Consider the following 54,948-nt stretch of genomic DNA (forward strand, 5'->3'; position numbering starts at 1 on the left):
AGAGCCGAAGTCGACTGATGCCCCGACCGGGCGTGGAGGTTTGGCGATGACGCCGGAGATCGAGGACCAGGTGGAAGACGCCGTGGTACGCCTGCCCGGAATGCGCGTCGCGTACGACGGAGCCGCGTTCGACGAATCCGCGCTGGCGGCCACCTGGACCGATCAGCTGCAGGGCTGGCTGAACCAGGCCGTGGCGGCGGGCATCGCCGAACCGAACGCGATGGTGCTGGCGACGGCGGACGCCGAAGGCAGGCCGTCGTCCCGCACGGTGCTGTGCAAGGGCCTCGACGAGCGCGGCGTGGTGTTCTACACGAACTACACGTCGGCGAAGAGCCACGATCTGACCGCGACCCGCTACGCGTCGGTGACGTTCCCCTGGTACCCGCTGCACCGCCAGGTCCACGTCCGCGGCGAGGTGGAGAAGGTCGGCGTCAAGGAGACGGCGGAGTACTGGGCCCAGCGGCCCCGCGGCTCCCAGCTGGGAGCGTGGGCGTCCCCGCAGTCCCGGGTGGTCGACGGCCGGCGCGCGTTGGACAACGCGCTGCACGGGATCGAGCGCCGCTTCGCGGACGTGGAGCGGATCCCGGCCCCGCCGCACTGGGGCGGCTGGCGCATCCGGCCGGACATGGTGGAGTTCTGGCAGGGCCGCGAGGACCGGATGCACGACCGCCTCCGCTACGTCCGGACCGACGACGGCTGGCACATCGAGCGCGTCGCCCCCTGAGTCCAAAGCGCCCCAAGGCGGCCTTGGTTGCGTCTGACGCACCGAAGGCCGCCTTGGTTGCGTCTGACGCACCGAAGGCCGCATTGGGGCGCTTTCCGGGGCGAGGTAAATCACGCGACCGGAGATAGTTAGCCGAGCTAAACTCGTTCGTTGTGACTGGTGAACCGGGGACCCTGCCACCTCGCTCGGGCCTGCGCAAACTCCTCGGCCGCATCATCGTCGACACCCGGCCGCTCAAGATCCCCGCTTTCCGGCGGCTCTGGCTGTCCACTGTGGTCACCGCCGTCGGGACGCAGCTGACCGCCGTCGCCGTGCCGAAGCAGGTTTTCGACCTCACCGGGTCCTCCGCCTACGTCGGCCTCACCGGGCTCGTCGCGCTCGTCCCGCTTCTCGTCTTCGGGCTCTGGGGCGGGGCCGTCGCCGATGCCGTCGACCGGCGGAAGCTGCTCATCGTCACCAACGTCCTCGTCGCCGTCACCTCCGCCCTCCTCTGGCTGCAGGCCTTCCTGAACTTCGGCTCCGTCTGGCTCGTGCTCGCCCTGCTCGCCGTCAACCAGGCGCTCTTCGCGATCAACATGCCGACGCGCGGTGCCGTCGTCGCCCGGCTCGTGCCGCCCGAACTGCTGCCGTCGGCGAACGCGCTCAGCTCCACCATGTCCACCTTCGGTGCCGTCTTCGGGCCGCTGCTCGCCGGAGCCCTCATCCCCGTCCTCGGCCTCTCGACGCTCTACCTGATCGACGTCGTCGCCCTCACCATCACCCTCCTCGCCGTCTGGCGGCTGCCGCCGATCCCGCCGCTCAACGGCCCCTCGCGCCGCGCCGGCGTCAGCGACGTCATCGACGGCTTCAGGTACCTCTCGACGCAGAAGGTCCTGCTCGCCTCCTTCGTCGTCGACATCATCGCGATGGTCTTCGGCATGCCGCGGGCGCTGATCCCGGAGATGGCCGAGCGCACGTTCGGCGACCCGCCCGGCGGCGGCCCCGCGCTCGGCTGGCTCTACGCCGCCCTGCCCGCCGGCGCGATGATCATCGGCCTGTTCTCCGGCTGGCTGACGCGCATCCACCGCCAGGGGGTCGCGGTCGTCGTCTCGATCTGCGCGTGGGGCGCGGCCGTGGCGGCGTTCGGGCTCGCGCACTCGCTGTGGCTCGCGGTCCTGTTCATGGCGGCGGCCGGCGCGGCCGACATGGTCAGCGCCGTCTACCGGATGGCGATCCTGCAGGTCGCGACCACCGACGAGATGCGCGGACGGCTCCAAGGCGTGTTCACGGTCGTGGTCGCCGGCGGTCCCCGGATCGCCGACCTCGTCCACGGCTGGGGCGCGGCCGCCTTCGGCACGACGGCCGCCGCCAGCGTCGGCGGCCTGCTGGTCATCGTGTCGGTGTGCGCGTCGATGTTCCTGCTCCCCGCGTTCTGGCGGTACCGGGCGCCGACTGCTTAGGCCGTTCGGGCTAGGGTGCCCGATATGCGTACTCTCGCCGTCGTTTTGGTCGCTTTCGCCGCGTTGACCGCCTGCTCGTCGGGTGACGAGCCGTCGAAGGCGCCCTCGTCGTCAAAGCCCTCGCCGGCGCCGAAGCCGAGTACGAACGCGGCCTCGCTCGACCCGTGCAAGCTGCTGCCCGCGGCCGCCGTGTCGAAGGCGCTGTCCCTCGACAACGTCCAGGCCGGTCCCGGCCCGGTCCGCGACAACGCGGCCAACGGCGGCAAGGCTCGCAGCTGCGAGTACCGGCAGAACGGCACGGCCGCGGGCGCGCTCGCGGTCACCCGGTACGAGGCCAGCCAGATCAAGCCCGCGGACATGGTGGCGTCGATCAAGAAGGCGAAAGCGGGCGCACAGGACGTCGCCGGCTTCCCGAACGGCGCGGTCTACTACGTCGACGAGCAGAAGACCGCGACGCTGGTCTCGGCGGGAGTGGTCTCCGGGACACCGGTGCTGATCAACTACACGGGCCCGGCGAAGGTGACGGCCGAGCAGATGGCCCCGCTGGTCAAGACGGCGCTCGGCGCGAGCTGATCACGCCCAGCCGACGAGCCGCCGTTCCGACAGCGATCCGGCCGGCGGGAGCTGCGGCAGCGCCGGCCTCGCGACCGCGCCCGGCGTCGTCGGCGACGCGAACCACTCGCCCCGGTCGGTCTGGTAGAGCACCGTCGCCTTGTCCGGCGAGGCCGCGGTCTTGGCGATCCGCGGCTCCGACCGGTCGACGAGCTTGACCGCTCGTGCCGTGTCGCCGTCGAAGTGCAGCTGCAGCAGCGCGCCGTGTTCGTCGGTGCCGGTGACCGCCGACAGCAGCACCGTCGCCGCGTCGAGCGTCGTGACGAAGTTGTAGGTGGCTCCCGGCGTTTCGTAGACCGCGTAGGCGATCGCGCCCGACGAGTCGGTCAGGTACGCCGTCCCGTCGCCGGTGCGGTGGGCGTCGCGCCAGGTCAGCACCTCGTTCCGCGGGCCGAGCCACCAGTCCCGGACGTGCTGGTCGAAGAAGCCGTTCGGCACGATCTCGGCTTCCTTGACCGGTGTCCCGGGCTGCCGGTAGTCGACGGAGTACACCGCGGCGCCGTCGTCGAAGAACAGCTTCGGCCCGGCCGGGCCGAACCGCGGGTTCCGGAACCGAGACGCCTTTTCGCTCATCGACCGCTCCGGCGCGGGGACGGATGCGGTGCGCTCGTAGCGCCGGTCGGCCGGGTTGAGCTTGAAGACGTCGACTCCCTCGTCGGTCTCCAGCGTGGCGTATTGCCCGTCCGGCGAGACGACGTCGAGCTTCGTGGCCGGGCCGCTGAACCGGGTCAGCGACGTGTCCCGGCCCGGCAGCGGCAGGACCGTCTTGACCGCACCGGTGGCCGGGTCGGCGAAGGCGATCTCGTCCAGTCCCGTTTCGCCCTCGTGCTGCAGCAGCACGATGCCGGAGAGCTCCAGCGGCGCCGCTTCCGCCGCCGGGGCCTCGGTCGGGTGCGGAGCCGGATCGCTCCCGCACGCTGTCATCAGCACGGCCAGCGTGCCCATCCACACCGCGCACCACCGGGTCCTCGCCACGTCCGAACCTCCCTGTCGTCCGAAGGTTCGATGCGCCGGAAGATCATCCGGTTCCGGTGATCACCGGCGCAGCGCCGCCAGCTCGACCGGGCTGTGCGCCGAGAAGACCGTCACCTCGTCCTGGTGCTGGCGTGCCAGCTCCTGCAGCCGGGCCAGGTTCGCCAGCCGGGCCGGGCGATCGGCCTGGACCAGGTTCTGGAACGCCGTCATGCCCGGCGGGCAGTGCGGGGTCACCGGGTTCAGCTGGCCGTGGAAGAAGTACGCGTCGCCCGCGTGCAGCAGCCAGCCGTCGCCGGTGTCGAGCGCGACGCCCGTGTGGCCGCGCGTGTGGCCCGTGAGCGGCACCAGCAGGATCTCCTCCGGCAGGCCTTCAGCGAGCGGACCGCCTCGAAGCCGAACCACGGCTCGCCCGTCTCGTCGTACGTGCTCCACAGCGGGCGGTGCGCGAACTGGATCGCGCGGTAGCGGTTCTTCTCGGCCGCGTTCGCCGGCGACGTCGCCGCGCGGTGCTCCCCCGCGCGGACGTGCACGACGGCGTTCGGGAAATCGGCCAGGCCGCCCGCGTGGTCGACGTCGAGGTGTGTCGCCACGACGTGCCGGACGTCGGCCGGGTCGAGACCGAGCGCGCGGATCTGCGCGATGGCCGTCTCGGCCGCCTCGACCCGGGCGCCGACCATCGCCATGAACGGACGGCCCAGCCACTCGCCGGGCCGCGCCACGGCCTGGGTGCCGAACCCGGTGTCGACCAGCACCAGGCTGTCGCCGGTCTCGACGAGCAGGCAGTGCGCGACCAGTTCGGCCCGCCGCAGCAGGCCGGGCTCGCCGTCGAGCAGCTTGCCGCCCGCGGGCCGCATGGTGCCGCAGTTCAGGTGGTGGACCTTCATACCCTGCTCCTGGAGCTCAGCCGGCGGAACTCGGTCTCGTCGTGCGCGGCGAAGACGCTCACCTCGTCGCCGTGCTCCTGAACAAGCTCGCGCACACGGCGGTGATTGTCCAGCCGGGCCCGCTTCACCGTCTCCACGCGGCCCTCGAACCACTTCAGGCCCGGCGGGCAGTGCGGCGCGGCCGGGTCGACCTGGCCGTGGAAGAAGTACGAGTCACCGGCGTTGAGCAGCCAGCCGCTGCCGGTGTCGACGGCGACGCCGGCGTGCCCGCGCGTGTGCCCGGCGAGCGGGACGAGCAGGATCTCCGGCGGCAGGCCGTCGAGCTGCCGGACGGCGCCGAACCCGAACCACGGTTCGCCGGTGTCCGCATAGGACGTCCACTGTGGACCGTGTGCGAACTGGATCCGGCGGTAGCGGCCGCGCTCGGCGGCGTCGCGCGGTTCGGTGAACGCCCGCAGCTCTTCGGCGTAGACGTGCACGCGCGCCCACGGGAAGTCGATCAGCCCGCCGGCGTGGTCGAGGTCGAGGTGGGTCAGCACGATGTCGCGGACGTCCGCCGGGTCGAACCCGAGCGCGCGGATCTGCGCGATCGCCGTCTGCGCCGGATCGGCGATCGGGTTGGACTGGCGGACGAACCCGGCGCCGAGCCAGGCGTTCCGGTCGACCGCGGCCGGCGTGCCCATGCCGGTTTCGACGAGCACCAGGCCGGTGTCCGTTTCGAGGAGCAGGCAGTGGCAGACCATGGTGGCCCGGCGGAACAGGCCCGGCCGCCCGTCGACCAGCTTGCCGCCGAGCGGCCGCATCGTGCCGCAGTTGAGGTGGTGGACGCGCATCAGGAGAGCTCCCGGTCGAGGGTGGCGTGCAAGTGGGCGGCGACGGCGCGCAGCGGCGCGACGTCCCGGCGGGTGCGGGCCAGCAGCAGCCCGCCTTCGATCGCGGCGAGCACCACGGTGGCCAGCTCGTCCGCGTGCTCGGCGGACAGCCGCTGGGTGGCGAAGTAGGCCGCGAGGATGCCGTGCCACGACGAATAGCCGTCGGCGCAGGCTTCCCGGATCGGCTCGCTCGCCGCGGCGGCGTCGAGCGCGACCGTCGCAATCGGGCAGCCCCGCTGGAAGTCCGACTCCGTCAGGAAGTCCGCCAGCGCGCCGACCGCGCGGTCGATCGCGGCCGGCGCGTCGGGCGCGTCCCGCAGGATCGCTTCGAGCAGGGCGCCGGTGCGCTCGCTCGACAGCCGGACGGCCTCGGCGGCGAGCTGCTCCTTGCCGCCGGGGAAGTGGAAGTACAGCGACCCCTTCGGCGCGCCCCCGGCCGTGGTGAGCTGGGTGAGGCCGGTGGCGTGGTAGCCCTGCGAGTGGAACAGGTCGGCGGCGGTGTCGAGCATCCGCTGCCGCGTGTCGGTGCGACGGACCATGGCGCCGACTGTAACCCAACTATGACGACCGGTCTAGTTATTTGTGGATCGGTAAAGTCCTCGGCATGGGCAACCCCACCGGTCAGCAGTTCGAAATCACCCGCGGCAACGCGCGCGCCGTCGTCACCGAGATCGGTGCCGGGCTGCGAGCGTTCGAAGTCGGCGGAGTGCCGTACGTCGAGGAGTTCCCCGAAGACGCGAAGCCGCCGAAGGGCGCCGGGCAGGTGCTGCTGCCCTGGCCGAACCGGACCAAGGGCGGGAAGTGGACGTTCCAGGGTGAAGACCAGCAGCTCGAGATCACCGAGGAGGCGCGCGGCAACGCCATCCACGGCCTGACCCGCCACCTCGAGTGGGAGCTGCTGGAGCACGCCGAATCGTCGATCACCCTGGCCGTCGACGTCGAGGTGCAGCCGGGTTGGCCGGTGCCGCTGCGGGCCACCGTCACCTACGAGCTCGCGCCGCGGGAGCTGACCGTCACCCACGAGATCCGCAACGAGGGCGAGCAGCCGATCGGCGTCGGGGTCGGCACGCACCCGTACTTCCGGATCGGCGACGTCCCGACCGACGAGCTGACCCTGACGCTGCCGGCGAGCCGCGTCCGGCCGTACGACGGCGACAAGCAGATGCCGTACGCGCCGGAGCAGGACGTCGAAGGCACCGAGTACGACTTCCGCGGCGGCCGGGTGCTGGCGGGCGTCGACCTGGACACGGCGTTCGGCGGCCTGTCGGCGGCCGAAGACGGCAGGCACCACATCGTCCTGAGCCACGCGGACCAGCGGCTGCTGGTCTGGACCGGCCCGGACTTCCGCTGGGCGCAGGTGTTCACGCCGGATGACCTGGTCGGCCGCGGCCGCGCGGTGGCGATCGAGCCGATGACGTGCCCGGCGGACGCGCTCAACACGGGCACGGACCTGATCGAGCTGGAGCCGTCGGCGTCGTGGTCGGGCAGCTGGGGCATCCGGGTTTCGTGAAGCCGCTTCGCCTGAGCGTCGCCGACGCGGGCGAAGTGCTGACACTGCAACGCGCTGCGTAGGTCACCGAAGGCCGCGCCGGCGTAGAGCTGCTGCTTCCCAGCCGAACCCCGCTGTCGGCCGCCCGGGCGAGTTCGTTAGCGTGGCGAACTATGGCGAAGGCAATTGTCGGGGGCTATGTCGTCCCCATCGACGGTGAACCCATCGACGGCGGCACGGTTCTCATCGACGGCGGCAAGATCGTCGCCGTCGGGACCGAGGCCGACGTCGACATCCCGGAGGACGCCGAACTCGTCGACGCGGCCGGCACCTGGGTGCTGCCCGGCTTCATCGACGCCCACGCGCACCTCGGCGTCCACGAGGACGGCGAAGGCTGGGCCGGCAACGACACCAACGAGATGACCGACCCGAACGGCGCCCGCTTCCGCGCCGTCGACGGCATCGACCCGTACGAGCCCGGCTTCGACGACGCGCTGGCCGGCGGCGTCACCAGCGTCGTCATCAAGCCGGGGTCCGGCAACCCGATCGGCGGCCAGACCATCGGCGTCAAGACCTGGGGCCGCAGCATCCTCGACATGACGTTCGCCGAGCAGGTCAGCGTGAAGAGCGCGCTCGGCGAGAACCCGAAGCGCGTGTACGGCGACAAGAAGCAGACGCCGTCGACGCGGCTCGGCGTCGCGGCCATCCTGCGCGAGGCCTTCACCAAGGCCCGCAACTACCAGGCGAAGCGCGCGCACGCGGAGTCCGAGGGCAAGCCGCACGAGGTCGACCTGACGCTGGAGACGCTGTCGAAGGTCCTCGACGGCGAGCTGTACTGGGACCAGCACGTCCACCGCGCCGACGACATCGTGACGGCGCTGCGGCTGGCCGACGAGTTCGGCTACAAGCTCGTCATCAACCACGGCACCGAGGGCCACCTGATCGCCGACCTGCTCGCCGAGCGCCAGGTGCCGGTCATCCTCGGGCCGCTGTTCACCACGAAGTCCAAGGTCGAGCTGCGCAACCGGACGCTGCGCTCGGCCGGCATCCTGGCCCGGGCCGGCGTCAAGATCGCGATCACGACGGACCACCCGGTGATCCCGATCAACTTCCTGGTGTACCAGGCGGCCCTGGCGGTGAAGGACGGTCTCGACCCGGCGACCGCCCTGCGCGCGCTGACCGTCAACCCGGCGTCGATGCTGGGCCTGGACGAGCGGATCGGGTCGCTGAAGCCGGGCCTGGACGCCGACGTCGTGCTGTGGTCGGGCGATCCGCTCGACGTGATGAACCGCGCGCTGCGGGTGTTCGTCCGGGGTGACGAGGTCTACCACTTCGACGAGTCGCTGGGCGAGGGCGTGGCCAAGGACCGCCGCTACCGCGAAGCCCGCTGAGTTTCGGGTGGCACGCCGGTGACCGGGCGGTTCCGGCGTGCCACCCGTCTGTTCAGGGCCGCAGCGTGCCGAGGTCGAGCTCGACCGGGAACGGGACGTCGGTGGTGAAGGTGCCGGTGACCGCCGGGGCGTCCCGGTAGCCCGAAGTGCCGGCCTGGTGGCAGGCGACCAGCGAGACCGGCTCGCCGAGGTCGACGATCCAGTAGTGCGGGATGCCCGCGTCGGCGTACTCGTCGTGCTTCACCCGGTAGTCGGTGCGCTTCGAGCCCGGCGACACGATCTCCGCCACCAGGACGACGTCGTCGGCCCGCAGCAGGCCGTCCGCGCGGCCGATCGCGGCCCGCTCGAAGACCATCAGGTCCGGCCGGCGGACGAAGCCGGGTTCTCCGGGCGGCGCCAGCCGCAGGTCCAGGTCGGTGTGGAGGACGAACGCGAGCCCGAGCGGCAGCTGCCGTTCGAGCCGGCCGGCCAGCAGGCACGCGGCCAGGTCGTGCGTCCGCCCGGAGCCGGGCGACGTCACGACGCGGCCCTCCATCAGCTCGGTGAAACCGAAGTCGGTGGCGCCGAGCGCGGCGTACTCCTCGGTGGTCAGCAGGTGACCGGGCATCCAGCCACCGTATCCGTCACATGCGGGGGACAGCCCTCGCTCGACCGGGTTACGCCTGCTTCAGCTCGCGCGCGATGACCAGCCGCTGGATCTGGTTCGTGCCTTCGAAGATCTGCGGCACCTTCGCCTCCCGCAGGTACCGCTCCACCGGGAAGTCCCGCGTGTAGCCGGCCCCGCCGAGGACCTGGACCGCGTCCGTCGTCACCTTCATCGCCCCGTCGGTCGCCACCAGCTTCGCGATCGACGCCTGGCGCTGGAACGGCAGCCCGCGGTCGCGGCGGCGGGCGGCGTCCAGGTACATCGCCCGGGACGTCTCGACCGTCGCGGCCATGTCGGCGAGGAGGAATTCGATGCCCTGGAAGTCGATGATCGGGCGGCCGAACTGCGACCGGCCCTTCGCGTACGCCACGGCTTCGTCCAGCGCGGCCTGCGCGAGGCCGACCGCGCACGCCGCGATCCCGAGCCGGCCGGAGCTCAGCGACGACAGCGCGATGCGCAGTCCCGCTCCGGGCTCGCCCAGCCGCCGGGCCGCCGGGACCCGAGCGTTCTCGAAGACGACCTGGGCCGTCGGCGAGCCGGTGAGGCCCATCTTGCGCTCCCGGGGAGCTGCCGAAAGACCCTCCGTGGCGCCGTCCACCAGCAGGCACGAGATCTCCTGCTCGCCCGTGCGCACCATCGTCGTGTAGAAGTCCGCGACACCCGCGTGCGTGATCCACGCCTTGGTGCCGTTCACGACGTAGTCCGCGCCATCCAGCCGCGCGCGCGTCGAGAGGGCGGCCGCGTCCGAGCCCGCGTGGGTCTCCGAGAGGGCGTACGCGCCCAGCAGGTCGCCTTCGAGCATGTCCGGCAGCCACTGGTCACGCTGCTCGTCCGTGCCGTACTGCGCGAGCGCGTAGCAGGACATCGTGTGCACGGACAGGCCGACGCCGACCGTCATCCACGCCGTCGCGATCTCCTCGAGGACCTGCAGGTAGACCTCGTACGGCACGTCGCCGCCGCCCCAGCGCTCCGGGTACGGCAGGCCCAGCAGCCCGGACTTGCCGAGCAGGCGGAACTGCTCGCGCGGGAACTGCTCGGCTTCCTCGGCGGCCGATGCTCGCGGCGCCAGCTCGTCCCGGGCGATCTCCCTGGCCAGCGCGACCAGGTCCGCGGCGTCGGAATCGGGCAGCAGGCGTTCGGCGGGCATCTTTGTCCTCCAAAGCGGTACTGGAAACAGTACTCTGGGCTCGACTAGAGTACAGTATCGAGTACTGGGATGGCGCGGAAACGTAGGAGATAGTGAGCCGATGCGTCCCGAACCCCGCCGACGGCCGACCGCGCGCCAGCGCGCCCTGCTCGCCGACCTGGAGGCGCTCTTCCTCGCCGAGGGCTTCGCCGAGTTCACCCTCGACGAGCTGGCCGGCCGCCTGCGCTGCTCGAAGTCGACGCTGTACGCGCTCGCGCCCAGCAAGGAGCAGCTCGCCGTCAAGGTCGTGACCCACTTCTTCCGGGGCGCCGCGGAGCGGATCGAGGAGCGCATCGCCGGGATCGACGACGCCCGCAAGCTCATCGGCGAGTACCTGGCCGGCGTCTCCGAGCACTTGAACCGGGCGTCGGCGGCCTTCATGCGCGACCTCGCCGACTTCGGGCCCGCGCGTGAGGCCTACCAGGTCAACAGCCGGTTCGCCGCCCGCCGGCTCCGGGAGTTCATCGACAAGGGTGTCGCCGACGGTGTCTTCCGCGACGTCCACGCCCGGCTCGTGGCCGAAATGACCGGCCTGATCATCGAAGGCATCCAGACCGGGGTGCTCGGACGGCGGACCGACGTGTCCGACGCCGAGGCGTTCACCGCTTTGGGGGAACTGCTGCTCGGCGGACTGAACAAATAGCGGACAGGAATTGTCAGCGCGGGGTCAATTAAACTCCCGGCGTGATCGTCGTAGGCGGAGAAGCTCTGGTCGACCTGGTTCCCGGCGACCCTCTGGATTCCACTGTGGACGGTGGGTTGCGCGCACTGCTGCCGCGGCTGGGCGGCGGGCCGTACAACGTCGCGCTGGCCGCCGGCCGGCTCGGCGTGCCGACGGCGTTCCTCTCGCGCGTCTCGACCGACCGCTTCGGTGACGCGATGGTCGAGCGCCTGCACGCTTCGGCCGTCGACACCTCGCTGCTACAGCGCGGCGATGAGCCGACGACGCTCGCCGTCGTGGCGCTCGACGCGAAGGGCGCCGCGCGCTACACGTTCTACGTCGAGGGCACGGCCGACCGGCTCGTCGCCGACCCGGGACCGCTTCCGGAGCACGTGACGGCGCTCTCACTCGGCACCCTCGGCATGGTCCTCGAGCCCGGCGCGTCGGCGTACGAGGCGATGCTGCGGCGCGAGGCGGCCCGCGGCGCGCTGACCGTCCTCGACCCCAACATCCGCGAGGCGCTGATCACCGACCCGGCCGCCTACCGCGCCCGGTTCGCGTCCTGGCTGCCGGACGTCCGGCTGCTGAAGATCTCCGACGACGACGCCGCGTGGCTCACCGAGGGCGCCGACCCGGTGGCCGCGGCGAAGACGTGGATCGAGTCCGGTGTGGACGCCGTCGTGCTCACCCGGGGCGCGGACGGGATCGCGGTGATCACCGCCGCAGGTGAGCTGGCCCACGTGCCGTCGCGGAAGGTGACGGTGGTCGACACGATCGGCGCCGGCGACACCGTGCAGGGCGCGCTGCTGGCCTGGCTGCACACCCGCGAGGTCGCCGACCTGGCCTCCCTCGACGCCGGCGCGTGGCGGGAGGCGCTGGAATTCGCGGCGAAAGCGGCGTCGATCACGGTGTCGCGCAGCGGGGCCGAGCCGCCCACGTCCGCCGATATGGCGGCCACCGTGTGAACCTGGTCCCAAAGCAGGCCCCAGGAGCAACGTCACCGCTGCGCGAACACACGTTTCTCGACTAGCGTAGAGGGGCATTCTTCATACCCCAGCGGGGCGGTGTGCAGCGAGGCCCCAGTGTTTCCTCGCGTGAACACGTGGCTACCTGCGGAACCCGCAGGCGCCGCCGGCCCGTGCCGAAACGTGAGAGGGACTTGCATGTCCGACGCGACGACTGCGGGGCAGTCCGGCGGCGAAACCGCGAAGCTGACCCTGCCGAGTGGCGAGCACGAGTTCAAGATCGTCCACCCGGTCGAGGGCGCGCCCGGGATCGAACTGGGGAAGCTGCTGGCGCAGACGGGGTACATCACCTACGACCCGGGTTTCGTCAACACCGGTGCCGCGTCGTCCGCCATCGCCTACATCGACGGTGACGCCGGGATCCTCCGTTACCGCGGCTACCCGATCGAGCAGCTGGCCGAGAAGTCGACCTTCGTCGAGGTCTCCTACCTGCTGATCTACGGCGAGCTGCCGACCGAGACCCAGCTGGCCGACTTCACCGAGAAGATCCAGCGGCACACGCTGCTGCACGAGGACCTGAAGGCGTTCTTCAGCGGCTTCCCGCGGGACGCTCACCCGATGCCGGTCTTGTCCAGCGCGGTGTCGGCGCTGTCGACCTTCTACCAGGACTCGCTCGACCCGTTCGACGAGCCGAACGTGGAGCTGTCGACCATCCGCCTGCTGGCGAAGGTCCCGACCCTGGCCGCCTACGCGTACAAGAAGTCCGTCGGGCAGCCGCTGCTGTACCCGGACAACTCGCTGGGCCTGGTCGAGAACTTCCTGCGGATGACGTTCGGCTTCCCGGCCGAGCCGTACGACGTCGACCCGGACGTCGTCAAGGCGCTGGACCTGCTGTTCATCCTGCACGCCGACCACGAGCAGAACTGCTCGACCTCGACCGTGCGCCTGGTCGGCTCGTCCGAGGCGAACCTGTTCGCCTCGATCTCGGCCGGCATCAACGCCCTGTTCGGCCCGCTGCACGGCGGCGCGAACGCGGCGGTCCTCGACATGCTCGAGGGCATCCAGGCCGACGGCGGCGACGTCGCCAAGTTCGTCGAGCGGGTGAAGAACAAGGAAAAGGGTGTCAAGCTCATGGGCTTCGGGCACCGGGTCTACAAGAACTACGACCCGCGCGCGAAGATCATCAAGAGCACCGCGGACGAGATCCTCGGCAAGCTGAAGGGCGGCGACCAGCTGCTCGACATCGCCAAGAAGCTCGAAGAAGTCGCGCTTTCCGACGACTACTTCGTTTCGCGCAAGCTGTACCCGAACGTGGACTTCTACACCGGCCTGATCTACCGGGCGCTGGGCTTCCCGACGAAGTTCTTCACGGTGCTGTTCGCGCTGGGCCGGCTGCCGGGCTGGATCGCGCACTGGCGCGAGATGATCAACGACCCGGCCACCAAGATCGGCCGCCCGCGGCAGATCTACACCGGCTACGCCTCCCGGGACTACGTCCCGATGTCGGAGCGCTGAGCCCCGGTCGTCGCAGCGCCCCGTCGTGCACCGGCACGGCGGGGCGCTTATCGTTGGGCTGCGTGACCCGAGAAGCGCCGGTTGTCCTGTGGTTCCGCCGTGACCTGCGGCTCGGCGACCACGCCGCGCTGCTGGAGGCGTCCCGGCACAGCAAGCACGTGCTCGCGCTGTACGTCCTCGACGACGTCTTGCTGAAGCGGTCGGGTGCGCCGCGGGTGGCGTTCCTCCACGGGTGCCTCCGCGCGCTGGACGAGCAGCTCGGCGGCCGGCTGATGGTCGTGCACGGCGACCCGGCGACGGAAGTGGTCCGCGCGGCACGCGCGATCGGCGCGGCGGCGGTGCACGTCAGCGCCGACCGCGGGCCGTACGGCCGCCGCCGGGACGCCTCGGTGGCGAAGGCGCTGGCGGAGCACGGCATCGACTGGGTCGAGACGGGTTCGCCGTACGCGGTCACGCCCGGCCGGGTGGTGAAGCCCGACGGTTCGCCGTACCGCGTGTTCACGCCGTTCCACCGGGCGTGGCTGGCGCACGGCTGGCCGTCACCCGCCGAACCGTCCCGTGTGGACTGGGTGGCACCGCCTTCGTCGCTGGAGATCCCGCGGCCACCGCGCGTCTCCGCGACGCTGCCCGAGCCGGGCGAGCAGGCGGCGCTGAACGTCTGGCACGCGTTCCTCGACGGCGCTCTCGCCACCTACGCCGAAGACCGCGACCGGCCGGATCTTGCCGGAACCACCCGGCTTTCGCCGTACCTGCGCTGGGGATGCGTCCACCCGCGGACGTTGCTGGCGGACCTGGACGGCAGCGCGGGCGCGAGAGCCCTGCGCACCGAGTTGTGCTGGCGCGAATTCCACGCCGACGTCCTGTGGCACCGCCCGGAGACGGCGCGCGAGAACTACGACAAGCGTTTCGACCGGATGAAGCACGACGACGACCCGGAGGCGTTCGAGCGGTGGTGCGCGGGCCGCACGGGCTACCCGATCGTCGACGCGGGGATGCGGCAGCTGCTGGCGGAGGGCTGGATGCACAACCGCGTGCGCATGGTGGTGGCGAGCTTCCTGGTGAAGGACCTGCACTTGCCGTGGTGGCGGGGAGCGCGCCATTTCATGAAGCACCTGGTGGACGGCGACCTGGCCTCGAACCAGCTGAATTGGCAGTGGGTAGCGGGCTGCGGCACGGACGCGGCGCCGTATTTCCGTATTTTCAACCCGTTGACGCAGGGGGAGAAGTTCGACCCCGATGGCGATTACGTCCGTAGGTACGTGCCGGAATTGCGTTCGGTGCCGGGGAAGGCGGTGCATCGGTTGAAGAACCGCCCGGAGGCGTACCCGGCACCCATGGTCGATCACGCCCATGAGCGCCAGGTGGCGTTGGCACGCTACGGCGAGATCACGACGGAGTCGTGACGAACCGCTGCAACGAACGATCACCCCTGAGCGACTCTTCTGCCTGAACGGCGGACGACCGCTGGAGGGGAGACAACCGTTGGACGGCGAGAACGAGCCCAGTGCTCCGGCAGGAGCGTCCCAAGCCCAGGCCGAACTGGTCCTCCGCGACGAACTGGGGCAGGCGTGGCAGCACTACCGGCATCTCGAGGTACTCCGTGGGCAGTACCTTACTTTTGCGTTCACTGTGACATTCGCGCTGGCGGCCATCGGAATCCCGGCGACGCCAAAGCTGTCGAGCAGCCCGAGCTTGCTACTCCTGACGGCGAGCCTCACCTTGTTCTACGCTCTGTTCATCACCAGCTACTACGCCAATGTGCGGAAGATCCGGTTCCTGTTGATGCATTACCAGCGGGTCATGATGGGCTTGCGGAAGCACTTCCTGACGGTGCCCGGATTCGAACCGCACCTGGCTGCTCTCGAGCTGATGTCCAGCATCCACCCGGTCATCCGGCACTGGGCGTTCCGGATCCAGACCATCTCGGAAGCCGTGTTCGTGTTCCTCCTGGCTCTGGCGACCGTGATCGAAGCGGTGACGACCGTCGCGGTTGCGCGGCATGGCGTGTGGTGGCAGATCCTGCTGATGGCGGCCATCGATGGCGTGGCTGTGTTGCTCAGCGGCTCCGTTGTCGGCTTCGCCGTACTGCTGCGGCGAGATCCCCATTCCGATCAAGGACCGATTTCCGCTCGTTGACGACCCGTCAGCTACGCAGGGCCTCCGACAGCTTGATCCGGCTACCGATGCGCAGCACGCTGTTGCCGTAGATCTTGCCGCCCACCCAGGTAAGCACCGCCACCAAAGCCACCGTGAGCACCAGTGACAGACCGATCTCCCAGCCCGCCGCCGCGCCCGTCGAAATCCGGGCCGGCATCAGGATCGGGGACAGCAGCGGGATCAGCGACAGCACCTTCGCCGCCGTGCCGGACGGGTCCTGCAGCAGCAGGTTGATTCCCGCGATGAACCCCGCGATGAGGATGATGTTCAGCGGCGAGACCACCGACTGGGTGTCCTCCTGCCGCGACACCAGCGATCCCAGCGCGCCGTAGATCGTGGCGTACAGCAGGAAACCCAGCAGGTACCACAGCAGGCCCCACAGCAACGTGCCGGTCGCGAAGCCCGACAGCGTGAACACCCCGGTCGCCGATGCCGCGATCAGGCCGGCCACGCCGAGGATCACCAGCTGCGTCAGCCCGACCAGGCCGAGCCCGATCACCTTGCCCAGCAACAGCTGCCACGGCCGCACGCTGGCGAGCAGGATCTCCACGACCCGGCTCGACTTCTCCTCGACGACGCCCTGGGCGACCATCATGCCGTAGGTGATGATGCTGAGGTACAGCAGGAACGCCACGACCAGGCCGACGACCAGCCGCTGCGTGTGGTCGGCGGGCTCCGGCGAGATCGGGTCGTCGCGCACGTGGGTGCCGTCGACCCTGGCCATCACCTCGGCCGGCTCGAGCTGTGCCGACGACAGCACGCCGTCGAGGACCTGCTGCTGCGCGACCTCGTCGAGCACCCGGCGCAGCTGATCGTCCAAAGAGGACTTGTAGGTGGCGGTCAGCTGTGCCGCGCTGCCCGAGACGAGGGCGTCGAGGTCGCCGTCCTCGACCTTCTTGCGGCCCTCGGCCGGGTCGGTGACCGTGACGGTCTCGATGTGCCGTCCGGCCTGCGCCGCCTTGACCTGCAGCTGTCGCGCGATCCCGGTCGCCTGGCCGGTCAACCCGACCGTGCTCTTCTCCGCCGAGCCGGCCAGCGCCGTCTGGAATCCCACGTACCCCAGCAGCAGCACCAGCAGCACCGCGGTGCCGACGACGAACGACCGCGTGCGCAGCCGCGTGTTCAGCTCCCGTTTCATCACGAGCCAGACGGCCCGGCGGCCGCTCAACGTCTTCATCGTTGCCCCTTCTCGGCTGCGACGTCCTGCGAAACGGCGTCGCGGAACAGCTCGGTCAGCGACCGGCGACGGCGGCTGAACTCGGTCACCGGACCGGTCGCCAGTGCCGCGGCGAGCACGGCCTGGTCGTCAGCGCTCGGTTCGAGGTCGAGCACGGCGGTGGGGCCGTGCTCCTCCAGCACGCGCACGCCGGGCAGGCCGGCGGCCCAGCCGGGGCGCGCGGCCGGCGCGGTGACGACGAGCTTGCTGTTCGCGCCCGCGGTCAGCTCGCCGACCGTGCCGACGGCGACCATCCGCCCGTTGCGGATGATGCCGACGCGGTCGCACAGCCGCTCGACGAGGTCGAGCTGGTGGCTGGAGAACACGACGGGCACACCGGCGGCGGCTTTCTCGCGCAGCACGCCGCTCATGACGTCGACGGCCAGCGGGTCGAGCCCGGAGAACGGTTCGTCGAGCACGAGCACGGCCGGGTCGTGCACCAGCGCGGCGGCCAGCTGGACGCGCTGCTGGTTGCCGAGGCTCAGTTTCTGCACCTCGTCCTTGCGGCGCTCGGCCAGGCCCAGCCGGGCGATCCAGTTCTCGGCGTTGCGGTGGGCCTCGTTCGCGCTGAGGCCGTGCAGCTCGGCCAGGTAGACGAGCTGGTCGAGGACCTTCATCTTGGGGTAGAGCCCGCGTTCCTCCGGCATGTAGCCGATGCGGGTGCGGGTTTCGTGCGTGACCGGCCGGCCGTCGAACCGGACCTCGCCGCCGTCGGCGGCGAGCACGCCCAGCGCGATCCGCATGGTGGTGGTCTTGCCGGCGCCGTTGCTGCCGACGAAACCGAACAGCTCCCCGGCGTGGACGTCGAACGAGACGCCGTCCAGCGCGACCTTGGCGCCGTAGCGCTTGGAGATCCGGTCGATCTCCAATGTCCCCTCAGTCATGTCCCATTCCCTCTTCGAAGTCCTCGGGGTCGTCGTCCGGCAGTGCCCAGCCGAGGACGATCGACGGCACGGTGGTGCCGGTGACCAGCAGCGCGGACAGCATCATCGCGCCGCGGACGCCACCGTTTTCGGTGTGGGCGGCCAGCAGGCTGTAGATCATCGCGGCGATCATCAGGTAGCTGAGGATCTGGAAGCCGGTGTAGGTGACGCGGTGCCGCCATTCGCGTTCCCGTTCGTCGAGCAGCCGCGAGAAGCCGCCGCTCATCCGCCCGGTGAGGACGCGCAGCAGCAGGAACGCGACCCCGCCGGCGAGGATGCCGCTCAGCCACAGGGCGGGAAAGACCCACTCGGGCCCTCTGGCGAAGGTGGCGGCCCCGCAGATCAGCACGAGATCGGCCGCGGCGACGACGCCCGCGAGGGTGCGCCGATGCCGCCGGGTGCGCCAGCCGGGCAGCTGCAGAGCACGCCGGCGTTCCCGTTCGTCCAGCTTGTCGAGCTGGCGATCCCAGTAGGCCGCGAGCCGGCCCGCTTTCTCGGTCATGCTCCCCCTTCGCGGTAGACCTGGGTGGACAAGGGCGTGAACGGCTCCCGGCTGAAGACCGCCTCGACGGGCAGGTCGAACACCGCGCAGATCCGGAACGCCAGGTCGAGGCTCGGATAGTGGTCACCGCGCTCGAGCGCCCCGATGGTCTGCGGATTCACCTCGACGGCGTCGGCGAGCGCGGCCCTGCTCATCCCCCGTTCGGCACGCAACACGGGCAGCCGGTTGTAGATCGGCAGCTCTTTGCCACGTCTGACCGGACTCATGGAACGTACTGTTGCAAAAACCCAACGAGTCGTCAACTCAAGAGAACATCAAGTCGGGTTGTGCGCCGGATCAGGCGAGCCCGGCCAGCGACTTGCCGACCAGCTCCGCGACCCGGGCCGCGGCGGCTTCGGCGTCCGCCGGGATCAACGCCAGCCGGGTCCGCCGCTCCAGCACGTCCGCCACGTCCAGGGCGCCCTCGTTGCGGACCGCCCACACGACCTCGGCGGCCGTGATGTCCGTGCCCGGGGTCACCGGCGCCGCGAAGTCGCTGTCCAGTTCGCCCAAGGCGGCCACCCGGGGTGCCTCGGTGCCGTACCGCGCCACCATGCGCGCGGGCGCGTCCACGAGGGACAGTTCGGCCCGCGGTGCCGCGCCGATCAGCGGCAACCGTGCCGTGCGGCACGGCGTAGCCGGCAGGCCCGCCAGCTTCACCGCCGCGTCCACCGCGTCCTCCGCCATCCGGCGGTACGTCGTGAGCTTGCCGCCCACCACCGTCAACAGTCCGTCCGAGCCCGCCAGCACCGCGTGCTTGCGGGACAGGTCCGCCGAACGGCCGCCACCTTCGATCAGGGGGCGGAGGCCCGCGAAGGACCCCGCCACGTCCGCCCGGGTCAGCGGACGGGCCAGCACCGAAGAAGCCAGCGACAACAACAAGTCCACATCGGACTCAGGGACCGTCGGCACGTCGGGAATCGGTCCGGAAACCGGCTCGTCCGTCAGTCCCAGGTAGACCCGGCCGTCCGGCTGGGGAAGCAGGAACACGAAGCGGTTCGTCTCGCCCGGCACGCCGATGTTCACCGACGTCGTGCCCAGTGGCACGGTTCCCGCGGCCAGGACCAGGTGCGAACCCCGTGACGGCCGCAGCCGGACCGCGCCGGTCAGCGTGCCCGCCCACACACCGGTCGCGTTGATCACCTGCCGGGCGTGGATGTCCAGCGAGTCACCCGAAACGCCGTCGCGGACGCGCACCCGGTCCGCCGACAGCGACGAAGCCGACAGCCGGGTCAGGATCCGGGCGCCGAACGACGCCGCCGTGCGGGCCAGCGAAACGACCAGCCGCGCGTCGTCGACCAAAGCGCCGTCGTAGGCCAGTAGCGCGCCGCGCAGGCCGACCGGGGACAGCCCGGGTGCCAAAGCCAGTGCTTCCGGCGCCGGGACCGAGCGGGGCCGAGGCAGTACCGACGACGGCGTGCGGGCCACCCGGCGGAGCGCGTCCCCGGCCCGCAACCCGGCCGCGACCACTCTCTCCTGAACCCGGGACGTGCTGGGGTACAACGGAAACAGCTGGGGCATCGCCCGCGTCAGGTGCGGCGCCGTGCGCGTCATGAGGATGCCGCGCTCGACGGCGCTCTCGTGCGCGAGGCCGAGTTCGCCGTGCGCGAGGTACCGCAGCCCGCCGTGCACGAGCTTCGACGACCAGCGTGACGTCCCGAAGGCGAGGTCGTGCGCTTCGACGAGCGCCACCGACAACCCGCGCGAAGCGGCGTCGAGCGCGATGCCCGTGCCCGTGACGCCGCCGCCGACCACGACGATGTCGACGCGCTCGCCTGACGCCAGCTCCGCGAGCTCGCGGTCGCGGCGCCGAGCGTTGAGCGAGCCGGACGTCATGGCTTCAGCGCCGCTTCGAGCACGTGGGTGAACTCTGCCAGCAGTGCCGCTTCGCCGACGTCCGCCGTGGCCGGCCGCAGCGAGAACGCGAACGACTGGACCACCAGCAGCACCGCCCGCGACTGGGCGGCGACCGGCGCCCGCCGGATCGAGCCGTCCCGGTGGCCGGCCTCCAGCAGCTGGTGCAGGGCCTGCTCGGCGAACTTCTGCGTCGCGCCCAGCCGTTCCACGATGTACGGGAGGACCAGCTCGGGGTCGACGTCGAGCAGCGTGCGGAACAGCGGATCGGCCGAGAGTGCGCGGACGCCGGCCGACGCGATCAGCACGAGCCGTTCGCGGCTGTGCGCGGCGTCGGCCCCGCGCTCGCTCGCCGTGCGCAGCAGCCCGCTGAATTCGCGGGTCATCAGGGCGGCGAGCACGCTGCGGACGTCCGGGAACCGGCGGTACACCGTCATCCGGCTGACGCGCGCGGTGCGGGCGATTTCGGCGAGTGTGGTGCGGCGCACACCGACGGCCAGCACGCACGAGCGCGCGGCGTCGAGCAGCACGTCATCGGCCACCCGCGCCGCCGTCTGACGGCTGCGGGCGTCCGCGAGCGCGGAAGGTCCCGCGCTCGGCGTGGTGTGACGTTTGACGTCCATATGTCACACTGTAGTCGTGAACGCGCTCATTGACCACCGCCTCCGCCGGTCCTGGACCGCGGAAGCCGCTGACGCCGCCCGGCTGCCCGCGCGGGCGGCCAAGTGGCTCGACCAGCGTATCGGCCCGGCGGCCCCCGGCGCCGCCCCGGCGGCCGGAATGCCGGTGGAAATACCGTCACCGAAACTGGGCGAATCTGCTCTCGCCGCGTTGTCGGAAGTGGTCGGCCGCGAAAACGTGCTGGTCGACGACGCGGCGCGGCTGGCGCGGGCGACCGGGCTGTCCTACCTCGACCTGCTGCGCCGCCGTTCGCCCGGCGTGGATTTCCCGGTGCCCGACGCGGTCGTCCTGCCGGCGGACCCCGGCGAAGTCCAGGCGGTGCTCGACGTCTGCGTCCGACACGACATCGGTGTCGTGCCCTTCGGCGGCGGAACGTCGGTGGTGGGCGGCGTTTCCGCGCTGCGCGGGGAGAAGGCGGCGGTGATCGTGCTCGACCTCGTCCGCCTCGACGCGCTGGTGTCGGTCGACGCCGAGTCGCGCATCGCCGTCCTGCAGGCCGGCGTCCGCGGACCCGAGGCCGAGCGGCTCCTCGGCGAGCACGGCCTGACGCTCGGACACGTCCCGCAGTCGTTCGAGCGCGCCACCATCGGCGGTTTCGCGGCGACGCGGTCGGCCGGGCAGGCTTCGTCGGGCTATGGGCGGTTCGAGGACATGGTCACCGGCGTGCGGCTGGCCACCCCGCGCGGCGAGTGGAAGCTCGGCGTCGCGCCGGCGTCCGCGGCCGGGCCGGACCTGCGGCAGCTGGCGGTCGGCAGCGAAGGCACGCTCGGCGTGATCACCGAAGTCGCGCTGCGGGTGCGGCCGGCGCCGCCGGTCCGCCGGTACGAAGGCTACGCGCTGCCCGGCTGGGCGGCCGGCGCGGCGGCGGTGCGCGACCTGGCGCAGAACCACGCGCTCGCCGACGTCACGCGGCTGTCCGACGGCGACGAAACCGAGGTTTCGCTGGCGTTGAACGCGGGCTTCAAGACGGCGGCCCTGCGCCGGTACCTCGCCGCGCGCGGGGTGCGGCGGCCGTGTTTCCTCATCGTCGGCTGGGAAGGCGCGGCGCACGACGTGGCGCTGCGCCGCCGGGAAACGACGCGCCGGCTGAAGGCCGCGGGAGCCGTGCGGGTCGGCAAGGCGCTCGGCGAGTCGTGGCGGCACGGCCGGTTCGCCGGTCCCCGGCAGCGGGACGCGCTGCTGGACCAGGGCGTTTGCGTCGAGACGCTGGAGACGGCCGCGTACTGGTCCAATGTGGACGAGCTGCGTGACGACGTCCGCGCGGCGCTCACCGCGTCGCTCGGGCGCGCGATCATCATGTGCCACATTTCGCACGCGTACGAGACGGGCGCGTCGCTGTACTTCACGGTGCTGACGGCCCGGGACCAGGCCGACCCGATCGGTCAGTGGCAGCGCGCGAAAGCGGCGGCCTGCGAAGCGATCTCGGGTCTGGGCACGATTTCGCACCACCACGCCGTCGGCGTCGACCACGCGCCGTACCTGGCGGCCGAGATCGGCTCGCTGGGCGTGGCGGTGCTGCGCGCGGCGAAGTCCGCGGTGGACCCGACCGGGATCCTCAACCCGGGCAAGCTGATCTAGGGGTAGGTGCGCCCGTCCGGCGGCGCGACGACCTCGCACGCGACGCCCGGGCCGTCCGCCGGGACGCCGTCCAGTTCGGCCGCCTCGGCCTGCGGGACGTCGGCGGTGCGGACCGGCTTGCCGTCGACCAGCAGCGGGTACCGGATCGGCACCGCGCCGATGTAGGCCAGCACGTCGGTCACCCGGCTGCCGTCCTCCAGCGTGATGTCCGGGTCCGTGAGCCGGACCAGGTGGTAGCGGTGGCCACGGCCTTCGCAGATGTCCAGGACCCGCAGCTGCTGCGGCGTCACGAACCAGACGGCGTGCTCCTCGACGCCCGGCAGCGCGGTGAGGGTCGCCGGACGCTGGCCGTCGCGGAATCGCAGGCCCGACGCCCAGACCGCGGCGAGGCCGTCGCAGCGGGCGTGCGCGACGACGACCGGGCCTTCGAGGCCGAGTTCCGCGCGCATCCAGCTGATCTTCGACGGGTTCGCGTTGGAGCCGTAGGCGAGCACGGCCTGCCGGTTCCGCCAGCCCGCCGGCGCCGTGTCCAGCGGGTATCCGGCGCCGTTTTCGTGCACGAAGGAGTAGCCCGGCCGGGTCCCCGGGTAGGGGTCGGCCGGGTAGTCGGCGTCGACGAAGAGAGTCAGAACGTCACCACGCTGCGCAGGACGTCGCCGTGGTGCATGCGCTCGAAGGCCTGCTCGACGCCGTCGACGCCGATCCGCTCGGTGACGAACCTGTCGAGCGGCAGCCGGCCCTGCAGGTAGAGGTCGACGAGCATCGGGAAGTCGCGGCTGGGCAGGCAGTCGCCGTACCACGACGACTTGAGCGAGCCGCCGCGCGAGAAGAAGTCGATCAGCGGCAGGTCGTTCAGCCGCATGTCCGGCGTCGGGACGCCGACGAGCACGACCGTGCCGGCCAGGTCACGGCCGTAGAACGCCTGCCGCCACGTCTCCGGCCGGCCGACGGCGTCGATCACGACGTCCGGGCCGAAGCCGCCGGTGGCCTCCTGCATGGCCTCGACGACCTGCGCTTCGCTGAGGCCCTTGCTGTTGACGGTGTGCGTCGCGCCGAAGTCCTTGGCCCAGGTCAGCTTCCGGTCGTCCATGTCGATCGCGATGATCGTGGTGGCGCCGGCGAGCTGTGCGCCGGCGATGGCGGCGTCGCCGACGCCACCGCAGCCGATGACCGCGACCGAGTCGCCGCGCGTGACGGCGCCGGTGTTGATCGCCGCGCCGAGCCCGGCCATGACGCCGCAGCCGAGCAGGCCGGCGACCGCGGGCTCGGCCGCGCGGTCGACCTTGGTGCACTGTCCGCTGTGGACGAGGGTCTTCTCGAGGAAGGCGCCGATGCCGAGGGCGGGCGAAAGCCCGGTGCCGTCCGGCAGGGTCATCGGCTGGGCGGCGTTGAACGTCGAGAAGCAGTACCAGGGCTTGCCGCGCCTGCAGGCCCGGCAGGTGCCGCAGACGGCACGCCAGTTGAGGATGACGTAGTCACCGGGCTCGAGGTCGCTGACGCCCGCGCCGACCGCCTCGACGACGCCGGCGGCCTCGTGGCCGAGCAGGAAGGGGAAGTCGTCGTTGATCCCGCCCTCGCGGTAGTGCAGGTCGGTGTGGCAGACCCCGCAGGCCTGCACGTTCACGACGGCCTCGCCGGGCCCGGGATCGGGGACGACGACGGTCTCGAGCGAGACCGGCTCGCCCTTGGCCCGCGAAACGACCCCCTGGACCTCGTACGGCATGCGAATCCACCTTCCGGCTGCACTGCTGGTTCGCCCGCAGCTTGCCACGGATGATGCGGAGATGGCGACATCCGCATGGGTGGTTGCTGCGCAACGAGTTGCGTCATTTGCAACTCACGGCTGTCGCATCGACACCAGCTTGGCGGGCCGCCACCGACGGGATGGCCACGATCCGGCCGTCCGCCACCGTAAACACCGCCACCGGCAGCGGCGAGCCGTCCTCGCGCCACGCCACGACGCCCGGCAGGCCGTCCACCAGCACCTTGTTCGCGTCCGAAGCCGCGACGAAGCGGGCGCCCGCCGCGACGTTCGTGGCGCCGGGGACCACCACCACGCCGTCCGGTGTGTCGACCGTCAGCCGGACCTCCGGATCGAGCACCCGCAGCAGCTCTTCGAAGCCGCCGTCGCGGGCCGCCCGGGCGCGACGACGAGCAGGAGTCCGACCGAGTCGGCGCGCGACGTCTTCCTCGGGCACCGTGCCCTCGTCGGCCGTCACGACGATCTCCTCGTACGGTGCCTCCGGACGGGCCCGTTCTGGATGGCCGTCGCCTCCTGGCGGGGCCTCCTGGACCACGTCCTCGGCGTCGGCGTCGGGCGTGCGAGCCGAGCACACGGTGGGCGACCGCGTGCCGCGACGGCCGCGCTGGGTTTCGAACGCCTCGGCCGGTGTGCCGGGCATGTCGTTACCTTCCTCGGTTCCGTTCCGTCGTGGTGGTGACGAGCCCGGAGGGGAGCACGGCTCAAGAGCTCCGGCGATCCCGGGGTGTTCGGCGCGATCCAGCGGATCGTGAAGGCGGTGCGGGACAGTGGTGTCGACCCGCAGCAGCTGTCGGCGATCACCCTGAACATCGCGCTCACGAACTTCTTCAACCGGATCAACGACACGATCCGGACCAGGCCGGCGCGACCTGGTGACTTCGGCTTACGCCGGGGTGACGATGTACACGATCCCGCCGGGGCCGCTCGCGACGCTGCCGTCGGCCCGGTAGCGCTTCGTCCGCTGCCAGATCTTCTCGAACTGGTCGCGCTTGTAGATGTTGCGCACCCGATCGTTGCTGCTCGACGCCGGGTCGTTCGCGATCACGTCACCGTCCTTCGTGAAGCCGACGACCACCATGATGTGCCCGGACGTTCCGTACCCGGCGCCGTCGAGTTCCGACGCCAGGAACGACTGCGACGTGATCACCGGGATGCCCCGCGCGATGTAGTCCTCCAGCTCGTTCAGCGAGTGCAGCCGCGTGATGTGGCCGCGCAGCCCGCGCGACGCGGCGTACGCGGTGTTGAAGGGCCAGTTGCCGGTGCCTTCGTAGCTGTAGTCGTAGGTGTAGCGGGCCGCGAACGCCACGGACGGATCGACGTAGTCCGCCGGGATCCACGACATCTCCGCCGCCGACGGCTTCTTGCCCCAGTACTCGGCCACCATCTCGGTCGACGTCGGGCTGCACCAGTTCTCGCCGCCGCCGCCGTACTGCGGGAACTGTCCCTTGTGGAGGTTCTGCGCGTACGCGGGCACCTTCAGCTCGATCCCGGCCGCCCGGCCCGGCTTCGTCGTCTGCACGTCGAAGCGGTCCGGCACCGCCGACGTCATCGCGCCCAGCGTCGTCACCGACGGCGTCGCGGACGAACCGGCTTCGCGGTACAGGCTGATCCGCAGGTGGTACGACTTCAGCGTGACGCCGGCCTTCATGACCAGCGTGTCGACGTCCACCATCGCGTTCGCGTCGTCCTGGCCGTCGACGCTGGTGCGCTGGATGTCGGCGTCACCGCTGGCCCAGCGGCCCATCACGTACCACGCCGTTTCGGCGCCGGCCGACGTCCGGCCCTGCGCCTCGACCTGCAGCCAGGTCTTCTCCGGCGTCTTGGCGTTCCAGGACGCGACCAGCTGCGTCGCGCCGAAGCCCTGGCGGTACTCCGGCGACGTCCACTGGCCGTACTCGTACGTCCTCGTCGTGCCGAGGCCCGGTTCGGTGTGCTCGACCGTGCCGGCCGGGCGCGTGATGCGCAGGCCGTCCCGGGTCAGCGCCAAGCCGGCGAAGTGGCCTTCGTGGAACCGGCCGCCGTTCCACTCGTGGTAGTCGATCGCCTCGTCGTCGCCGGGCCGGGCGGGCGCGGCGTCGGCGACTTGCGTGGTTACCGCAGTCAACACGATCACTGACAATAAGGTGAACAACTTGCGTGCCCGCATCCCGGCTCCCTGATCGACCCACCCAGTAGGCAGGGATTTTCGCCGCTCCGGACCGGTATGTAAACAGCTGGCTAGAGCACGGCCTGCGTCTGTGTCACTTTCGCGACCAACTTGCCGTCGTCGTCGTGGATCTCGGTCTCCACCACGACGAACTTGCGGCCGGCGTGCAGTGGTCTGGACGACGCAACGGCGTAGCCCGAACGGACCGCGCGCAGGAAGTTCGTCTTCGACTCGACGGTCGTCGTGCCCTGGCCGCCCTCGGGCAGGTTGAGGAACGCGCACACGGCGCCGGTCGAGTCGGCCAGCGCCATGAGCGCGCCCCCGTGCAGCGCGCCGCCGAGCGTGCAGAGGCTCTCGTCCCACTTCAGCCGGCTGCGCACGAGCGCCGGCCCGTGCTCCAAGACCTCGACGCCGAGGCGTTCGGAGAACGGCATGGAGCGGTGGAACAGCTGGGTCCCTTCGGGATCGGTCATGCCCGAAGCTTGCCCGATGACCGGCCGCGGGGCGATTACCTCCGAGGTAACGCGCGTCAGCTCAGCGGATTGACCAGCAGCAGCTCCGTGTTGTGGTCCGCCGCCGCGCCGACCCGGCCGAGGTCGGTGTGGATGTCGTTGTACGACAGCTCCCGGTACAGCGACGCAAGCGCTTGCGGAGTCCGGGCGCCGTAGTCCACCGCGTACGGTGCTTCGGCTTCGATCAGCGTCGTGAACAGCGACAACGTGCCGTCGGCGTTGTCCGCGACCTCGATGATCCGCGCGTGCTGCGGAAAGTCGATGTGCGACGCCGTGTTGATCTCCCAGAAGCCCTGCTGTGGCGTGTTTCCGGCGTGCGGCGTGATCTTGTTGAGGTGCGTGTGGCCGTTGACCCAGGCCAGCACGTTCGGGAACCGCTTGAGCAGCGCGACGAACGCGTTCCCGTCCAGCCGCGGGTCGAGCAGGTGCCGCGAGTCCGGCAGCAGGTTGCCCATCGTGCCGCTCGTGTGGTGGCTGAACAGGAGGAACAGCTCGTCGGTGACGTCGTGGGTGACCTTGTGGCCGAAGAAGTCGTAGTACGTCGAGCTGTTCCGCTTGAGCGTCGCCTCCACCCAGTTGTACTGCGCGAGGCCGATCGAGCCGTCGGCGAACCCGGCGTCCGTCGTCGTGTCGAGGCTGATGCCGGTGATGCCGGGGGCGATCCGGAACGTGTAGTAGACGTTCTTGCCGTCGGCGTTCGCGCCGGTGAAGCCGTGCCCGGCCGGGCCGGGGCCGGTGTTGGCGGGGTCGAGGTGCGCGCGCACGAACTCGGCCGTCGTGAACGGCCGGCGCCGCGCGTCCGGCGTGACCTCGCGGATGGTGCCCGAGCCGCCGAACAGCTCGGCGACCGGCACGCTGGAACCCGGCGTCGTGATGGCGTCGGCGAGCTTCTTCGCCGTGCTCTCGTCCTTGCCGACGACCTTGTACTTCCCGGTGTACCAGGCGTCGATGCCGGGGATCTGCGCCGGCAGGGAGCCGACGATGCTGTCGTCGTGGTTGCCGAAGGTACAGAACCACGGAACGTCGAGGCCCGGCGCGGTGAACGTCCGGATGCCCGCTTCGAGCAGGCCAGGGATCTGCGGGAAGCCTTTGGCGGAGTAGGCGTCGCCACCGGGGATCGCCGGGTTCCAGAACTCGTGGTTGCCCGAGTTCTGCACGCCTTCGTAGGCGCCGGGGTCGCCCGAGTTCGGGGTGACGCTGCCGCCGTTGAGGACCTTGAGGAACCAGTCCAGCTCGATCAGCTCGTGGTTGTCGGTGTTGTCGCCGGTGGTCACCATGAGGTCGAACGGCCGCCCGGTGAACGGGCCCTGCCGCACGCTGTTGACGCGCTCGACCAGCGCGCTGGTCGCGACCGTGCCGAGCACTTCCTGCGGCCGGTGCGCGGAGCCGATGAAGGGGTGCAGGTACTCGAAGCGCGCGGGGCTCTCCGTGTCGGTGATGTGCAGGTCGGTGAACTGCACGAAGGCGCTGAGGGCCCGGCGCCGGTCGTCGCGCCCGCTCTGCGGGGTGGCGAGATCGCTGCGAACCACGAGCGGCCAGCCGGGCCCGGCCTGGAGGCGGGTGTACGCCGGTCCGGCGGTGACCGCGGTGGCGACCTGTTCGAGGGTGGTGCCCGCCGTGGTGACCGAGCGGGTGCCGGTGAGCCGCAACGCGCGATCGAGGGCGTTCGCGGTGGGTGTGCACAGCAGCAGCCCGAGACCGGCGGCGCCCGCGGTGGCGAAGGCGCGCCGGGTGAGTTCGGCCATGTGTTCGCTCCCCAGTCTTGTCGGTTGACCGGCACCGTGCCGGACGCGGGTGGCGGCACGGTGAACATGAAAAAGATTCACCGTGACAGCTCGTTCCACTTTGTCACAGGCCCTGGGGCAGGGTGTACCGCCGAAGGTCGGACCCGCGTTCAGCAGGAGATGCCGCACGCGGCGCCGGCGGCGAACAGGCCGAAGAAGAACAACATCACGACCAGCGCGGGGATCACGGCGATGATGCCGCACACCAGCCCCGCGATGCCCATGCCCTTGCCGGTGAAGCCCGGACGGTCGGCTTGGATCATCCCGGCCCACGACAGGCCGACCGCCAGGAAGCCGAGGAGCACGTCGACGAACGGGACCCAGAACAGGACCAGCGCGACGATGCCGATCACCATGCCCGCCACCGCCATGCCGCTCGTGCGCAGCATCGGGTAGGCCACCATCGGATACGGCTGCGGGGCGTACGGCTGCACCGGGTACGGCTGGGTGCCCCACTGCTGCGGAACCGGCGCCGAAGGCGGATAGCCCGGCTGCTGGTCCGGCTGATAGGGGTCGTAACTGGTCACACCGCACCTTTTCTCTCCGTCCCCGGCGAAGTCGCGCGGAGGACTCCGCACGTTACTCGGCTTTTCGGGAATGCCTCCGCCTAGTCCGGTTTAGCACGGGTGGCCGACCGGCCGGGCCCGGAGCGACGGAGTTGTCCACAGGCGGCCCGCACGCGGCCGATTTGTCCACAGATTTGCGTGCGGCGGTTTTCGGGCGTCATTCGCCGATAGCTTGGCACCAAGGACGAATCCGGGAAGGCGGTGTGCGGGCATGGGACAGAAGGCCGTGGGGTGCGAGGCATCTTGGTGGCGGCGCGGGATGGCGGCGGTCCGGCGGCTGATCGCCGATGGCGGTTCAGCCCTTCAGGCCCGACTCCGTCACCCCGCGCACCAGATACCGTTGCAGGAACGCGAAGAGCAGCACGATCGGCAGGATCGACACGGCCGCCGCGAGGAAGAGCAGGTTCAGCTGCGGGTTCTGGGCGTTCAGCAGGCCAGAAAGCGCCACCTGGACCGTCCACGAGTCCGGCGACTGGGCGATGATCAGCGGCCACAGGAACGCGTTCCAGCTGCCGATCACCGTGATCACCGCGATCGCCGCGAAGAACCCCTTCGAGTTCGGCACCACGATGCGCCAGAACACGCCCCAGCGGCTGAGGCCGTCCATCCGGCCTGCCTCCTCGAGTTCACCAGGGAAGTCCAGGAAGTACTGCCGGAACAGGAACACGCTGAACGCGCTGAACAGGTCGGGGATCACCAGGCCGCGGAAGTCCGACAGCCAGCCCAGCGAGGAGACGACCACGAAGCTCGGCACGAACGTCACCGACGTCGGGATCATCAGCGTCGCCAGCACCGCGTAGAACACCGGGCGCGAGTACCGGTAGGGGATCCGGGCCAGGCCGTAGCCCGCCAGGGAGCAGACCACGAGCAGCCCGGCCGTCTGCAGGACAGCCACGATCGCGGAGTTCAGCAGGCTGCGGGCGAACGGCACGTCCGACAGCGAGAACAGCTTGGCGAAGTTCTCCCAGTGCACTGTGGACGGGAAGAACGTCCACCCGGGAGCGGTGATCTCCGCGCGCGAGGCCAGCCCGTTGCGCAGCAACAGGTAGAAGGGCAGCAGGAACAGCACGGCCGCCACCACCAGCGATGTCCAGCGCAGCACTGCCTTCATGCCGGCCGTCCGAACCGCAGCACCCGGCCCTGCAGCAGCGTCACCAAGGCGATGATCAGCGCCAGGATCACCGCGCCCGCGCTGCCGCGGCCGAGGTCCTGCCCGCCCGAGCCCAGGGAGGTGTAGTAAAGGTAGACCAGCGGCGGGCGGGCGAACGGCGGATAACCGCGGGAGTCGCCCATGATGTTGTAGAACTCGTCGAACGCCTGGTAGGCGTTGATCAGGTTCAGCAGCAGCACCGCCACCGCGGTCGAGCGCAGCTGCGGCAGGGTCACGTGGCGGAACACCTGCCAGCCCGGCTTGGCGCCGTCGAGCCACGCCGCTTCGTACAAGTGCCGGGGAATCCGTTGCAGTGCGGCGATGAACAGGATCATGTAGAAGCCGAGCTGCAGCCACAGCCGGGCCGTCACGAGGACCACCCAGTACAGCGGCGGGTGGATCGTCCCGGTCCACGCGACCGGGTCGGCGCCGAACAAGGAAAGGACCGTGTTCGCCAGTCCGTAGCGCACACCGGAAAACAGCGACGTCTTCCAGATCAGCGACGCCACGACGTACGAGCACGCGAAAGGCAGGAAGAACACCGACCGGAAGAACGCCCGCGCGAAGCGCAGCTGGTTGACGCCGAGCGCGAGCGCCAGGGAAAGCACGAACGTCAACGGCACGATGAACACCGCGAACACGCTGAACGTTCCGAGGCTCGACAGGAACGGCGCGTCGGTGAGCATGTGCGCGTAATTGTCCAGGCCGACGAATTGCGTCGGCGTCACCGTGTTGCGCGCGTCGAAGAAGGAGAGATATGCGCTCCACCCGATGGGCAGGTACGCGAAGATCGCGAGCCCGAGCAGGAACGGCCCGACGAACAGCCAGAACGCGCGCGCGTCCCGGCGGTTCATCCGAACAGGCGCTTCAGCTCGGACTTCGCCACCTCGACCGCCGTCTTCAGCTGGGCAGCCGGGTCCGCGCCTTCCTTCGCGATCTTCGCGACCGCGTCGGACAGCGCCGTGTTCGACTGCTGTGTCCACACCGGACCGCCGACCAGATGGCTGTTCTCTTTGACGAACCTGGCGGCGTCGGCCGCCGGGCCGGACTTGAGATTGTCCGCGCGGTCGACCAGGCTCTGCCGCGCCGGGAGGTGGAAGCCGTACTTCGTGGCGAACTCGAGCTGGTCGGCGGTGTTGTCGACCCACAGCCACTTGACGAACGCCTTCGCCTCGGCGACGTGCGCGCTCTTGGCGTTCACCATCGCGCCGTACGCGCCGACGGGTACCGAAGGCGCGCCGCTGTCGTCCAGCCGCGGAAACGGCAGCACGCCGAAGTCGTCGTCGAACGCGTCGCGGATCTTCGGCACATTCCACAGACCGGTCCACTGCATCGCGGTGAGCCCGTCGATGAACGCGCCCGGGTCCGACCAGTCCGCAGGCGCGCCGAGCAGAAGGGACCCGTTGACGTTGAGCGTGTGCAGCTTCGCCAGCGCGGTCGCCGCGCGCGGGTCGTCGAAGCCGACCTCGCGGTTGTCGTTCTTCAGGTAGTCGAGGCCGGCCGACCACAGCAGCGGCCCGGTCAGCACGGCGACGCCGCCGTCGTTGCCCGCGAAGAAGCCCTTGACGCCGTCCTTCGTGAGCTTGCCGGCCGCGTCGATCAGCTCGTCGACCGTCTGCGGCGGCTGCACGCCCGCGGCCTGCAACAGGCTCTTGCGGTAGAAGAGCACCTGCGTGTCGATGGCCTGCGGGATGCCGTAGACCTTGCCCTCGACGGTCTGCGCGGCCAGCACCGCCGGGCTGAAGTCGCCTTTGACCGGCGCGATGAGGTCGTCGAGCGCGACGACCTGGTTCTGCCGGACCCAGTCGATCTTGACCTGCGCCTCGAAGACGTCCGGGATCTTGCTGTTCTGCAGCGCCGTGACGATCTTCGAGTCGTAGTCGCCCGGGTTCCACTGCACGTTCACGGTGGCGGCCGGATAGGTGGCCGCGTACCGCTTGACCGCTTCCTGGACGCCGTCCTCGCCGTACGCGTGGTACCACTGCTGGAGGGTGACCTTCGGGGCGTCCGACGGCGGCGGGCCCGCCGAGTACGCCGTCGAGGGCGGCGGGTCACCCTGCCGGCCCGTGTTCGAACCGCAAGCCGCCGCGAACGCGCCCGCCGCGCCCAGTCCCGCGAGCGCGAGAAAGCTCCGCCTGTTCCGCTGCATCCCCAGTACTCCTCCGCGTACGTCCGTGAATGCCACACCAAGAGACACAGGGTCCCTCAACGTGGCATTCACGGAACTCAAGGCACGCCGGAGATTTACCCGTTAGAGCTGGGCGATGTCGAGCTTTCCCTCGGAGTAGGACGCCCGGATGCGCTTCTTGTCGAACTTGCCGACGCTGGTCTTGGGCACTTCGTCCACGAAGGTCCAGTTCTCCGGCAGCTGCCACTTGGCGACCTTGTCGGCCAGGAAGTCGCGCAGCTCCTCGGGCGTGGCGCTCTGGCCCTCCTTGAGCACGACGGCGACCAGCGGCCGCTCGTCCCACTTCTCGTCCGGGATGCCGACGACCGCGGCCTCGGCGACCGCCGGGTGGCCCATGACCTGGTTCTCCAGGTCGACCGACGAGATCCACTCGCCGCCGGACTTGATGACGTCCTTGGCGCGGTCGGTCAGCGTCAGGTAGCCGTCGGGGCTGATCTTGCCGACGTCGCCGGTGCGCAGCCAGCCGTCGTGGAACTTGTCCGGGTCGACCTCCGCGCCGCCGTAGTAGGAGCCGGCGATCCACGGGCCCTGAACCTCCAGCTCGCCGACCGCCTCGTTGTCCCAGGGCAGGACCGCGCCCGAGTCGTCGATCAGCCGCGCCCGCACGGACGCCGGGAAGCGGCCCTGCGTGTAGCGGTAGTGCCAGGCCTCTTCTCCGGTCGCGCCGGCGGGCGGGCGGGCGACGCTGCCCAGCGGCGACGTCTCGGTCATGCCCCAGGCGTGCAGGATCGAGACGTGGTGGCGCTCCTCGAAGGCGTGCATCAGCGACGGCGGCACCGCCGACCCGCCGACGACGACCTCGCGCAGGTGCGAGATGTCCTGCGGGTGCGCTTCGAGGTGGGCGAGCAGGCCCTGCCAGACGGTCGGCACCGCGCCGGCGAACGTGGGTTTCTCGGCGGCCAGCATCGCGGCGATCGGCGCCGGCTGGAGAAACCGGTCCGGCATCAGCAGCGACGCGCCGACCATCAGCGACGCGTACGGCAGGCCCCACGCCATCGCGTGGAACATCGGCACGATGGCCAGTGCCTTGTCGCTCTGCGCCAGGTTCATGCTGTCGCTCATGCACACCTGCATCGAGTGCAGCCAGATCGACCGGTGCGAGTAGGCGACACCCTTGGGGTCACCGGTCGTGCCCGACGTGTAACACATCGCGGCCGCGGAACGCTCGTCGACGTCCGGCCAGTCGAACGTGTCCGGCTGACCGGACAGCAGTTCGGCGTAGGAGTGCACCTCGACGCCGTCCGGCGCTTCGAGAGACGCCGCGTCGCCGTTGGCGACGATGACGTGCCGGACGGTCTTGAACTGCGGCAGCTGCTTGGCCAGCAGCGGGACGAGGGTGCCGTCGACGATGACGACGTGGTCCTCGGCGTGGTTGGCCACGAAGACCAGCTGCTCGGGGAACAGCCGGATGTTCAGGGTGTGCAGCACGGCACCCATCGCCGGGACGGCCAGGTAGGCGGCCATGTGCTCGGCGTTGTTCCACATGAACGTGCCGACGCGCTGGTCTCCCGTCACGCCGAGGCTCCGGAGGGCGTTCGCGAGCCGGGCGGCGTTGCGGCCGAGGTCGCCGTAGCTCTCGCGACGGGCTTCTGAACCGGTCCAGGTGATGACTTCGCTCGCCGAGTGCACCGACGTGCCGTGGCGGAGCAGGTTCGCCAGCGACAGCTGGCCCTCCTGCATGGTGCTCAACATGGTCGCTCCCGGGGGTCGTTCGCCGGTGAACTGGGTTGCGCCGACTCTAGTGCGGATCGGGTGAAGCGGGCATGGTCAACTACGGCTCCGTTCGGTCACGGTCGTCGCGCGATCGGGCGACGACCCGACGATGATCATGATCATCAATTTTTCCGGTTTTCCTTATGGGCAAGGAAATGCGTGCGTGAACGGCGGTGAGTGGAGGCTTCACTTCCGGGTGAGTCCGGCCACTCCGGACGCTTCTTGGGAGCGTTTCCGCAGGCCGGAGCGGGTTGCCCGGCATCACCTCCGGGGGTAATAAGTGCGTGTCGGTTGCACGGCCGCGAAGCGGGTGGCGTTTACTGGGGCCGTGGTAAGAGACGGCTGGCCAGCGCTTGCAGGAGCAAGCACACCGAAAAGCCGTCGGCCGCGAAAGCGGAGACCTGAGAGGAAAGGACTACTACGTTGGCTCTGCCTACGTTGACTCCGGAGCAGCGCGCCGAGGCCCTGGCCAAGGCCGCCGAGGCTCGCAAGGCGCGTTCGGAGCTGCTCGCGTCGATCAAGTCCGGCAAGGAGAGCATCGAGAAGGTGCTCAAGCAGGCCAAGGAGAACAAGACGATCGGGAAGACGAAGGTCACCCAGCTGCTGAAGGCCGTCCCCGGCCTCGGCGCGGTGAAGGTCGCCGCCCTGCTCGAGCAGGCCGGCATCGACCCGGACCGGCGCGCCGCCGGCCTGGGCGAGCGCCAGCGCGAGGCGCTCATCGACGCGCTCAAGTAGCTCGTCACCCGGAGCTCCCGCGAGGGGAGTGTCTTCAGCGACACTTCCCTCGCGGATCTCCCGAAGCCTGGGACGCTGGAGTGCGTGAGCGCCGACTCTTCCGGGGCCCGGCCCCAGACCCCAGCCGGGGGGCAAAACCCCCCGGACCTGCAGAAATCGGTCGGTCCGGCAACCCCGGCCGACCTCGCCGCGCGCTACCGGCGGGGCGACTTCCTGTTCACGACCGCCCAGCGCGCACTCCTCGCGCAGGGCACCCTCCGGACCGTCACCGAGACGGACCCCCGGCGGCTCGCCTCGGCGATCCCGGGTGTCCTGGCCGAGACCGGTGCCCCGCTGGCGGTCGGCGTCCTGCCGTTCGACACCGGGCCCGACACGAAGGTGCCGGGTCACCTCGTCGTACCCCGGACCGTCCACCGGTCCGAAGGGACGTCATCGCGGGCGCGGGCGGACCTGCCGGCGCCTGCGCGGGTGCGCGCGGTGCCGTCGCCGGAGCAGCACATGGCGAACGTGTGTGCCGCCGTCGAGGCGCTCGCCGCGCGTGACCTGCGCAAAGCCGTGCTGGCCCGTGCGCTCGACCTCGAGTTCGACGCGCCGGTGCCCGCCGAACGCGTCGTGCGCAACCTGGCGGCCGGCAATCCCCGGCACTTCACGTACGCGGCCGAGCTGCCGGGCGGGCGTTCGCTCGTCGGCGCGACGCCGGAGCTGCTGCTGCGCCGCACCGGCCGCACGGTGTTCTCGTCGCCGCACGCCGGCTCGATGCCCCGGTCCGCGGACCCGGCGACCGACCGCGCCAACGGTGAGGCGCTGCGGACGTCCCGCAAGGACCAGGTCGAGCACGCCGTGGTGATCGACTACCTGGTCGAGGCCCTGCGGCCGTTCTGCCGGACGCTGGACGTCCCGGCCGAGCCGGAGCTGGTCACGACACCGGCGATCTGGCACCTGCGCACCCCGATCACGGGCGAGCTGGCCGACCCGGACATCACGGCGCTCGACCTGGCGGCCGCGCTGCACCCGACCCCGGCGATCTGCGGCACGCCGACCGAGGGCGCGCGCGAGCTGGTTCAGGAGCTGGAGCCGTTCGACCGCGACTACTACGCGGGCGCGGTCGGCTGGGTCGACACGACGGGCGACGGCGAGTGGGCGGTGGCGATCCGCTGCGCGGAGATCGCGTCGACGTCGATGCGGCTGTACGCGGGCGGCGGCATCGTCCCGGCTTCGGACCCGCGGGCGGAGCTGGACGAGACGACGGCGAAGTTCCGCACGCTGCTGGCGGCGATGGGCCTGGAGGACGGCGTCTAGGGCACCCAGTGCTCTTCGGTCACCGACAGCTCGTCGGTGGTCAGCACGGCGATGGCCGCCCGGTAGCCGTCCGCCGCCTTGAGGTCGACCAGCCGGGTGCGGGCGGGGTCCAGGGCCGGGTCCTCGGCGGCGGCGAGGCGGGCGGGCTCGTCGTAGCGGGAGAACGTGATGCTCTTGAGCGGGATGCGCAGGCCGCGGCCGGTCGCTTTCATCACCGCTTCCTTGCGCGTCCAGTAGACGAAGAACGCCGCGGCCTTCTCCTCCGCGGTCAGCCCGGTCAGGTGGGCGGTCTCGGCGGGGCTGAGGGCGTACTCGATGAGGCCGTCGTCGGTGCGGCGGGTGGCCGTCTCGACGTCCAGTCCGACCGGCACCGACGGCGTCGCCGCGACGCCGATCAGCTCGCCCGAGTGCGAGATCGACAGCGTGAGGTCCTGGCCCGGGATCCGCGGCCTGCCGTGCGGCTTTCCGCAGTCTTCGCAGGTCGCGTCGAACTTCACAGCCTCGGCGGGCACGCCCAGCCGTTCCGCCGCCACCATCTTGGCGAGGACGCGGCCGGTGAGGAACCGGCGCTTGTCCGCATCCTGCCGGTAGGCCTCGAAGCGGCCGTGTTCGACGTCGTCCAGCAGACGCAGGAAGCGCGCTTCGGCGGGCAACGGCGACGACCAGCGGACCACGATCTCCATCACGCCTCCGATCTTCCCGGGCACCCACCCCTGTTGTCACGGGCGCGGACCGAGGACTGGGGGAACCCGCAGCTCCTTGATCCACTGTGGACCGGCGATCGGCGGGGCGTGTTCGCCCGAATCGGTCACCGAGCGCAGCCGACCGGCCCCTTGCGTCCGCCTGGCGCGTCACGCAGAATGGAGGTAAGCAAGCGCTTAGCCAGTGTCGGAGGAGCAGCTCACTCATGGATTTCTCTCTCAGCACCGAAGAACGGGAAGTGCGCGACTGGGTCCGCACGTTCGTCCAGCGCGAGCTGATCCCCCTCGAGCCGGAAGTCCTGCGCCGCGAGCGTGCCCACCAGCCCGGCCTCACCGGCGAGGAACTCCGGGACCTCCAGCTCAAGGCGAAGGCATCCGGCTTCTGGGGCGTCCTGACCCCGGAGGAGTACGGCGGCATGGGCCTGTCCGCCGTCATGGCCGCGCTGCTGGAGGCCGAGCTGGGACGCACCTTCGTGCCCTTCCGCTTCGGCGGGGCCGCCGACAACATCCTCTTCCACGCCAACGAGGAGCAGAAGCAGACCTACCTGTTGCCGACCATCTCCGGCGAGCGCAAGTCGTGCTTCGCGATCACCGAGCCCGGCGCCGGGTCGGATGCCAAGGCCATCCGGACCACCGCCCGCAAGGACGGCACCGACTGGATCATCAACGGCGAGAAGACCTTCATCACCGGCGGCAACGAGGCCGACTTCACCATGGTCTTCGCCATCACCGACCCGGAGAAGGGCGCGAACGGCGGGGTCACCTGCTTCCTCGTCGACCGGGAGGCCGGCTGGAAGTCCGAGTACATCGACACCATGGGCGAGTGGGGGCCCGCGTCGCTGATCTTCCAGGACGTCCGCGTGCCCGAGACGCAGATCCTCGGCGAGGAGGGCCGCGGCTTCGAGCTGGCCATGCAGTGGATCGGCCAGGGCCGCTACCTGCTGCCCGCCCGCGCGATCGGCTCCTGCGAGCGGCTCATCTCCATGGCCATCGAGCACGCCAACACGCGCGAGACGTTCGGGCAGAAGATCGCCGAACGGCAGGCCATCCAGTGGATGATCGCCGACTCCGGGGTCGAGCTCGAGGCGCTGCGGTGGCTGGTCCTCAACGCCGCCTGGCAGGTCGACCAGGGGATGGACTCGCGGCACGCGCAGTCGATGGCGAAGCTGTACGGCGGCCAGAAGGCCAACGAGATCGTCGACCGCGTCCTGCAGATCCACGGCGGCATGGGCTACACGCGGGAGCTGCCGATCGAGCGGTGGTACCGCGAGCTGCGGCTGCTGCGCATCTACGAAGGCACCGACGAGATCCAGCGCCGCACCATCGCGCGCAACCTGCTCAAGGGGCACGTGAAGGTCGGCGGCGTGCTGGGCTGAGGCCGCCTGAACGCGTGAAGCCGTCAAGGCCGCCCGGAATCGGCGGCCTTGACGGCTGTCCGGCCTGCTTACTTCTTGTTGCGGATGGCGATCGGGACGCCCGCGAGGTCCTCTTCGTTGCACAGCAGCTTCACGTCGTAGTACGGCGAGCCTTGGCGGTCGTCGTAGTCGAGGTGAATGGCCAGCACGTCGAGTGGCTCACCGAGCCATTCCTGGGCCTGGCGCAGCCAGGTCGCGCAGCGCTCCAGGGCCGCGGGGAGATCGTCGTCACGGAACTCGACGGGGCGATAGGGGACATCCTGCACCTGATCGCGGGGGTTTTCCGGCGCCGGGAGGCCCGGCGCGAGACCCGAGTCGTCCAGTTCCAGTTGGATCGTTTCCTCAGTCACCCTTCGAGCGTCCCCCACGCACGCCGTCTGGGCAAGGCGTACACAGGTAAAAGCGCCGCTAAACGGACACTCCCCACTCTTTCGCGACGATTTCCCGGCAGCGGCGCAAGTCGGCGGCACCCGGCTCCGACGTGCAGCCCAGCGCCCTCGACGCCAGCTCCGCGTAGTGCCCGGCCAGCTCCTCCAGCGCCAGCGGGCCACGTGGCGAATACCACCTCGCCACGCCGCTGCACATCTCCAGCAGCGCCAGCCGGGTCACCGCCGGGTGTTCGGTGTGGAACACCCCGGCCGCGACGCCTTCGTCGATCGCCGCCGCCCAGAGCCGCTCGTACGCGTCGCGCAGGGCCACCACCGGCTCACGCGCGGCCGGGGACAGCACGTCGACTTCGTTGTCCACCACCCGGGTTTCCGCCGGGCCGACCGCGTGCGCGAGCACGTGCAGCGCGACCAGCGTCCGCAGCCGGTGGACGGGGTCTGCGCTGCCCGCCGTCGCCTCGCGGGCGGCGTCCAGCAGCCGGTTCAGCGCCGTGTGCATGATCTCCGCGAGCAGATCCTCCTTGGTGCCCATGTAGTGGTACAGGCTCGCCGACGAAAGTTCGGCCTCCTGCGCCAGGTCCCGGATGCCGGTGCCGTGGAAGCCCTTGGCGGCGAACAGCTTCACCGCCGCCGCGCGCACCCGCTCCCGGCTGCTCACAGCCATGCGCCCGCCTTGGCGTCCCACGACCCGGCGCGCGGGTCGGCCACCTTCCGCAGCTCGCCCTTGGCCACCCGTTCCGACGGCGTCATCGGCAGCTCGTCGGCGAACGCCCAGAACCGCGGAACCTTGAAGTACGCGAGCTTTTCCGAACAGAACTCGACCAGCGAGGCCGGGTCCGGACGCTCGCCGTCGCACACGACGTACGCCTTGATCTCCTCGCCGCGCAGCTCGTCGGGTACCGCGACGACGGCCGCGAGCCGCACCGCCGGGTGCAGCAGCAGGGCCCGCTCGACCTCGTCGGCGGAGACGTTCTCGCCGCTGCGGCGGATCATGTCCTTCGTGCGGCCGACGTAGTACACGCGGCCGGCGTCGTCCATCCGGGCCAGGTCGCCGGTGTGGAACCAGCCGTTCCGGAACGCCTTCGCCGTCGCTTCGGGGTCGTCGTGGTAGCCGTGCATCAGCCCGATCCCGCGGATCAGCAGCTCGCCCGTTTCCCCACGCGGCAGCGGCTTCCCGTCCTCGCCGGCGATCATCACCTCGCGGTCGCGGGACGGCCGCCCGATGCAGCCGGTGCCCACGGTCTCGTCGTGGTCGGCGACGGTCATCCGGATGTCGCCGCCGGTCTCGGTCATGCCGAACGCCTCGTACCACGGCACGCCCCAGCGCGCCTCCAGCTCGGCGTGCAGCTCGTGCGGGATCGCGGACGCGCAGATCGCTCGGACGCGGTGGTCGCGGTCGGCCGCCGTCGGCTCCTGCCGCAGCAGCAGCGTCGGCATCAGGCCGAGGCAGTAGAACCACGTGACGCCGTACTCGCGGACCTTCGCCCAGAACGTGCTGGGGTGGAAGCGGTCCAGCACGACGAGGGTGGCGCCGGCGGCGAGGCCCAGCGCGACGTTCCACTGTGGATCGATGTAGTGGAACGGCTGCGCGGTGAGCAGCACGTCGTCCGCGCCGACGGCGGGGAAGTCGGTGGCCAGGCCGACGGCGAGGGTCGTCCAGTACCGGTTCGGCAGGACGCAGCCCTTGGGGGCGCCGGTGGTGCCGGAGGTGTACTGGATGTTCACCGGCAGCTCGGGCACCGGCGTGAAACGCGGTGGTTCGGCGGCCGCGGTGAGCCGGTCCGGGGTGACGACCTCGGCGGCGCCGATCCGGCCGAGCAGCTCGGTGAACTCCGCCGCGGCGACGACCAGCTTCGCGCCGGAGTGGCGGAGCACGTGGGCGCCGTCGAACTCGCGGTAGTTGGTGTTGACCGGCACCAGCACCGCGCCGAGCTTGGCCAGCGCGAGCCAGGTGAGCGGGAACTCGGGCTGGTTGCGCAGCATCACCGCGACCCGGTCGCCCGGCGCGATCCCGCGTCCGGCCAGCGCCGCGGCGATCCGGGAGCTTTCGCGATCGACGTCGGCGAAGGTGAAGCGCCGGTCGTCCTCGTCGAACACCCAGGCCGGGCGGTCCGGCCAGAGCGCGGCCGCCCGCGTCACGAGCTGGGCGAGCGTCCCGATTTCGGTGAGCGGCGTCACGACCGGCTCCGGAAGGCTTCGGTGGAGGCGGCGACCGCGGCCGAGTGCTCGGTGATCAGGGCGTGGCTGACCTCCAGTTCGAGGGCGGGCTCGACGTCGATGGGCGTGTCGAGGACGCGCTTCGCCATGGCCGCGGCGGCCGGGGGATGCCCGGCGATCCGCTTGGCCCAGGTCAGGGCCTCCGCTTGCAGCCGGTCGGCGGGGACGGCGGCGTTGACCATGCCCAGCTCGGCGGCCTTCCGGCCGTCGAAGCGCTCGCCGAGCAGCAGCAGCTCCTTCGCCTTGAGCGGGCCGACCAGCAGCGGGAGCAGCCGCGACGCCGCGCCCGTGACGCTCAGGCCCAGCGAGACCTCCGGGAAGGCGAACACGGCGTCCTCGGCCGCCAGGATCAGGTCGCAGCCGAGCGCGAACTCCGCGCCGGCGCCGATCGCGTAGCCGTGCACCGCCGCGATCACCGGTTGCCGCAGTGCCCGCAGCCGCCGGGTGACGTCCTGGAGCCGGTCCAGCCGGGCCCGCGAATCGCCCGGCGGGGTGGGTTCCTTGAGGTCGTGACCGGCGCAGAAGGCGCGGCCGTTGCCGGAGAGCACGACGACGCGGGCATCGCTGCGCGCCGCGGCGCCGAGCGCGGTGAGGAAGTCGTCGACCAGCTCGGTGGCGACCGCGTTCAGCCGCTCGGGCCGGTTCAGCCGGATCTGCGCGATGCCGTCCTCGACGGCGAACTCCACGGTGGGCATGCCGCGATGCTAGACGTTCGATCGATCGATAGCCTCTCCACGGACAGCGGCGCGAAGCGCCTCCGGTGCGGGTGGCGGTGGGGAGGAAGGCGGAGGTATGCGGGTCGATGCGGTCTACGAGAACGCCACGGTGTGGACGGGCGCGGGCGTCACCAGCGCCCTCGCCGTGCTGCACGGCCGGGTGGTCGCGCTGGGCGACGACGCCCGCGAGCTGTCCGCGCGCTCGCGGGTGGACCTGGCCGGCGGCTTCGTCGTGCCGGGATTCCACGACGCGCACAACCACATGGCGTGGTTCGGGATGGGCCTCGACGACGTCCCGCTGGGGGACTGCCGCAGCGTCGAGGAGGTCTACGACGCCGTTGCCGCGCGGGCCGCGACGCTGCCGCCCGGCAGCTGGGTGATCGGCAGCGGGTACGACCAGAACAAGCTGGTGGGCGGACATCCGGACCGGCACGGGCTGGACCGGGCGGCGCCGGGCATGCTCGTGCGGCTGAAGCACACGTCCGGGCACATGACCGTGGTCAACTCGGCCGTGCTCGACCAGCTGGACCTGGCCCACGTGCCGGTGGGCGGTGATGTCGTGCTCGCCGGAGACGGCTCGCCGACCGGCCTGCTGCGCGAGCAGGCGCAGCTGCTGCTGCGGCCGCTGACCTACCCGACGCCGGTTTCGCGGGTCGTGCGCGGGCTGGACCGGGCGTCCGAGCGGTACCTCTCGGAAGGCATCACCAGCGTCCAGGAGGCCGGGATCGGCGGCGGGCTGGTCGGCGAGACACCCGCCGAGCTGGCCGCCTACCAGGAGGCGCGCGACCGCGGGGTGCTGCGGGTGCGCGCCACCGTGATGGTCGCCGCGAGCGTGCTGCATGACCTGCCCGACGGCGCCGGGTTCGGCCTGGACCTCGGCCTGCGCACCGGGCTCGGCGACGAGTGGCTGCGGGTCGGGCCCATCAAGCTCTTCGCCGACGGTTCCCTGGTCGGCCGGACCTGCGCGATGCACGAGCCCTTCGACGGCGAGCCGGAGAACCGCGGCTACTTCCAGGTGCCGGAGGACGAGATCGCCCGCACGATCCGCCGGGCGCACGACGCGGGCTGGCAGATCGCGACGCACGCGATCGGCGACCGCGCGATCACCGTCGTCATCGACGCGTACGAAGCCGCGTTGGCCGCTTCGCCGCGTCCGGACCACCGGCACCGCATCGAACACTGCGCGGTGCTTCAGCCCGCGGAGCTCTCCCGGCTCGCTTCGCTGGGATTGCTCGCTTCGCCACAGGGACGCTTCGTCAACGAGCTGGGCGACGGCATGCGCGCCGCGCTCGGCGAGTCTCGCGTTCCCTGGTGTTACCGGCTGCGAAGCGTTCTCGACGCGGGTTGTGTGCTTCCCGCCTCTTCGGACCGCCCTGTGGTCAACGGCGCCCCGCTGCTCGCGCTGGCCGACATGGTGCGCCGGCGCACGGCGTCAGGCGCGCCCTTCGCGCCCGAAGAGGCGTTGACGCCGGAGGAGGCGTTGCGCGCGTACACGTACGGCTCGGCGTACGCGACCTTCGCGGAGCGCGACCTGGGCACGCTCGAACCCGGGAAGCTCGCCGACTTCGCCGTGCTGTCCGGATCGCCCCTGGACGAGTCCGGTTTGGACGACCTCAGCGTGCAAGGGACGGCTGTCGGCGGCGAACTGTGTTACCAGGCGTGATGACTCACCTCTTCCCCACGAACTCGAGGGCTTCCTCCGCCAGCGCGGGCCACGGCTCGGGCGAGTCGTTCGCCAGCGCCAGCCACTCCTTCATCGGCGTGCCCTTGTTGGCGTCGAACCGCACGCCGTGGCCCGCCTCGACCAGCGCGTCGACCCTCGCCTTCGGCAGCTTCAGCACCAGCTGCCCGCGGACGAACATCGCGAAGATCCGTCCCTGCGCGCGCAGGGCGGTGCGCCCGAAGCCGCCGGTCGCGCCGGGTGGCGTGATGCCCGGCCGTCCGGTGAACTCGTCGACCAGCGCCTCGAAGCGTTCCTCGGGTGACATCGGCGACCACCTCCTCCGCCCGTGACCGTAGCGACCACCACCGACAGAAAGGGGCCGCGATGCCCGTCCGCGACGCCGTCTCCGAAGACCTCGAAGAGATCTGCGCGCTCATCGAGGAGCACGCGGTCTACGAGAACCACGACCTCAAGCTCGACCGCGCCGAGCTGGGCGGGCACCTGTTCGGACCCGACCCGAAGGCGTGGGTGCTGATCGCGACGCCGCCCGGCGAGCCCACGACGGTGGCCGGCTTCGCCTTCTGCAGCTGGAACTTCTCCACCTGGGAGGGCAGGCCGGGGATCTGGCTGGACGACCTGTTCGTCCGGCCCGCGTACCGCAGGCACGGCCTCGGCGGCGAGCTGCTCGGTGAGCTGCGCCGCCGCACCACCGGGCGCGTCGAGTGGGACATGCAGGCGGGCAACGAGAAAGCGGAGGCGTTCTACGCCCAGCTCGGCGCGGAGCCGGTGCCCGGCTGGATCCGCTACCGCTGGCGGCCGTGACTTTCACGAGAAAGTACCCGGCCCCGTATCGTATGCGGTATGGGAGATGGTTCGGTCCGGAGGTCCTCGTCGGTCGAGGACTACGTCCGGGTGATCTACGGCCTGGTCGAACGGGGTGAGGCGGTCACGAACACCTCGCTCGCCGGCCGGCTCGAGGTCAGCCCGTCCTCGGCGTCGGGGATGGTCACGAAGCTGTCCCAGCTCGGCCTGGTCACCCACGTGCCCTACCGCGGGATCGAGCTCACCGCCGACGGCCGCCTGCTGGCGCGCTCGGTGCTGCGGCGGCACCGCCTGATCGAGACGTACCTGGTTTCGGAGCTCGGCTACACGTGGGACGAGGTCCACGCGGAGGCGGACGCGCTCGAGCACGCGGTGTCGGACCGCTTGGTGGAGCGCATCGCGGCGAAGCTGGGCAACCCGGTCCGCGACCCCCACGGCGACCCGATCCCGGCTCCCGACGGCAGCGTGGAGGAGCTGCCGGTCCGCATCCTCGACGACCTGCCGCCGGGCGCGGTGGGCGAGATCGTCCGCGTCTGGGACACGGACCCGGAGCTGCTGCGCTACCTGACGGAACACGCGATCAACCTGGGCGAGCGCATCGAGGTGGTGGAGCGCCAGCCGTTCGGCGGCCCGATGGTGGTCAAGGTGGGCTCCCCGCCGGACGCGGCCACGCACGCCATCGGCAAGGAGATCGCGCAGGCGCTGTCGGTCACCCTGCGCTGAGCGACGTACGCGCCGATGACGTCGTGAAGCGGATGTGGCGACCACTTCGCGCAGCCGACCATGGGCGCCATGACACGCTTCCGCTTCGGCATCGTCGCCGGTTATGCGCCCGACCTCACCGCGTGGACCGCCCAGGCCCGGCGGGTCGAGGCCCTCGGCTACGACACCCTGCTCGCCACCGATCCCGTCGGGCAGGCCGATCCCTTCGTCCTCCTCGGGGCCGCGGCCGCGGTCACCGAGCGGCTGCGGCTCGGCACCTTCGTCCTCGCCGATCCCTTCCGGGACGCCGGATCGCTCGCCTGGCAGGCCCGGACGCTGCACCAGCAGACCCACGGGCGGTTCGAACTCGGGCTGGGCGTCGGACGGCCCGGCGCCGAAGCCCACGCGCGGGCGCTCGGCCGGGAATTCCCCGGACCGGGTGAGCGGATCACACGGATGGCCCAGACGATCGCGTTCCTGAAGCGGGACGCCGACCGGCCGCGGCTGGTTCTCGCCGGCGGCGGGCCGAAAATGCTGGCGCTCGCCGCGCAAGAAGCCGACACCGTCACGTTCACCTGGGCGCCGAAGACCACCGAAGCCGCCGCGGAGTCCATTGTGGATCGATTCCGTGAACTCGCCGGTACGCGGCTGCCCGGGATCGAGCTCGGGCTGAACCTCATGGCGGTCGGGGCGGAACCGTCGCCCGGGATCGCCCGGTGGGCCGGTGCCGACGTGCCCGGACTCGCCGCCGCCGGTGCCGTCACCGTGCTGCCCGCCGATCCGGGCGAAGCCGCGGAAAGGCTTCTCCGGTGGCGGGAACGGTGGGGGATTTCCTACGTCACCATCAACTCCGGCTACGCGGAACCGTTCGCCGCGATCGCCGCCGAGGTGCGCAAGGCAGGTGGGTGAGGGCCCTTCCGATCTTGCCGGGTGGCGCCTACGCTCCAATGTTCGTATTCGGGAGTGCTTCGGAGCGTTGTGATGACCGGTCAGCGAACACGCACCATCGACCGGGGGGAACAGGCGGAGCTGAGCCGGCTGCTGGCCGCCGGGCCGTTCGACGTCGCCCTGCGGGCGGCGATCCGGGCCCGCGGTCTCGGGCTCGACCGGATCCGCTATCGCTTGCGCGGCAGGGGAACCACGGTCAGCCTGGCCACGCTCAGCCACTGGCAGTCCGGGCGGTGCCGTCCGGAGCGGCCGGAATCGTTGGAGGCGCTGCGGAATCTCGAGGACATCCTGAACGTGCCGGACGGCTCGCTCAGCAAGCTCCTCGGCCCGCCCCGCGGCAGAGCCCGGTTCCACGTCCAGGCCCCGCCGCTCAACTGAGGGAGCCCGCCGGGCCCGCGTAGGCTCGCGCCATGCGTGCTGTCGTGATGGAGGAGTTCTGCGTCCCGCCGGTGGTGCGGGACGTGCCGGAACCGGTGGCGCCGCCGGGTGGCGCGGTGATCGAGGTCGACGCCACCGGGGTGTGCCGCAGTGACTGGCACACCTGGCAGGGCCACGATCCCGGGGTACGCCTCCCGCACGTCGCCGGGCACGAGCTGGCCGGCCGGATCGTCGCGCTCGGCGACGGCGTCCGCGGCTGGGCGCCCGGCGCCCGCGTCACCGTGCCGTTCGTCTGCGCCTGCGGGACGTGCGCCCAGTGCGCCCGCGGCGACCAGCAGATCTGCGACCGCGAGTTCCAGCCCGGCGCCACACACTGGGGTTCCTTCGCCGAGCGCGTCGCGATCGCGCACGCCGAGACGAACCTGGTCGCGCTGCCGGACTGGCTCGGCGCCGCCGAGGCGGCCGCGCTCGGCTGCCGGTTCGGCACGGCGTTCCGCGCGGTGCTGCGGCAGGGCCGGGTCACCGCGGGCCAGTGGGTTTCGGTGTACGGCTGCGGCGGCGTCGGGATTTCCGCGGTGCTGCTCGCGGTCGCCGCGGGCGCGAAGGTGGTCGCCGTCGACGTCTCGCCGTCCGCGCTGGAGCTCGCGGCGAAGTCGGGTGCCACCGTCACCGTCGACTCCTCGGCGTTCGACGGCCCGGACGCCGTCGCCGCGCACGTGCGCGAGCTGACCGGCGGCGGCACGCACGTCTCGCTCGACTGCCTCGGCTCGCCGTCGACCTGCGCGGCGTCGGTGGGCAGCCTCCGCAAGCGCGGCCGGCACGTCCAGGCCGGGCTGATGCCGCCGGCGCAGGGCGTCGCGCCGATCCCGATGCACCGGGTCGTCGGCGGCGAGCTGGAGCTGGTCGGGATCCACGGGCTCCAGGCGCACGAGTACCCGGAACTGCTGCGGGTCGTCGAGACAGCCGGGATCGACCTCGCCGCGTTGATCGGACGGCGGATCGGGCTCGACGACGTGCCGGCCGCGCTGGCCGCGATGAACGACCCGGTGCCGGCCCGCGCGGGCGTCACCGTGGTGACGTTTCGTGACTGATCCGCGGCGGCGGGGTCAAGTGACCCGTTCGTAGCTGATCCACGCTGGCTTGTGACATTCAGGTGTGAGAACGTCTATCCCATGGTGGCCCAGCGCGAGGGGATTCGGCCGCAGGGACGCCCCGCTGGTCTGTTCGGGCGTCTCCTGTGGCCGCTCGCCTCCGCCGGTGTCACGTTCCGCGGTCAGCGGATCGTGCCGGCCGTGCTCACCGGCCGTGTCCGCCGGGAGTCTCAGGCACAATCGAGGTGATGGACGCCCTCCTGCCGCGCCCGCGCGCCGAACTCGCGCCCGGCGCCGTGCACGTGCCCGACTGGCTCGGCCTGGACGAACAGCGCGAGCTGGTCGCGGCCTGCCGCGGCTGGTCCGGTTACCGCCGCACCCGGCTGCCCAACGGCGGCGTGATGTCGGTGAAGTCCGTCTGCCTCGGCTGGCACTGGTACCCGTACGGCTATTCGCGCACGACCGGCGACGGAACGCCGGTGCACCCGTTCCCCGACTGGCTCGGCGACCTCGGCCGCCGCGCGCTGGCGGACGCGTACGGCGAGCCGTCCGACGGCTACGCCCCGGACATCGCGCTGGTCAACTTCTACGACGCCACCGCGAAGATGGGCCAGCACCAGGACAAGGACGAACGCAGCCTGGCGCCGGTGGTCTCCTTCAGCCTCGGCGACGCGTGCGTGTTCCGCTTCGGCAACACCGAGACGCGCGGGAAGCCGTACACGGATGTCGAACTCCGCTCGGGTGACGTCTTCGTGTTCGGCGGTCCCTCGCGGCTGGCCTACCACGGCGTGCCGAAGACGCTGCCGGGCACGGCGGACCCGGCGCTCGGCCTGACCGGGCGGCTGAACATCACGCTGCGGGTGTCCGGCCTCTAGTCCGGTGTGGACTCTTCCTCGGGCACGACGATGAGCCGGACGGCCACCGCGCGCGAGCCCTCGGGATGCTGCCCCGGCTCGGTGACGTACTTCCACACCAGGTTCTGGTACTCCTCCACGAACGATTCGACCTGCTCTTTCGTGAGGTACAGGCCCGAGCGGTAGATCTGGTTCCAGCCCTCGGCGCGGTCGTAGCCCGCGTAGGCGCGGGTGACCAGGCCGAGGTCGTGGCTCATCTTGAGCGCGCCGAGCTGCATCGCGGCTTCGCGCTCGTCCGGCGTCAGCTCCAGGCCGGGCGGCGTGTAGATGTCCTTCGCGCGCGATCGCCACCAGCGCTCGCGGCCGTCGCCGCGCTCTTCGATCTCTTCGATCAGCTCCAGATCGGCCAGCTTGCGCAGGTGGTAGCTGGTCGTCCCGGTGCTCTCGCCGAGGGCCTTGGCGACGCCCGTCGAGTTCGCTTCGCCGTGTTTGCCCAGGTAGGCCAGGATGTCGCGGCGCACCGGGTTGGCCAGTGCCTTGTAGAAGGCTTTCAGGTCCGCGCCGGTGAGGACGCGTTTCTCGGGACGTTCCACCATGCCGGCAGCGTACTACAGAGACTGTTTGCAAAGAATCTCTGCAGTCGGCTACCGTGGTCGGGGAGATCGGGGGTTGCCATGAAGAAGCTGTTTTGGGCGGCGGGGCTGGCGCTGCTGCCGTGGATCGCGGTACTGGGGATGACATTGCCGGACGTCGTGGCGGCGCAGCACTGGCGCCTGGCCTGGACGGGCTTGGACGCGGCGGAGGCGCTCGGCTTGCTGCTCACGGCGTGGCTGCTCGGCCGCGGCGACACCCGCACGCCGCTGGTCGCGACGGCCACGGCGACGCTGCTGCTGGCCGACGCCTGGCTGGACGTCGTGACGGCCGGCGACGACGTCGTGTTTTCGCTGCTCCTGGCCGGGCTCGAGGTGCCGCTGGCGCTCGCGTGCCTGACGGTGGCGGTCCCGCGGCCGGCTCATGTCTGAGCTGGACGCGCGGCTGCGCGACGAGATCGACGACCAGGTCGCGGAGGCCTTGGACGCCTACCTCGCCGACCGGGGAGCCGTGCGGGGCAGGCGCACGTGGCCGCTGTGGCTGGCGATCGTCCTCACGAACGTGGTCTGGCTGGTCGTGAGTGTGAAACAGGGTTAGAACCCTGTTTCACACTCCCGACCGGCGGAAGCGGAGAGTCTGGCCGGGGCGCAGCTGGGCCGCGAGGTCGAGGTCGTCCTCCTCGACGACCGCGATCACCGGGTAGCCGCCCGTCGTCGGGGAGTCCGCGTGGAACAGGATCGGCCGGCCCGACGGCGGCACCTGCACCGATCCCGGCACGCACGCCTCCGACGGCAGCTCGTCGTGACGCAGCCGGGTCAGTGCCGGGCCGGTCAGCCGGATGCCGACGCGATCGGAGTCCGCCGACACCGTGTACACAGTGGACAGCAGATCGTCCGGTGACGCGAACCAGTCGCGTCGCGGACCCGGCGTCACGCGCAGGACCGGCGCATCGGGCAACGGCGCCCGGGGCGCCAGGTCCACGGCGGGGAAGGCCCGCGGGGGCGGACCGACCGGCAGCAGCATCCCGGCGGCCAGCGGCGGCGGGCCGAGCCTGCCCAGCGTGTCCGTCGCCCGGGAACCGAGCACCGGGGGCACGTCGATCCCGCCGCGCACCGCGACGTAACACCGCAGTCCGGCGGTGGCCGTGCCCAGCACCAGCTCGTCGCCCGGCCACAGCGTGACCGGCGCGTTCATCCCGCCGGGCGACACCGGGCACGGCGCGCCGGTGACCGCCACCGTCGTGAGGCCGGAAGCCCGCAGCACGAGCCCGCCGAGCGTGACCTCCAGGGCCGCCGCGTCCGCCGGGTTGCCGACGAGCCGGTTCGCCAGCCGGAACGACGAGCGGTCCGCGGCGCCGGACCGGCCGACGCCGAGCGCCGCGTGCCCGGGACGGCCGAGGTCCTGCACGGTCGTCGAGAAGCCCGGCCGCACGACTTCGAGCTTCACGACGGCACCGCCTCGAAGCGCACCCGCGTGCCGGGCGGGAGCAGGTTCGGCGGGTCGCGTTCGACGTCCCACACCGGCACGTCCGTGCGGCCGAGCAGCCGCCAGCCGCCCGGCGACGCGCTCGGGTAGACCGCGCTGTACTCCCCGGCGATCGCCACCGAGCCCGCCGGGATGCGGGTCCGCGGAGTGGCACGCCGTCCGACGTGCAGCGCCGGGTCCAGGCCGGACAGATACGCGAACCCGGGCGCGAAGCCGCAGAACGCCGAGACGTACGCGCCCGCCGTGTGACGCTCCACCAGCGAAGTGACGCTGAGGCCCGTCTCGGCCGCGACGTCGGCCAGGTCCTCGCCGTCGTACACCACCGGGATCACCACCTCGCCCGCCGCCGCCACCGCACTGTCCACAGGGGACACCCGGCGCAGCACCGCGCCCAGCCGGTCCGCGTCCGTCACCGCGGGGTCGAACCGGACCAGCAGCGTGCGGGCCGCCGGGACCAGCTCCTCGATCCCGTCCACCGCCAACCGCGTCAGAGCCGCCTGGAAGCCCAGCACGTCGTCGCTCTCCACGAGGACCGCGCGCCGCCCGCACGGCAGCAGCCGGACGGTCATCCGGTGAACGCGGCGAGCGGGACGCCCGCGTCGGTCAGCCCGGCGCGGATCCGGCGGGCCAGCTCCACCGCGCCCGGCGTGTCCCCGTGCACGCACAGGGAGTCCGGCCGCAGGTCGAGCTTGCCGCCGTCCGCGGTCACCACGCCGCCGCCCGAAGCCATCGTCACCGCGCGCTCGGCCACCGCCGCCGCGTCGTGCAGCACCGCGCCCGGCTGCTTGCGGGACACCAGCCGGCCTTCGGCGGTGTATGCGCGGTCGGCGAACGCCTCGGCGTACGCCACCACCCCGGCCTTCTCCGCCTCTCGCTGCATTTCCGAGTCCGGCAGGCAGAGCAGCGCGAGCGCCGGGTCGTACCGGCGCAAGCCGGCGACGACGGCCGCGGCCTGCTCCGGATCGACCGCCGCGGTGTTGTACAGCGCGCCGTGCGGCTTCACGTACGACACGCGGCTGCCCGCCGCGCGCGCGAACGCGTCGAGCGCGCCGATCTGGTAGAGCACTTCGTCCGCCAGGTCGTCCGGCGCGATGTCGAGCGCGCGCCTGCCGAAGCCCGCCAGGTCGCGGTAGCCGACGTGCGCGCCGATCGCGACGCCGCGCTCGGCCGCCAGCTCGCACACCCGCCGCATCACCGACGGGTCGCCCGCGTGGAAGCCGCACGCGACGTTCGCGCTGGTCACGATGTCGAGCATCGCTTCGTCGTCGCCCATCCGCCAGGCGCCGAAACCCTCGCCGAGATCGCTGTTCAGATCCATGTCAGCCCACCCGGTATTCGCTGTCGTGCCGATCGGTGATGAACATGTACCCCGGCGCGTGGGTGATCGCAAAAGGCGGCCGCGACGCCATCAGCGCCGCCTGCGGCGTGACCCCGCAGGCCCAGAACACCGGGACGTCGCCCGGCCGCGCGTCGACCGGATCGCCGAAGTCGGGACGCGAAAGGTCCTCGATCCCGAGCGTACGCGGGTCGCCGATGTGCACGGGAGCGCCGTGCACAGCCGGCATCGCGCGGGTGATGCGGATGGCGTCGTCGACGCGATCCTCCGGGATCTGCCGCATGGACACCACCATCGGGCCGAACAGCCGCCCGGCGGGCTCGCACTGCCGGTTCGTCACGTACATCGCGACGTTGCGGCCCTGCTCGACGTGCCGCAGCGGGACGCCCTCGGCGGCCAGCGCCGTCTCGAACGTGAAGCTGCAGCCGATGGAGAAGGCGACCATGTCGCTGCGCCACAGGCCGGTCGCGTCGGACACCTCACCGGCCAGCACGCCGTTCTGCCAGATCCGGTAACGCGGCAGGTCCGTGCGCAGGTCGGCGCCTTCGGCCAGCCGGGTGGCCGGATCGCCGGGGTCGGTCACGTCCAGCACCGGGCACGGCTGCGGGTTGCGGGTGCAGAACAGCAGGACGTCGTAGGCCCAGTCCGCGGGGACGGCGATCAGGTTGGTCTGGGTGAAGCCGCTGGCCCAGCCGGTGGTCGGGTGGGCGGTGCCACGGCGGAACACCTGACGCGCCTGCGCCGGGGTGTACGTCGCCGGCTGGTCGAAAGTCGTCATCGTTTCCCCTCAGTCTTCGAGTTCCGTGCCCCGGGTTTCCGGGAGGCCGAGCAGGGCGAGCACGGCGATGCCGTAGCCCACCGCGCCGAAGACGATCGCGCCGCCCGCGCCGAGGAAGCCCACGATGGTCGGGAACACGGCGCCGACCGCGCGGCCGAAGTTGTAGGTGAAGCCCTGCCCGGTGCCGCGCAACGCGGTCGGGTACAGCTCGGCGAGGAACGCGCCGAAGCCGCTGAAGATGGCGGACATCGCGAAGCCGAGCGGGAAGCCGAGGACGAGCACGAGCCCGTTGGCACCCTTGGGGATCTGCGTGTAGGCGACGATCAGCCCGGCCGACAGCACCGCGAAGGTCAGGAAGGTCTTCTTGCGGCCCAGCAGGTCCGTGAGGTAGCCGCCGCAGACGTAGCCGACGAACGCCCCGGTGATCAGGAACGCCAGGTAGCCGCCGGTGCCGATCACGGTCAGGTCGCGCGTCTTCTTCAGGTAGGTCGGCAGCCAGGTGTTGATCGCGTAGTACCCGCCTTGGACGCCGGTGGACAGCAGGGCGGCGAAGAACGTCCTGCGCAGGAGGCCGGCCTTGAAGATCTGCGCCAGGGTGCCTTTCGGTCGTTCGGTCTTCAGCCGTTCCTCGGCGCGCGGCGCGTCCTTGACGCTCTTGCGGACCCACAGGACGAGCAGCGCCGGGATGACGCCGGTCCAGAACATGACCCGCCAGGCGACGTCGTCGCTCGCGACGCTGAACACCACGGTGTAGACGATCACCGACAGGCCCCAGCCGACCGCCCACGCGCTCTGCACGAACGCCACGGTCCGGCCGCGGTAGCGGGCCGACGAGTACTCGGCGACCAGCGCGGCGCCCGCGGCCCACTCGCCGCCGAAGCCCAGTCCCTGCAGCGCGCGGAAGACCAGCAGCGTCTCGAAGTTCGGCGCGAACCCGCAGAGCACGGTGAAGATCGTGTACATCGCGATGGTGACCTGGAGGGTGCGGACGCGCCCGATCCGGTCGGCGAGCATGCCGGCCCCGACGCCGCCGACGGCCGAAACGACCAGCGTCGTCGTGCCGAGCAGGCCGGCTTCGCCGCTCGAGATGCCGAAGTACGCGGTGATCGCGGCCAGGCCGAGCGGCAGGGTCTGGTAGTCGAACGAGTCCAGGCCGTACCCGCCGAACGCGCCGAGGAAGGCGCGGCGTCCGCGTTTTCCGAGCGTGCGGAACCAGTCGAACGGCCGGGCCTCGGTAGCGGTAGCGGCAGTCATGGGCACCTCCTGGCCAGTGTCTCTCATGGTGGCGTGCCTCACACGGTAGGGATTGTTCAACAATTCCACAAGTCGCTGATTGGATTGTCTTCTTGGTACCCTGCGGACGTGGTCATCGAAGACAGCGGCGGCGCGGGCCTCGAAACCGAGCACGGCCTGTACACGCGCAAGAGCTCGGCCGAGTGGGCCGCGGGCATTCTGCGCAACCGCATCGCGGAGGGTGTCTACCCGCCCGGCGGCCGGCTGTCGGAGCTGGAAATCGGCAAGACGCTCCGCGTTTCGCGCAACACGCTGCGCGAGGCGTTCCGGCTGCTCACGCACGAGCGGCTGCTGGTCCACGAGTTCAGCCGGGGGGTGTTCGTCCGCGTCCCGAGCGTCGAGGACGTCGTCGACATCTACCGGGTGCGCAAGATCATCGAGTGCGCGGCGGTCCGCGGGGTGACGGAGACGCCCGCGACGTTCCCGCGGATCCGGGAGAAGGTCGAGATCGGCGACGAGGCCGCGCGCACGGGCAACTGGAAGGACCTGGGCACCGCGAACGTGCGGTTCCACCAGGAGCTGGCGGCGCTGTCCGGCAGCGAGCGCGTCAACGAGCTGGTCGCCGGGCTGACGGCGGAGCTGCGGCTGGTGTTCCACATCATGGACGAGCCGCGGCGGTTCCACGAGCGATACCTGCCGCGCAACCACGAGATCCTCGACCGCCTGGAGGCGGGCGACGGCGCGGGTGCGGAGCAGCTGTTGTCGAAGTACCTCGAGGACGCGGAGGCTCAGCTGGTCGAGGCGTATGCGGACCGAGCGGAGGCGGCCCGGACGGCGGTGGCGGAGTAGGCGCTGCTGCCGAAGGCGTGCGGGGCTCCGCCCTCGGGCGGTTTCCGCGGGCGCCGCACCACTGTCGCTGGTGGGTCATCTGCCGCGGGCGCCACCGCCGAGTCGCTTCCCTGCCGCCTGCTTCCGCTGCCACCTCTCCGGATTCGGCAAAGCGGACGCTGCGCGTCCAGGCACTGTCGTCGTCCGGAGGGACTGAATCGGCGCCGGCCGGTGGGTTCGCTCGGTAATCTCGGGTGCGGTTTCGCCACCGGAGACCCCCAGCGGTGGCCGGAACCGCCTCGCTGCCGGGCCGGGCCTCCCCAGTGCCACGGCCCGGCAGCGCTTCCGATCCGATCAGGCGGGCACGGTCCACTTCTGGTTGGCGGCGCCCGTGCACGTCCAGATCTGCAGCCGGGTGCCGTTCGCGCTCGAATTGCCCGTCGCGTCGACGCACTTGCCCGAGCCCGCTCCGACGATGTCCCGCGCCGCCGTGGCCGCCCACTTCTGGTTCGCGGTGCCGCCGCAGTCCCAGATCTGCAGCTGCGCACCGTCCGCCGTGGACTGTCCGGTGACGTCGAGGCACTTGCCCAGCGCGCGGATCGTGCCGTCGGTGCCGAGCGTCCACTGCTGGGCGTTGGAA

The 54,948-nt window shown here is 71.1% G+C and carries 59 protein-coding genes and 1 pseudogene (1 of these 60 only partly in view); 24 read left to right on the forward strand and 36 right to left on the reverse strand.

All coding sequences use genetic code 11. The features are described from left to right. The first annotated feature begins 46 nt into the window (after positions 1-46). The 3 genes from pdxH (at position 47) to BT341_RS10495 (ending at position 2,736) form a co-directional block, all read left to right on the forward strand. On the forward strand, positions 47-724 hold the full coding sequence (pdxH, locus tag BT341_RS10485; RefSeq protein WP_072476094.1) for a pyridoxamine 5'-phosphate oxidase: 678 nt from the start codon (positions 47-49) through the stop codon (positions 722-724). 173 nt (positions 725-897) lie between these two features. After that, on the forward strand, positions 898-2,163 hold the full coding sequence (locus BT341_RS10490) for an MFS transporter (protein WP_218177831.1): 1,266 nt from the start codon (positions 898-900) through the stop codon (positions 2,161-2,163). A 24-nt stretch (positions 2,164-2,187) separates the two neighbouring features. Beyond that, positions 2,188-2,736, forward strand: coding sequence for a DUF3558 family protein (locus BT341_RS10495; protein WP_072476095.1), 549 nt, complete (start codon positions 2,188-2,190; stop codon positions 2,734-2,736). On the opposite strand, the gene BT341_RS10500 is transcribed toward BT341_RS10495, so the two are convergent. From BT341_RS10500 to BT341_RS10515, 4 genes and pseudogenes are all read right to left on the reverse strand, one after another. Continuing rightward, positions 2,737-3,750, reverse strand: coding sequence for a hypothetical protein (locus tag BT341_RS10500; RefSeq protein WP_143168519.1), 1,014 nt, complete (start codon positions 3,748-3,750; stop codon positions 2,737-2,739). Between the two features lie 60 nt (positions 3,751-3,810). Next, positions 3,811-4,634 (reverse strand): annotated as a pseudogene (locus tag BT341_RS10505) (MBL fold metallo-hydrolase). Continuing rightward, positions 4,631-5,467, reverse strand: a complete 837-nt coding sequence (locus BT341_RS10510) for an MBL fold metallo-hydrolase (RefSeq protein ID WP_072476097.1) — start codon at positions 5,465-5,467, stop codon at positions 4,631-4,633. Before BT341_RS10510 ends, BT341_RS10505 begins: the two are co-directional and overlap by 4 nt. Beyond that, positions 5,467-6,045: a TetR/AcrR family transcriptional regulator gene (locus BT341_RS10515; RefSeq protein ID WP_072476098.1), complete on the reverse strand. Its 579-nt coding sequence runs from the start codon at positions 6,043-6,045 to the stop codon at positions 5,467-5,469. Before BT341_RS10515 ends, BT341_RS10510 begins: the two co-directional genes overlap by 1 nt. A 65-nt stretch (positions 6,046-6,110) precedes the next feature. On the opposite strand from BT341_RS10515, the gene BT341_RS10520 reads away from it, so the two are divergent. Continuing rightward, positions 6,111-7,016, forward strand: coding sequence for an aldose 1-epimerase family protein (locus BT341_RS10520; protein ID WP_072476099.1), 906 nt, complete (start codon positions 6,111-6,113; stop codon positions 7,014-7,016). A gap of 152 nt (positions 7,017-7,168) precedes the next feature. Then, the gene (locus BT341_RS10530) at positions 7,169-8,386 is read left to right on the forward strand and encodes an amidohydrolase (RefSeq protein ID WP_072476100.1); all 1,218 of its coding nucleotides are present in this window, start codon (positions 7,169-7,171) and stop codon (positions 8,384-8,386) included. Between the two features lie 52 nt (positions 8,387-8,438). Here BT341_RS10530 and BT341_RS10535 read toward each other — a convergent pair whose 3' ends face one another. Then, complete coding sequence (locus BT341_RS10535; protein WP_072476101.1) at positions 8,439-8,993, reverse strand: Uma2 family endonuclease; 555 nt, start codon at positions 8,991-8,993, stop codon at positions 8,439-8,441. A gap of 49 nt (positions 8,994-9,042) precedes the next feature. Next, positions 9,043-10,179, reverse strand: a complete 1,137-nt coding sequence (locus BT341_RS10540) for an acyl-CoA dehydrogenase family protein (RefSeq protein ID WP_072476102.1) — start codon at positions 10,177-10,179, stop codon at positions 9,043-9,045. Between the two features lie 100 nt (positions 10,180-10,279). Here BT341_RS10540 and BT341_RS10545 point away from each other — a divergent pair, with 100 nt between their 5' ends. The 5 genes from BT341_RS10545 (at position 10,280) to BT341_RS10565 (ending at position 15,495) form a co-directional block, all read left to right on the forward strand. Next, on the forward strand, positions 10,280-10,861 hold the full coding sequence (locus BT341_RS10545; RefSeq protein WP_072476103.1) for a TetR/AcrR family transcriptional regulator: 582 nt from the start codon (positions 10,280-10,282) through the stop codon (positions 10,859-10,861). A gap of 41 nt (positions 10,862-10,902) precedes the next feature. Further along, complete coding sequence (locus BT341_RS10550) at positions 10,903-11,844, forward strand: carbohydrate kinase family protein (protein WP_072476104.1); 942 nt, start codon at positions 10,903-10,905, stop codon at positions 11,842-11,844. 198 nt (positions 11,845-12,042) lie between these two features. Further along, positions 12,043-13,359 carry a citrate synthase gene (locus BT341_RS10555; RefSeq protein ID WP_072476105.1) on the forward strand — a complete coding sequence of 439 codons (1,317 nt, stop codon included), beginning with the start codon at positions 12,043-12,045 and terminating at the stop codon, positions 13,357-13,359. Positions 13,360-13,421: 62 nt separating this feature from the next. Further along, complete coding sequence (locus BT341_RS10560; RefSeq protein ID WP_072476106.1) at positions 13,422-14,762, forward strand: cryptochrome/photolyase family protein; 1,341 nt, start codon at positions 13,422-13,424, stop codon at positions 14,760-14,762. A 79-nt stretch (positions 14,763-14,841) separates the two neighbouring features. Next, complete coding sequence (locus BT341_RS10565) at positions 14,842-15,495, forward strand: hypothetical protein (RefSeq protein ID WP_072476107.1); 654 nt, start codon at positions 14,842-14,844, stop codon at positions 15,493-15,495. Positions 15,496-15,502: 7 nt separating this feature from the next. Here the strand turns inward: BT341_RS10565 and BT341_RS10570 are convergent, their stop codons facing one another. The 6 genes from BT341_RS10570 to BT341_RS10595 all read right to left on the reverse strand — a co-directional run bounded on the left by BT341_RS10570 (position 15,503) and on the right by BT341_RS10595 (position 20,592). Next, positions 15,503-16,693: an ABC transporter permease gene (locus BT341_RS10570; protein WP_072476108.1), complete on the reverse strand. Its 1,191-nt coding sequence runs from the start codon at positions 16,691-16,693 to the stop codon at positions 15,503-15,505. Further along, complete coding sequence (locus tag BT341_RS10575; RefSeq protein WP_072476109.1) at positions 16,690-17,616, reverse strand: ABC transporter ATP-binding protein; 927 nt, start codon at positions 17,614-17,616, stop codon at positions 16,690-16,692. The genes BT341_RS10570 and BT341_RS10575 overlap by 4 nt, the downstream gene beginning before the upstream one ends. Further along, the gene (locus BT341_RS10580; RefSeq protein ID WP_072476110.1) at positions 17,609-18,157 is read right to left on the reverse strand and encodes a hypothetical protein; all 549 of its coding nucleotides are present in this window, start codon (positions 18,155-18,157) and stop codon (positions 17,609-17,611) included. The genes BT341_RS10575 and BT341_RS10580 overlap by 8 nt, the downstream gene beginning before the upstream one ends. After that, the gene (locus BT341_RS10585; protein ID WP_072476111.1) at positions 18,154-18,423 is read right to left on the reverse strand and encodes a helix-turn-helix transcriptional regulator; all 270 of its coding nucleotides are present in this window, start codon (positions 18,421-18,423) and stop codon (positions 18,154-18,156) included. The genes BT341_RS10580 and BT341_RS10585 overlap by 4 nt, the downstream gene beginning before the upstream one ends. Positions 18,424-18,493: 70 nt before the next feature. Further along, complete coding sequence (locus BT341_RS10590) at positions 18,494-20,032, reverse strand: glycerol-3-phosphate dehydrogenase/oxidase (RefSeq protein ID WP_072476112.1); 1,539 nt, start codon at positions 20,030-20,032, stop codon at positions 18,494-18,496. Then, on the reverse strand, positions 20,029-20,592 hold the full coding sequence (locus BT341_RS10595; protein ID WP_072481889.1) for a TetR/AcrR family transcriptional regulator: 564 nt from the start codon (positions 20,590-20,592) through the stop codon (positions 20,029-20,031). Before BT341_RS10595 ends, BT341_RS10590 begins: the two co-directional genes overlap by 4 nt. A 97-nt stretch (positions 20,593-20,689) precedes the next feature. Between BT341_RS10595 and BT341_RS10600 the strand changes: the two genes are divergently transcribed. Continuing rightward, positions 20,690-22,309 carry an FAD-binding oxidoreductase gene (locus tag BT341_RS10600; RefSeq protein ID WP_245804930.1) on the forward strand — a complete coding sequence of 540 codons (1,620 nt, stop codon included), beginning with the start codon at positions 20,690-20,692 and terminating at the stop codon, positions 22,307-22,309. On the opposite strand, the gene BT341_RS10605 is transcribed toward BT341_RS10600, so the two are convergent. The 11 genes from BT341_RS10605 to BT341_RS10655 all read right to left on the reverse strand — a co-directional run bounded on the left by BT341_RS10605 (position 22,306) and on the right by BT341_RS10655 (position 34,109). Continuing rightward, positions 22,306-22,869 (reverse strand): gamma-glutamylcyclotransferase family protein, encoded by a 564-nt coding sequence (locus tag BT341_RS10605; RefSeq protein WP_072476113.1) that lies wholly within the window; start codon positions 22,867-22,869, stop codon positions 22,306-22,308. The two genes, BT341_RS10600 and BT341_RS10605, sit on opposite strands and share 4 nt — an antisense overlap. Before the next feature lie 65 nt (positions 22,870-22,934). Beyond that, positions 22,935-24,032: an S-(hydroxymethyl)mycothiol dehydrogenase gene (locus BT341_RS10610; RefSeq protein WP_072476114.1), complete on the reverse strand. Its 1,098-nt coding sequence runs from the start codon at positions 24,030-24,032 to the stop codon at positions 22,935-22,937. A gap of 103 nt (positions 24,033-24,135) precedes the next feature. Beyond that, on the reverse strand, positions 24,136-24,711 hold the full coding sequence (locus tag BT341_RS10615; RefSeq protein ID WP_245804931.1) for a sigma-70 family RNA polymerase sigma factor family protein: 576 nt from the start codon (positions 24,709-24,711) through the stop codon (positions 24,136-24,138). A 243-nt stretch (positions 24,712-24,954) separates the two neighbouring features. Then, the gene (locus tag BT341_RS10620) at positions 24,955-26,217 is read right to left on the reverse strand and encodes a peptidase C39 family protein (RefSeq protein WP_177328778.1); all 1,263 of its coding nucleotides are present in this window, start codon (positions 26,215-26,217) and stop codon (positions 24,955-24,957) included. Positions 26,218-26,288: 71 nt separating this feature from the next. Further along, positions 26,289-26,690, reverse strand: coding sequence for a PaaI family thioesterase (locus tag BT341_RS10625; RefSeq protein ID WP_072476116.1), 402 nt, complete (start codon positions 26,688-26,690; stop codon positions 26,289-26,291). A 56-nt stretch (positions 26,691-26,746) separates the two neighbouring features. Continuing rightward, positions 26,747-28,474, reverse strand: a complete 1,728-nt coding sequence (locus tag BT341_RS10630; RefSeq protein WP_072476117.1) for a TIGR03767 family metallophosphoesterase — start codon at positions 28,472-28,474, stop codon at positions 26,747-26,749. A 149-nt stretch (positions 28,475-28,623) separates the two neighbouring features. Next, a complete protein-coding gene (locus tag BT341_RS10635; RefSeq protein ID WP_072476118.1) occupies positions 28,624-29,040 on the reverse strand; it encodes a DUF4190 domain-containing protein in 417 nt (138 codons plus the stop codon). A 334-nt stretch (positions 29,041-29,374) separates the two neighbouring features. Then, positions 29,375-30,190, reverse strand: coding sequence for a carbohydrate ABC transporter permease (locus tag BT341_RS10640; RefSeq protein WP_072476119.1), 816 nt, complete (start codon positions 30,188-30,190; stop codon positions 29,375-29,377). Further along, a complete protein-coding gene (locus tag BT341_RS10645) occupies positions 30,187-31,083 on the reverse strand; it encodes a carbohydrate ABC transporter permease (RefSeq protein WP_072476120.1) in 897 nt (298 codons plus the stop codon). The genes BT341_RS10640 and BT341_RS10645 overlap by 4 nt, the downstream gene beginning before the upstream one ends. After that, entirely contained in the window at positions 31,080-32,378 is a 1,299-nt protein-coding gene (locus BT341_RS10650) for an ABC transporter substrate-binding protein (protein ID WP_072476121.1), read from the reverse strand. The genes BT341_RS10645 and BT341_RS10650 overlap by 4 nt, the downstream gene beginning before the upstream one ends. Positions 32,379-32,480: 102 nt before the next feature. Continuing rightward, the gene (locus tag BT341_RS10655) at positions 32,481-34,109 is read right to left on the reverse strand and encodes a long-chain fatty acid--CoA ligase (protein ID WP_072476122.1); all 1,629 of its coding nucleotides are present in this window, start codon (positions 34,107-34,109) and stop codon (positions 32,481-32,483) included. A 444-nt stretch (positions 34,110-34,553) separates the two neighbouring features. On the opposite strand from BT341_RS10655, the gene mihF reads away from it, so the two are divergent. Continuing rightward, on the forward strand, positions 34,554-34,865 hold the full coding sequence (gene mihF / locus BT341_RS10660) for an integration host factor, actinobacterial type (RefSeq protein ID WP_051767699.1): 312 nt from the start codon (positions 34,554-34,556) through the stop codon (positions 34,863-34,865). A gap of 84 nt (positions 34,866-34,949) precedes the next feature. Continuing rightward, complete coding sequence (locus BT341_RS10665) at positions 34,950-36,164, forward strand: isochorismate synthase (protein ID WP_072476123.1); 1,215 nt, start codon at positions 34,950-34,952, stop codon at positions 36,162-36,164. Here the strand turns inward: BT341_RS10665 and BT341_RS10670 are convergent. Continuing rightward, entirely contained in the window at positions 36,161-36,847 is a 687-nt protein-coding gene (locus tag BT341_RS10670; RefSeq protein ID WP_177328779.1) for a 4'-phosphopantetheinyl transferase family protein, read from the reverse strand. The genes BT341_RS10665 and BT341_RS10670 overlap by 4 nt on opposite strands. Before the next feature lie 224 nt (positions 36,848-37,071). Here BT341_RS10670 and BT341_RS10675 point away from each other — a divergent pair, with 224 nt between their 5' ends. Then, a complete protein-coding gene (locus tag BT341_RS10675) occupies positions 37,072-38,241 on the forward strand; it encodes an acyl-CoA dehydrogenase family protein (protein WP_072476125.1) in 1,170 nt (389 codons plus the stop codon). A 68-nt stretch (positions 38,242-38,309) separates the two neighbouring features. On the opposite strand, the gene BT341_RS10680 is transcribed toward BT341_RS10675, so the two are convergent. Genes BT341_RS10680 through BT341_RS10695 form a run of 4 tightly spaced genes read right to left on the reverse strand, consistent with a single transcriptional unit; the run spans position 38,310 to position 41,578 of the window. Next, a complete protein-coding gene (locus BT341_RS10680; RefSeq protein WP_072476126.1) occupies positions 38,310-38,630 on the reverse strand; it encodes a hypothetical protein in 321 nt (106 codons plus the stop codon). 58 nt (positions 38,631-38,688) lie between these two features. Further along, complete coding sequence (locus BT341_RS10685) at positions 38,689-39,330, reverse strand: TetR/AcrR family transcriptional regulator (protein ID WP_072476127.1); 642 nt, start codon at positions 39,328-39,330, stop codon at positions 38,689-38,691. Then, positions 39,321-40,844, reverse strand: a complete 1,524-nt coding sequence (locus BT341_RS10690; protein WP_072476128.1) for an ATP-dependent acyl-CoA ligase — start codon at positions 40,842-40,844, stop codon at positions 39,321-39,323. Before BT341_RS10690 ends, BT341_RS10685 begins: the two co-directional genes overlap by 10 nt. Next, entirely contained in the window at positions 40,841-41,578 is a 738-nt protein-coding gene (locus tag BT341_RS10695) for an enoyl-CoA hydratase/isomerase family protein (RefSeq protein ID WP_072476129.1), read from the reverse strand. Before BT341_RS10695 ends, BT341_RS10690 begins: the two co-directional genes overlap by 4 nt. Before the next feature lie 97 nt (positions 41,579-41,675). Between BT341_RS10695 and BT341_RS10700 the strand changes: the two genes are divergently transcribed. Then, the gene (locus tag BT341_RS10700) at positions 41,676-43,262 is read left to right on the forward strand and encodes an amidohydrolase (RefSeq protein WP_072476130.1); all 1,587 of its coding nucleotides are present in this window, start codon (positions 41,676-41,678) and stop codon (positions 43,260-43,262) included. Positions 43,263-43,266: 4 nt separating this feature from the next. Here BT341_RS10700 and BT341_RS45215 read toward each other — a convergent pair whose 3' ends face one another. Beyond that, the gene (locus BT341_RS45215) at positions 43,267-43,587 is read right to left on the reverse strand and encodes a hypothetical protein (RefSeq protein WP_072476131.1); all 321 of its coding nucleotides are present in this window, start codon (positions 43,585-43,587) and stop codon (positions 43,267-43,269) included. Between the two features lie 59 nt (positions 43,588-43,646). Between BT341_RS45215 and BT341_RS10710 the strand changes: the two genes are divergently transcribed. The 6 genes from BT341_RS10710 to BT341_RS10735 all read left to right on the forward strand — a co-directional run bounded on the left by BT341_RS10710 (position 43,647) and on the right by BT341_RS10735 (position 48,078). After that, positions 43,647-44,084, forward strand: coding sequence for a GNAT family N-acetyltransferase (locus tag BT341_RS10710; protein WP_072476132.1), 438 nt, complete (start codon positions 43,647-43,649; stop codon positions 44,082-44,084). A gap of 39 nt (positions 44,085-44,123) precedes the next feature. After that, on the forward strand, positions 44,124-44,807 hold the full coding sequence (locus tag BT341_RS10715) for a metal-dependent transcriptional regulator (RefSeq protein ID WP_072476133.1): 684 nt from the start codon (positions 44,124-44,126) through the stop codon (positions 44,805-44,807). Between the two features lie 69 nt (positions 44,808-44,876). Further along, positions 44,877-45,695 (forward strand): LLM class flavin-dependent oxidoreductase, encoded by an 819-nt coding sequence (locus tag BT341_RS10720; protein ID WP_072481891.1) that lies wholly within the window; start codon positions 44,877-44,879, stop codon positions 45,693-45,695. A 72-nt stretch (positions 45,696-45,767) separates the two neighbouring features. Beyond that, positions 45,768-46,112 carry a transcriptional regulator gene (locus BT341_RS10725; protein WP_072476134.1) on the forward strand — a complete coding sequence of 115 codons (345 nt, stop codon included), beginning with the start codon at positions 45,768-45,770 and terminating at the stop codon, positions 46,110-46,112. Between the two features lie 32 nt (positions 46,113-46,144). Further along, on the forward strand, positions 46,145-47,203 hold the full coding sequence (locus tag BT341_RS10730; RefSeq protein WP_072476135.1) for a zinc-binding dehydrogenase: 1,059 nt from the start codon (positions 46,145-46,147) through the stop codon (positions 47,201-47,203). Positions 47,204-47,451: 248 nt separating this feature from the next. Beyond that, positions 47,452-48,078: an alpha-ketoglutarate-dependent dioxygenase AlkB family protein gene (locus tag BT341_RS10735; protein ID WP_177328780.1), complete on the forward strand. Its 627-nt coding sequence runs from the start codon at positions 47,452-47,454 to the stop codon at positions 48,076-48,078. Here the strand turns inward: BT341_RS10735 and BT341_RS10740 are convergent. Then, positions 48,075-48,653, reverse strand: a complete 579-nt coding sequence (locus tag BT341_RS10740; protein ID WP_072476137.1) for an ArsR/SmtB family transcription factor — start codon at positions 48,651-48,653, stop codon at positions 48,075-48,077. The genes BT341_RS10735 and BT341_RS10740 overlap by 4 nt on opposite strands. Positions 48,654-48,731: 78 nt before the next feature. Between BT341_RS10740 and BT341_RS10745 the strand changes: the two genes are divergently transcribed. Then, a complete protein-coding gene (locus BT341_RS10745; RefSeq protein WP_072476138.1) occupies positions 48,732-49,079 on the forward strand; it encodes a hypothetical protein in 348 nt (115 codons plus the stop codon). Then, positions 49,072-49,245 (forward strand): hypothetical protein, encoded by a 174-nt coding sequence (locus tag BT341_RS45220; RefSeq protein WP_177328781.1) that lies wholly within the window; start codon positions 49,072-49,074, stop codon positions 49,243-49,245. The genes BT341_RS10745 and BT341_RS45220 overlap by 8 nt, the downstream gene beginning before the upstream one ends. 9 nt (positions 49,246-49,254) lie before the next feature. On the opposite strand, the gene BT341_RS10750 is transcribed toward BT341_RS45220, so the two are convergent. The 5 genes from BT341_RS10750 to BT341_RS10770 are packed head-to-tail and all read right to left on the reverse strand — an operon-like array spanning position 49,255 to position 53,501. Further along, positions 49,255-50,094: a 5-oxoprolinase subunit C family protein gene (locus BT341_RS10750; RefSeq protein ID WP_072476139.1), complete on the reverse strand. Its 840-nt coding sequence runs from the start codon at positions 50,092-50,094 to the stop codon at positions 49,255-49,257. Then, the gene (locus BT341_RS10755; protein WP_072476140.1) at positions 50,091-50,702 is read right to left on the reverse strand and encodes a 5-oxoprolinase subunit B family protein; all 612 of its coding nucleotides are present in this window, start codon (positions 50,700-50,702) and stop codon (positions 50,091-50,093) included. The genes BT341_RS10750 and BT341_RS10755 overlap by 4 nt, the downstream gene beginning before the upstream one ends. Further along, positions 50,699-51,451 (reverse strand): LamB/YcsF family protein, encoded by a 753-nt coding sequence (locus BT341_RS10760; protein WP_072476141.1) that lies wholly within the window; start codon positions 51,449-51,451, stop codon positions 50,699-50,701. The genes BT341_RS10755 and BT341_RS10760 overlap by 4 nt, the downstream gene beginning before the upstream one ends. Before the next feature lies 1 nt (position 51,452). Further along, positions 51,453-52,247: a putative hydro-lyase gene (locus BT341_RS10765; RefSeq protein ID WP_072476142.1), complete on the reverse strand. Its 795-nt coding sequence runs from the start codon at positions 52,245-52,247 to the stop codon at positions 51,453-51,455. Positions 52,248-52,256: 9 nt separating this feature from the next. Then, positions 52,257-53,501 (reverse strand): MFS transporter, encoded by a 1,245-nt coding sequence (locus tag BT341_RS10770; RefSeq protein ID WP_072476143.1) that lies wholly within the window; start codon positions 53,499-53,501, stop codon positions 52,257-52,259. Positions 53,502-53,609: 108 nt separating this feature from the next. On the opposite strand from BT341_RS10770, the gene BT341_RS10775 reads away from it, so the two are divergent. After that, positions 53,610-54,329, forward strand: coding sequence for a GntR family transcriptional regulator (locus BT341_RS10775; protein ID WP_072476144.1), 720 nt, complete (start codon positions 53,610-53,612; stop codon positions 54,327-54,329). Positions 54,330-54,662: 333 nt separating this feature from the next. On the opposite strand, the gene BT341_RS10780 is transcribed toward BT341_RS10775, so the two are convergent. Next, positions 54,663-54,948 carry the 3' portion of a ricin-type beta-trefoil lectin domain protein gene (locus BT341_RS10780; RefSeq protein WP_072476145.1) on the reverse strand. The gene runs 1,562 nt beyond the window's last position, so only the last 286 of its 1,848 coding nucleotides appear in the window; its start codon lies off the right edge, out of view; the stop codon is at positions 54,663-54,665.

The organism is Amycolatopsis australiensis (assembly GCF_900119165.1).
GTDB classification, from domain to species: domain Bacteria; phylum Actinomycetota; class Actinomycetes; order Mycobacteriales; family Pseudonocardiaceae; genus Amycolatopsis; species Amycolatopsis australiensis.

Coding starts and splice junctions, on each gene's coding strand:
- BT341_RS10610 (WP_072476114.1), bottom strand. CDS start 24,032: ATGCCGTACGAGGTCCAGGGGGTCGTTTCGCGGGCCAAGGGCGAGCCG.
- BT341_RS10675 (WP_072476125.1), top strand. CDS start 37,072: ATGGATTTCTCTCTCAGCACCGAAGAACGGGAAGTGCGCGACTGGGTC.
- BT341_RS10670 (WP_177328779.1), bottom strand. CDS start 36,847: ATGGAGATCGTGGTCCGCTGGTCGTCGCCGTTGCCCGCCGAAGCGCGC.
- BT341_RS10540 (WP_072476102.1), bottom strand. CDS start 10,179: ATGCCCGCCGAACGCCTGCTGCCCGATTCCGACGCCGCGGACCTGGTC.
- pdxH (WP_072476094.1), top strand. CDS start 47: ATGACGCCGGAGATCGAGGACCAGGTGGAAGACGCCGTGGTACGCCTG.
- BT341_RS10640 (WP_072476119.1), bottom strand. CDS start 30,190: ATGAAGGCAGTGCTGCGCTGGACATCGCTGGTGGTGGCGGCCGTGCTG.
- BT341_RS10535 (WP_072476101.1), bottom strand. CDS start 8,993: ATGCCCGGTCACCTGCTGACCACCGAGGAGTACGCCGCGCTCGGCGCC.
- BT341_RS10685 (WP_072476127.1), bottom strand. CDS start 39,330: ATGGCTGTGAGCAGCCGGGAGCGGGTGCGCGCGGCGGCGGTGAAGCTG.
- BT341_RS10700 (WP_072476130.1), top strand. CDS start 41,676: ATGCGGGTCGATGCGGTCTACGAGAACGCCACGGTGTGGACGGGCGCG.
- BT341_RS10520 (WP_072476099.1), top strand. CDS start 6,111: ATGGGCAACCCCACCGGTCAGCAGTTCGAAATCACCCGCGGCAACGCG.
- BT341_RS10745 (WP_072476138.1), top strand. CDS start 48,732: ATGAAGAAGCTGTTTTGGGCGGCGGGGCTGGCGCTGCTGCCGTGGATC.
- BT341_RS10710 (WP_072476132.1), top strand. CDS start 43,647: ATGCCCGTCCGCGACGCCGTCTCCGAAGACCTCGAAGAGATCTGCGCG.
- BT341_RS10545 (WP_072476103.1), top strand. CDS start 10,280: ATGCGTCCCGAACCCCGCCGACGGCCGACCGCGCGCCAGCGCGCCCTG.
- BT341_RS10515 (WP_072476098.1), bottom strand. CDS start 6,045: ATGGTCCGTCGCACCGACACGCGGCAGCGGATGCTCGACACCGCCGCC.
- BT341_RS10585 (WP_072476111.1), bottom strand. CDS start 18,423: ATGAGTCCGGTCAGACGTGGCAAAGAGCTGCCGATCTACAACCGGCTG.
- BT341_RS10765 (WP_072476142.1), bottom strand. CDS start 52,247: ATGACGACTTTCGACCAGCCGGCGACGTACACCCCGGCGCAGGCGCGT.
- BT341_RS45215 (WP_072476131.1), bottom strand. CDS start 43,587: ATGTCACCCGAGGAACGCTTCGAGGCGCTGGTCGACGAGTTCACCGGA.
- BT341_RS10530 (WP_072476100.1), top strand. CDS start 7,169: ATGGCGAAGGCAATTGTCGGGGGCTATGTCGTCCCCATCGACGGTGAA.
- BT341_RS10630 (WP_072476117.1), bottom strand. CDS start 28,474: ATGGCCGAACTCACCCGGCGCGCCTTCGCCACCGCGGGCGCCGCCGGT.
- BT341_RS10625 (WP_072476116.1), bottom strand. CDS start 26,690: ATGACCGATCCCGAAGGGACCCAGCTGTTCCACCGCTCCATGCCGTTC.
- BT341_RS10645 (WP_072476120.1), bottom strand. CDS start 31,083: ATGAACCGCCGGGACGCGCGCGCGTTCTGGCTGTTCGTCGGGCCGTTC.
- BT341_RS10770 (WP_072476143.1), bottom strand. CDS start 53,501: ATGACTGCCGCTACCGCTACCGAGGCCCGGCCGTTCGACTGGTTCCGC.
- BT341_RS10510 (WP_072476097.1), bottom strand. CDS start 5,467: ATGCGCGTCCACCACCTCAACTGCGGCACGATGCGGCCGCTCGGCGGC.
- BT341_RS10720 (WP_072481891.1), top strand. CDS start 44,877: ATGACACGCTTCCGCTTCGGCATCGTCGCCGGTTATGCGCCCGACCTC.
- BT341_RS10715 (WP_072476133.1), top strand. CDS start 44,124: ATGGGAGATGGTTCGGTCCGGAGGTCCTCGTCGGTCGAGGACTACGTC.
- BT341_RS10580 (WP_072476110.1), bottom strand. CDS start 18,157: ATGACCGAGAAAGCGGGCCGGCTCGCGGCCTACTGGGATCGCCAGCTC.
- BT341_RS10555 (WP_072476105.1), top strand. CDS start 12,043: ATGTCCGACGCGACGACTGCGGGGCAGTCCGGCGGCGAAACCGCGAAG.
- BT341_RS10740 (WP_072476137.1), bottom strand. CDS start 48,653: ATGGTGGAACGTCCCGAGAAACGCGTCCTCACCGGCGCGGACCTGAAA.
- BT341_RS10655 (WP_072476122.1), bottom strand. CDS start 34,109: ATGTTGAGCACCATGCAGGAGGGCCAGCTGTCGCTGGCGAACCTGCTC.
- BT341_RS10590 (WP_072476112.1), bottom strand. CDS start 20,032: ATGACGTCCGGCTCGCTCAACGCTCGGCGCCGCGACCGCGAGCTCGCG.
- BT341_RS10695 (WP_072476129.1), bottom strand. CDS start 41,578: ATGCCCACCGTGGAGTTCGCCGTCGAGGACGGCATCGCGCAGATCCGG.
- BT341_RS10570 (WP_072476108.1), bottom strand. CDS start 16,693: ATGAAGACGTTGAGCGGCCGCCGGGCCGTCTGGCTCGTGATGAAACGG.
- BT341_RS10730 (WP_072476135.1), top strand. CDS start 46,145: ATGCGTGCTGTCGTGATGGAGGAGTTCTGCGTCCCGCCGGTGGTGCGG.
- BT341_RS10725 (WP_072476134.1), top strand. CDS start 45,768: ATGACCGGTCAGCGAACACGCACCATCGACCGGGGGGAACAGGCGGAG.
- BT341_RS10760 (WP_072476141.1), bottom strand. CDS start 51,451: ATGGATCTGAACAGCGATCTCGGCGAGGGTTTCGGCGCCTGGCGGATG.
- BT341_RS10650 (WP_072476121.1), bottom strand. CDS start 32,378: ATGCAGCGGAACAGGCGGAGCTTTCTCGCGCTCGCGGGACTGGGCGCG.
- BT341_RS45220 (WP_177328781.1), top strand. CDS start 49,072: ATGTCTGAGCTGGACGCGCGGCTGCGCGACGAGATCGACGACCAGGTC.
- BT341_RS10620 (WP_177328778.1), bottom strand. CDS start 26,217: ATGCGGGCACGCAAGTTGTTCACCTTATTGTCAGTGATCGTGTTGACT.
- BT341_RS10755 (WP_072476140.1), bottom strand. CDS start 50,702: ATGACCGTCCGGCTGCTGCCGTGCGGGCGGCGCGCGGTCCTCGTGGAG.
- BT341_RS10495 (WP_072476095.1), top strand. CDS start 2,188: ATGCGTACTCTCGCCGTCGTTTTGGTCGCTTTCGCCGCGTTGACCGCC.
- BT341_RS10735 (WP_177328780.1), top strand. CDS start 47,452: ATGGACGCCCTCCTGCCGCGCCCGCGCGCCGAACTCGCGCCCGGCGCC.
- BT341_RS10575 (WP_072476109.1), bottom strand. CDS start 17,616: ATGACTGAGGGGACATTGGAGATCGACCGGATCTCCAAGCGCTACGGC.
- BT341_RS10615 (WP_245804931.1), bottom strand. CDS start 24,711: ATGCCCGGCACACCGGCCGAGGCGTTCGAAACCCAGCGCGGCCGTCGC.